Origin of the sequence: Paracoccus endophyticus, from assembly GCF_003286075.1 — a bacterium.
GTDB lineage: Bacteria > Pseudomonadota > Alphaproteobacteria > Rhodobacterales > Rhodobacteraceae > Paracoccus > Paracoccus endophyticus.
Genome location: NZ_QLUV01000004.1, coordinates 222170 through 277307 on the forward strand (window position 1 = coordinate 222170; position 55138 = coordinate 277307).

The window sequence follows — 55138 nt, forward strand, 5'->3', positions numbered from 1 at the left end:
GCCCTCGGGCGCGGGCTCGAGCAGCGTGACCTCGATGCGGGCCACGGCGCAGCCCTGGGGCGTCGCGCGGCTGCGGGTGCCGGTCAGGCGGGCGGGGATGACGCGGGTGTCGTTCAGCACCAGCAGGTCGCCCGGCCGCAGGAACGCGGGCAGGTCCGCGACGGTCGCATCGGTGATCGCGTCACCCTGCGCGACCAGCAGCCGCGCGGCGCTGCGCGGCCGGGCGGGACGGGTGGCGATCAGCCGCTCGGGCAGGGCAAAGTCGAAATCGGACAGGCGCATGGGGGGCTTGTCGGCCCGGCGGCGGGCAGGGTCAAGCGCGGCCCGATCACGACCAGGACGGGTTGCGGAACAATCAGCGAACTCTATATTGCAGGGATGAGCCGCATGACCCTTTCCCGCAAGCTGGCGATCCTGTCGGACGCCGCGAAATACGATGCCTCCTGCGCGTCCAGCGGGACCGAGCGGCGCGATTCGCGCAAGGGGGGCCTGGGGTCCACCGAGGGGTCGGGCATCTGCCACGCCTATACGCCGGACGGGCGCTGCATCAGCCTGCTGAAGATCCTGATGACGAACTTCTGCATCTTCGACTGCGCCTATTGCATCAATCGCGTCAGTTCGAACGTGGAACGCGCGCGGTTCACGGTGGACGAGGTCGTGACGCTGACGCTGGAATTCTATCGGCGCAACTATATCGAGGGGCTGTTCCTGTCGTCGGGCATCATCCGGTCGCCGGACGTCACGATGGCCGACATGGTGCGGATCGCCCGGACGCTGCGGGTGGACCACGGGTTCAAGGGCTACATCCATCTCAAGACCATTCCCGATGCCTCGCCCGAGTTGCTGGACGAGGCGGGGCTTTACGCCGACCGCCTGTCGATCAACATCGAGCTGCCGCAGGACGCCAGCTTGCGCGAACTGGCCCCCGAAAAGCGCCCCGAGACGATCCGCCAGGCCATGGGCCGCGTCCGCCTGACGCGCGAGGCCAGCCGCGATCGCAGCCACACCGGCAAGCGGCCGGCCAGCTTTGCCCCGGCCGGACAGTCCACGCAGATGATCGTGGGCGCGGACCGCGCCAGCGACACGGCGATCCTGTCCACCGCCTCGCGGCTTTACACGGGATACGGTCTGAAGCGGGTCTATTACTCGGCGTTCTCGCCCATTCCCGACGCCTCGGCCGCGCTGCCGCTGGTCAAGCCGCCGCTGATGCGGGAACACCGGCTGTACCAGGCCGACTGGCTGATGCGGTTCTATGGCTTTTCGGTCGACGAGATCGCGGCCGCCGCGCCCGGGGGCGACCTGGACCTGGCGGTCGATCCCAAGCTGGCCTGGGCGCTGGCGAACCGGGCCGATTTCCCGCTGGACGTGAACCGCGCCCCGCGCGAGGCGCTGCTGCGGGTGCCGGGATTCGGCACCAAGACCGTCAGCCGCATCCTGTCGGCGCGCCGGCACGGGGCGCTGCGCTATGACGATCTGGTGCGGATGGGCGCGGGCATGAAAAAGGCGCGCGCCTTCGTGCGGCTGCCGGGATGGACGCCGGGGGCGCTGACCGACAGCGCCGACCTGCGGGCCCGCTTTGCCCCGCCGCCCGAACAGCTTCAGCTGATCTGATGCAGGTCGTCGTGCTGCCGGCGACCGGCTGGCGCGAGGCGTGGCGCGACGCCGCCCGCCGGCTGGCCGGCGCGGGCGTGCCGCCCGGCGAGGTGGCTTGGCAGACCGGCGCGGGGCTGTTTGCGTCCGACCCGCTGCCCCCGGCCGGGGCGGTGACGGTGCCGCGCGCCTTCGTCGATCTGGCGGACACGGTGCTGTGCCACCGCGACCCCGAACGCTTTGCGCTGCTGTATGCCGTCCTGTGGCGGCTGCGCGGCGACCGGGGGCTGCTGGAGAACCCGGCCGATCCGCTGGTCGCGCGGCTGAACGGGCTGGCCCGGGCCGTGCGCCGCGACAGCCACAAGATGCGCGCCTTTGTCCGCTTTCGCGAGGTGCCTGCCGCCGTGCCTGCCCCGCTGTCCGGCGACGGGTCCCTGGACTGCGGCGGGGACGCGCCGCGGCGGCGGTTCGCGGCCTGGTTCGAGCCCGATCACCTGATCGTCGCCCGGACGGCCCCGTTCTTCGCGCGCCGGTTCGCGGACATGGACTGGACGATCCTGACACCCGACGAGCGGGCCGATTTCCGGGACGGCGTGCTGACCCAGGGTCCGGGGGCGCCGCGTCCCGACCTGCCCCCCGACGCGTCCGAGGCGCTGTGGGCCACCTATTTCACCAACATCTTCAACCCGGCGCGCATCAAGCTGGCCGCCATGCGGTCGGAAATGCCGCGCAAGTACTGGAAGAACCTGCCCGAGGCGCGGGAAATCCCCGCGATGCTGGCCGATGCCGAACGGCGGGTGGGGGTCATGCGTTCGGCCCAGGCGACAGTCGCCCCGGTCCGCGCGGCGGCGATCAGCGAAAGGTACCGTGCCGACATGCCCAAAGCGCCCGACCGGATCGACAGCCTGGCCGACGCCTGCCGCGCCGCCGCCCACTGCACGCGCTGCGACCTGCACTGCCATGCGACCCAGACCGTGTGGGGCGAGGGGCCTGCTGACGCCGCGCTGATGATCGTGGGCGAGCAGCCGGGCGACCACGAGGATCTGTCCGGGCGCCCCTTCGTGGGCCCCGCGGGCGGCGTGCTGGACGAGGCGATGGCCGCCGCCGGGGTGGCGCGCGACCGGGTGTGGCTGACCAACGCGGTCAAGCATTTCAAGTTCACCCCGCGCGGCAAGCGGCGGCTGCACCAAAGCCCAGACCGGGGGGAAATCGACGCCTGCCGCTGGTGGCTGGACCTTGAACGCCGTTTCATCCAGCCGCGGCTGATCATGGCGCTGGGGGGCACCGCCGCCTATGCGCTGACCGGCAGCAAGACCGGCCTCGGCCGCCGCCGCGGGACGGTCGAGGAGACCGCGGCGGGGCCGGTCATGCTCAGCTGGCACCCGTCCTATATCCTGCGCCTGCCCGACGCGGGCGCCGCCGCCGAGGCGCGGGCGCAGTTGACCGAGGATCTGGCGCAGGCCGCGCGGCTGCTGGCCTAGGCCAGCCAGTCCCGCGCCAGCCCCGGCAGGGCCGCAAAGCCGTCAAGGATCGCATCGGGGTTCAGCCGGGCGATGCCGCCCCCCTCGGGGCCGAAGCCGACCAGCGCGACCCGCACGCCGGCCGCGCGCGCGGTCCTGACGTCCGTGTCCGTGTCGCCCAGCAGGAACGACCGCGCGACGCTGCCGCCCGCGCGTTCCACCGCGGCGCGATAGGGCGCGGGGTCGGGCTTGCGCTGGGGCAGGCTGTCCGCGCCGATCATCGCCGCGAAGCGGTCGCGCACACCCAGCGCGGCCAGCAGCTTTTCGGCCAGCGCGGCGGGCTTGTTGGTGCAGATCGCCAGCCGCAGCCCGGCGGCGGCCAGCGCGTCCAGCGCCGGCTCGGCGTCGTCGTAAAGCCGCGTGTGCGTGGCGATCGCGTCGTCGTAAAAGGACAGCAGGCGGGGAAAATCCACGTCCTCGGCGTCGGGCGGCAGCAGGGCGTCGGGCGGGATGCGCCCGTATCCGGCGCGCAGCATCGCCCGCCCGCCGTGGAACGCGATGCCCGCGTCCGCCGCGGGGTCCAGCAGGGACCCCAGCCCGCGGGTTTCAAAGCAGGCGTTCGCCGCCGCGATCAGGTCCGCAGCCGTGTCGGCCAGCGTCCCGTCCAGATCGAACACCACCGTTCCCGTCATCGCCGAAACCTTTCGTCAAACTCTGTGACCCCTGGGGACCTTTCGCGTCGGTCCCCGCGTCGATAGAACGCCCCGAACGATTAAGAAACACCACGAAGGGGCGGGCATGACGGAATCCTCGGTCGCGTTGATCGTGCTGGCGGCCGGGCAGGGCAGCCGGATGCAGTCCGACCTGCCCAAGGTGCTGCACCGGCTGGGCGGCGTTCCGCTGGTCGGTCACGCACTGGCCGCGGGGCGCACGCTGGACCCCGCGCAGGTCGTCGTCGTGGCGGGTCACGGCGCGCCGGCCGTCACCAAGGCCGTGGCACGGCTGGACCCCGACGCGCGGGTCGTCCTGCAACCCGAGCAGCTGGGCACCGGACACGCGGTCGCCCAGGCGCTGCCGCTGCTGGAGGGGTTCGACGGGCGGGTGATCGTCCTTTACGGCGACACCCCCTTCATCGCGGCCGAAACGCTGGCCGCGCTGGCCGCGCACCCCGCCGATGTCGTGGTTCTGGGGTTCGAGGCCGCCGATCCCGGCCGCTATGGCCGGCTGGTCGTCAAGGGCGACAGCCTGGACCGGATCGTGGAATACAAGGACGCCGACGAGGCCACGCGCCGGATCGCCCTGTGCAATTCCGGCGTGATGGCCGCCGACGCGGGGCTGCTGCGCGATCTGGTCGGGCGACTGGGCAACGACAACGCGGCCGGCGAATACTACCTGACCGACGTGGTCGCCCTGGCCCGCGCCGACGGGCGCAGCGCCGCCGTCGTCACCTGCGACGAATCCGAGACCCTGGGCATCAACACCCGCGCCGAACTGGCCGCCGCCGAGGCCGCGTTCCAGGCCCGCGCGCGGCAGGCGGCGATGGACGACGGGGTGACGCTGGCCGACCCCGCGACCGTCTGGTTCGCGCAGGACACCGTCATCGGCCGCGACGCGGTGGTCGGGCAGAACGTCGTCTTCGGCCCCGGCGTCACGGTGGAAAGCGGGGCCGAGATCCTGCCCTTCTGCCATCTGGAGGGGTGCCACGTCAGCGCCGGGGCGACCGTCGGCCCGTTCGCGCGCCTGCGCCCGGGGGCAGAGCTGGGCGGGGACGTGCATGTGGGCAATTTCGTCGAGATCAAGAACAGCGTCCTGGCCGAGGGGGTCAAGGTCGGCCACCTGACCTATCTGGGCGACGCCACCGTGGGCGAGCGCACCAACATCGGCGCGGGCACCGTCACCTGCAACTATGACGGCGTGGGCAAGCACCGCACCGACATCGGCGCGGACGCCTTCATCGGGTCCGACACCATGCTGGTCGCGCCGGTCCGCGTGGGCGCGCGGGCGATGACCGGGTCGGGGTCGGTCATCACGGCCGATGTGCCCGACAACGCGCTGGCGCTGGGCCGCGCCCGGCAGGTGACAAAGCCGGGGCTTGCCGCCCGTCTGATGCAGGCGCTGCGCGTCGCCAAAGGGAAGCAGTAGCATGTGCGGGATCATCGGAATCCTCGGCAACAACCAGGTTGGCCCGCAACTGGTCGAGGCGCTGAAGCGGCTGGAATACCGCGGCTATGACAGCGCGGGCATCGCCACGGTGGCGTCGGACGGCCGGCTGGACCGCCGCCGCGCGGTGGGCAAGCTGGTCAACCTGTCCGACCGGCTGGTCCACGACCCCCTGGAGGGCAAGGCCGGGATCGGCCACACCCGCTGGGCCACCCACGGCGCCGCGACCGAGGGGAACGCCCACCCCCACCGGCACGGCCCCGTCGCCGTGGTCCACAACGGCATCATCGAGAACTTTCGCGACCTGCGCGCCGAACTGGCGCGCGAGGGGATCGTCGCCCGGACCGAGACGGACACCGAGACCGTCGCCCTGCTGACCGGCCACCACATGGCGCAGGGCCTGGCGCCCCTGGACGCCGTGCGGGCCACGCTGGGGCGGCTGCACGGGGCCTTTGCGCTGGCCTTCCTGTTCGAGGGCCAGCCCGACCTGATGATCGGGGCGCGCAAGGGCAGCCCGCTGGCCGTGGGCCACGGCGACGGCGAGATGTTCCTCGGCTCGGACGCCATCGCGCTGGCGCCCTTCACCGACCGTATCACCTATCTGGACGATGGCGACCACGTCGTGCTGACCCGCGCAGGCGCCACCATCCACGACGCCGACGGCCGGCTGGTGAACCGCGACCTTGCCCGCATCGACGTGGGCGCGACCGCCATCGACAAGGGCGGCTATCGCCATTTCATGGCCAAGGAGATCGCCCAGCAGCCCGCCGTGATGGGCGACGCGCTGAACCACTATATCAAGGGCGACCGGATCGTCCTGCCCGAGGGGCTGGATTTCGCGGGCGTGGACCGGCTGACGCTGGTCGGCTGCGGCACCGCCTATCTGGCCGCCCACGTGGCGCGATACTGGTTCGAAAGCCTGGCGGGCCTGCCCTGCGACCTGGATGTCGCGTCCGAGTTCCGCTATCGCGAGCCGCCGCTGGGCGAACGGTCCTGGGCGATCTTCGTCAGCCAGTCGGGCGAGACGGCCGACACGCTGGCGGCGCTGCACTATGCACAGGGCAAGGTGGCGCGCACCATCGGGGTGGTCAACGTCGGCACCTCGGCCATCGCGCGCGAGGCCGATGTCGCACTGCCGACGCTGGCGGGGATCGAGGTCTGCGTCGCGTCCTCCAAGGCCTTTACCTGCCAGCTGGCGGTGCTGGCCGTTCTGGCGATCAAGGCGGCCGCCGACCGCGGGCGGCTGGACGGGGCCGCGCTTGCGGCGCATTTGGACGACCTCAAGGCGATTCCCGGCCTGCTGAACCAGGCGCTGGCCGTGGCCGACGACTGCCGCGGCCTGGCCGACTGGCTGGCCGAGGCGCAGGACGTGCTGTTCCTGGGCCGCGGGCCGCTGTACCCGGTGGCGCTGGAAGGCGCGCTGAAGCTCAAGGAGCTGAGCTATATCCACGCCGAGGGCTATGCCTCGGGCGAGCTGAAGCACGGGCCCATCGCGCTGATCGACCGCAACGTGCCGGTGGTGGTGCTGGCCCCCCGCGACGTGCTGTTCGACAAGACCGTCAGCAACATGCAGGAGGTGATGGCCCGTCACGGGCAGGTGCTGCTGATCTCGGACAGCGAGGGGCTTGCGGCCGCGTCCGAAGGGACCCGCGCCACCATCGCCATGCCGTCGGGCGGCGGCGTGTTCCAGGCGATCCTGTATGCGGTGCCGGTGCAGTACCTCGCCTATTACACGGCGGTCGCCAAGGGCACGGACGTGGACCAGCCGCGCAACCTGGCCAAGTCGGTCACGGTGGAATAGCGGGCGTTGCCTGACCGGGCGCGGCTGCGGCGCGCGACAGGCCGCGACGGCCGCCGCCCGATCCAGGGCGCGGGTGAAACCCCGCGGCACCCGGCGCGTTGGCCCCGCATGAGCGAAACCATCGTCGACCGGATCGAGGACGCGGACGTGGCCCTGTCGGTAGAGGCGGGCCAGTGGCGCGACCACCCCGCGGTGCAGGCCGCGGGCATCCTCAGCGAGATCGCGGACCAGCCGCCCGCCTACGCGCTGTCGGCGGCGGCGCTGGGGGCGGGGCTGGTCCTGCGCCATGCCGCGCTGGCCGAGGGCGGCGCCCGGGCGCTGGCGTCGGTATGGCTTGCCACCCGCATCAAGGCCGCGATCAAGTCGCGGATCGTGCGGACCCGTCCCACCAAGCTGCTGGAGGAGGGGGAATACCGGACCGGCGTGGACGGCCCGGACGAGCATGACTACAACTCGTTCCCCTCGGGTCATACCGCCGACGCGGTGGCCGGCACGCGGGCGGCGGCGCGGGTCGCGCCGGGGGCCGCGCTGCCGCTGGCGGGACTGGCGGTTGCCATCGGCGTGGTGCAGGTGCCGCGCGCCAGGCACCACCTGGCCGACGTGGTCGCCGGGGCCGCCGTGGGCTGGCTGGCCGAGGCCTGCGTGGACGCCGCCTTTCGCCGCCTGCGCCTGCCCGCGCGGCTGCGCGCAGGGCTGGCGCACCGGGGCGGCGACCCCGCGGCGATGCGCGACGCACGCGCCCCGGGACAGGGCGATCAGATCGCGTAGACCTCGACCTCGGGCAGATCGGTCAGATCCGCGCCCAGGCCCTGCAGCGCCGGCAGCGACAGCTGGCTGCCCGCGGACGCGGGGCCGCCCAGCGGGATCAGGTCCACGTTGACGCTGCGGCCGGTGGCGGGGTTGGTGATCCGGCCCTTGCCGGCCGTCCTGACCAGCGGGGTCCGCATCCACAGGCCGGGCTGCGTCGCATCGCCCAGGGACGCGATGGTGGTGCCCAGCCGGCCCGAGGCCGCGGCGTCCGCCGACGCCCCGCTGGCCGCCTCGGCCGCGGCCGCCGTGGCCGCAGGGGTCCCGGCAGAGACGGTGGCCGAGGGCGTCCGCGGCGGGGGGTTGAGGCCGGCCATCGGGTCGTCGCCGCAGGCGGCCAGCGCCAGCAGGGGCAGGATCAGGGCAAGGCGGGCGGTCTTGGTCATGGGCGGGGTTCCTGGCTTGGTCGTCGCGGGCGGACGTCGCCCGAATGGCCCGACGCTAGGCGCACGGCGGCCGGGCTGTCCACGCGCGGGCGCGCGCCACAGCAAGAACCCGCCGCGCTTGTGCCGGATGCGCCACGGACCTATGTTGACGGGATGCAGCCGCCCCTGATCGACCCCTTTGCACGCGCGATCACCTATCTGCGGGTGTCGGTGACCGACCGGTGCGATTTCCGCTGCACCTATTGCATGGCGGAACACATGCAGTTCCTGCCCAAGGCCGATCTGCTGACGCTGGAGGAGCTGGAGCGCCTGTGCGGCGCCTTCGTGGACCTGGGCGTGCGCAAGCTGCGCATCACCGGGGGCGAGCCGCTGGTGCGCCGCAACATCCTGTCGTTCTTCCAGGCGATGTCGGCGCGGCTGGGCGCCGGCCTGGACGAGCTGACGGTGACCACCAACGGCAGCCAGCTTGCCCGCTTTGCCCAGCCGCTGGCCGACCTGGGGGTGCGGCGGATCAACGTCTCGCTGGATACGCTGAACCCCGACAAGTTCGCCGCCATCACCCGCTGGGGCCGGTTGCCGCAGGTGCTGGACGGCATCCGGGCCGCGCGCGACGCCGGGCTGCGCGTCAAGATCAACACCGTCGCGCTGAAGGGCTTCAACGAGGACGAGCTGTTTTCCCTGCTGGACTGGTGCGCGGGCGAAGGGCACGACCTGACCTTCATCGAGGTCATGCCGATGGGCGAGATGGGCGAGGAGATGCGGCTGGACCAGTATTGGGCGCTGTCGGACCTGCGCGCGCGGCTGGACCAGCGGCTGACCCTGACGCCGCTGGCCGAGCGCACAGGCGGACCCGCCCGCTATGTCCGGGTCGAGGAGACGGGCCAGAAGATCGGCTTCATCACGCCGCTGACGCATAATTTCTGCGAAAGCTGCAACCGCGTGCGCGTGACCTGCACGGGCGAGCTGTTCATGTGCCTGGGGCAGGAGGACCGCGCCGACCTGCGCGCGCCCCTGCGCGCCAGCGACGACGATGACGCCCTGCGCCAGACGATCCGCGCGGCGATCGCCCGCAAGCCAAAGGGCCACGACTTCGACTATACCCGCGGCGTCGCCGGGCAGATGAGCCGGCACATGAGCCACACGGGCGGCTGACCCCCGGCCGGGCGGCGGTGCGGGTCACACGGCGTGCGCCGTCCACCGGACGCGATGGCAGGGTCCCGGCGTCCACCCCGTCCCGGTAGTTCAGGGCATCTTACCCCTGTCGTCCGCGTCAGCGGACGGTGATGCGCCCGTCCAGCCGGGGCGCAAAACCCGGCCCCTGCGCGATCAGGTATTCCGCCAGCACATCCGCCAGGTCCGGGCCGAAGTCATAGGCGTCCTGCGCGTCCGTCCTGAACATCGCATAGCCGTCGCCGCCCGTGCGGACATAGTTGTTGGTCACGACGGAATACGTCGCGGCCGGATCAAGCGGGGCCCATGCCTCGCCCTGTCGCACCTGCACGGCGCTGATCCGGCGGCCCACCGGGGCTGCGGGATCAAGGGTGTATTTCAGCCCGGCGACCTGGGCAAAGCGGCCGGCGCCGTCCTGATACTGGCTCGCGCCGTTTTCCAGGGCGGCGATCAGCGTCGCGCCGGTCGTCCGAAAGGTGGACAGCGTGTTCTGGAACGGCAGCACGCTGACGATCTCGCCCATGGTGACGGGGCCTGCGTCGATGGAGGCGCGCAGGCCCCCGCCGTTCTGGATCGCGATGGTCACGCCCTGATCGGCGGTGCGCGCCAGCATGGCGTCGGCCACGACGTTGCCCATCTCGCATTCGCGGGCGCGGCAGTCGGCGCGGTCGCCCCCGATGGGGGCTGCGATGTCGGCGACCAGCTTCTGCTTGATCGCCTCGATCGGCGCGCCCATCGCGCGCACGCGCGCCTCGATCGCCGGGTCGGGCGTGATCGAGGCGTCCAGCAGGATCGGCGCACCCGTGGCGGCCGTCAGCCGGCCCGCATCGTCGAAGGTCAGCGTCAGGTGGCCCAGGTATTTCGAATAGGCATAGGCCGTCGCCACCGGCACGTCGGCCCCGTCGGGTCCCTTGACCATCGTCGGATAAGGCCCTTCGGCCCCCTTCATGTCGCCCAGCAGCGTGTGGCTGTGGCCGCCGATCACCGCGTCGAGGCCCGGGACCTGCGCCGCAAAGTCCAGGTCGCGGCGATAGCCGGAATGGGTCAGGGCGATGATCCGGGTCACGCCTGCGTCGGTCAGCGCCCGCGCATCCGCCGTCAGGCTGGCGATGTCGTCCTGAAAGGTCACGGACGGGCCGGGGGACGCGGTCTCGGGCGTGTCCATCGCCAGCGCGCTGACGATCCCGATCCTTTCGCCGCCGATGTCCAGGGTCACGGTGTCGTCCACCTTGCCGTTCAGCACCTTCGACCGCGACACGTCGATGTTGCCCGACAGCACGGGGAACGCCACGCCGTCCAGCAGCGTGGCCAGCCCCTCGGGGCCGTCGTCGAATTCGTGGTTGCCGATGGCCATGGCGTCAAAGCCGATGGCCGACATGAACTCGGCCACCTCGCGGCCCTTGTAGGTCGTGTAGAACAGGCTGCCCTGGTACTGGTCGCCCGCGTCCAGCACGATGACGTTGCCGCCGGCCGCGGTGATCTCGTCCCGCTTCGCCTTGATCGCGGCCGCCATGCGCGCCACGCCGCCGAAACATTCGTCCTTGGCCAGCGCCTCGGCATCGCAGGTCGAATCATAGCCGTTGATCGGCTCGATCCGGCTGTGAAAGTCGTTGATGTGCAGGACGTGCAGCACATAGTCCGCACGGGCGGCGCCGCTGGACAGGGCAAGCAGGGCGGTGGTCAACAGCAGACGGTGCATCGCAGGCTCCTGCAGGGGTGGGCCGACGATAGCGGCCTGATGCGACGCGTCAATGACGGCGTCGGCGCAAGGGGCGCTGCGGGGTCGGGGCCGGATGGCGGCAGCCGGGCGTTCGTGTTACGTTCCGTCCAACCGCTTGCGTTCGGCGCAAGCCTGCCTATCTGATGCCCTTGTCCCCGAAAGGCCGGTCCATGGAACACAAGTTCATCCAAGTGCGCGGCGCGCGCGAGCACAACCTGAAATCCGTGGACATGGACATTCCCCGCGACAGCCTTGTGGTGATCACCGGCCTGTCGGGGTCGGGCAAGTCCAGCCTGGCCTTCGACACGATCTATGCCGAGGGCCAGCGCCGGTACGTGGAATCGCTCTCGGCCTATGCCCGGCAGTTCCTGGACATGATGGGCAAGCCCGACGTGGACCACATCAGCGGCCTGTCGCCCGCGATTTCCATCGAGCAGAAGACGACCAGCAAGAACCCCCGTTCGACCGTGGGGACGGTCACGGAGATCTATGACTATCTGCGGCTGCTCTTCGCCCGCTCGGGGACGCCCTATTCGCCCGCGACCGGCCTGCCGATCGAGGCGCAGCAGGTGCAGGACATGGTGGACCGGGTGATGGCGATGCCCGAGGGCACGCGCGCCTATCTGCTGGCGCCCATGGTGCGCGACCGCAAGGGCGCCTACGAGAAAGAGCTGCTGGAGCTGCGCAAGAAGGGCTTCCAGCGGGTCAAGATCGACGGGGCGTTCCACGAGCTGGATACCCCGCCCGCACTGGACAAGAAGCTGCGCCACGACATCGACGTGGTGGTGGACCGCATCGTGGTGCGCGAGGGGCTGGAAACGCGCCTCGCCGACAGCTTTCGCACCGCGCTGGACCTGGCGGACGGCATCGCCGTCCTGGAGGTCGCGGCCGGGCCTGGGGGCGATGAGGCGTCCGAGCCCGAGCGCATCACCTTCAGCGAGCATTTCGCCTGCCCGGTGTCCGGCTTTACCATCCCCGAGATCGAGCCGCGGCTGTTTTCCTTCAACGCGCCGCTGGGCGCGTGCCCGGCCTGCGACGGGCTGGGGGCCGAACTGTTCTTCGACGAGCGGCTGGTGGTGCCCGACGCGTCGCTGTCCATCGCGCAGGGGGCGATCGCGCCCTGGGCGCGGTCCAAGTCCGCCTACATGACGCAGACCGTCAACGCGCTGGCCGCGCATTACGGGTTCGACCGCAAGACCCCGTGGCGCGACCTGCCCGACTCCGTCCGCCACATGGTCATGCATGGATCGGGGCCCGAGGAGATCCGCTTCCGCTTTGACGACGCCGGCCGCGTCTATGAGGTCAGCCGCACCTTCGAGGGGGTGATCCCGAACCTCGACCGCCGCTACAAGGACACCGACAGCGCCTGGTCACGCGAGGACATGGAGCGCTATCAGAACAGCCGCCCCTGCCACGTCTGCGAGGGCTATCGCCTCAAGCCCGAGGCCTTGGCGGTCAGGGTCGCGGGCCTGCACATCGGGCAGGTGACCCGGATGTCGATCCGCGAGGCGCTGGACATGATCGGGCAGGTGCAGCCGCAGCTGTCGCGGCAAAAGGCCGAGATCGCCACCCCGATCCTGAAGGAGATCCGCGAGCGGCTGGGGTTCCTCGTCAACGTGGGGCTGGATTATCTGACGCTGTCCCGCGCGGCCGGCACGCTGTCGGGGGGCGAAAGCCAGCGCATCCGCCTGGCCAGCCAGATCGGCAGCGGCCTGACGGGCGTGCTGTACGTGCTGGACGAGCCCAGCATCGGCCTGCACCAGCGCGACAACGACCGGCTGCTGGACGCGCTGAAGGGGCTGCGCGACCAGGGCAACAGCGTGATCGTGGTGGAACATGACGAGGACGCGATCCGCCATGCCGACTATGTCTTCGACATGGGACCGGGGGCCGGGGTGCACGGCGGCGAGGTCGTGGCCAAGGGCACGCCCGAGGAGATCGAGGCCAATGCCGACAGCCTGACCGGGCAGTATCTGGCCGGCCTTCGCGCGATCCCCCTTCCCGCCGAGCGCCGCAAGGGCAATGGCAAGGCCGTGACGGTCGAAGGGGCGACGGGCAACAACCTCAAGGACGTGACCGTCGATTTCCCGCTTGGCCGCTTTGTCTGCATCACCGGCGTGTCGGGCGGGGGCAAGTCCACGCTGACCATCGAGACGCTGTTCAAGACGGCCTCGATGCGGCTGAACGGCGCGCGGCAGACGCCCGCGCCCGCCCGCGCGGTCAAGGGGCTTGAGCAGCTGGACAAGGTCATCGACATCGACCAGCGGCCCATCGGCCGCACGCCGCGGTCTAACCCCGCGACCTACACCGGCGCCTACACCCATATCCGCGACTGGTTCGCGCGCCTGCCCGAATCCAAGGCGAGCGGCTATGGTCCCGGCCGGTTCAGCTTCAACGTCAAGGGCGGGCGCTGCGAGGCCTGCCAGGGCGACGGTGTCATCAAGATCGAGATGCACTTCCTGCCCGATGTCTACGTCACCTGCGAGACCTGCAAGGGCAAGCGCTACAACCGCGAGACGCTGGAGGTCGAGTTCAAGGGCAAGTCCATCGCCGACGTGCTGGACATGACCATCGAGGACGCGCAGGAGTTCTTCCGCGCGGTGCCGTCGATCCGGTCCAAGATGGATGCGCTGGTGCAGGTGGGCCTCGGCTATGTCAAGGTCGGCCAGCAGGCGACGACGCTGTCGGGCGGCGAGGCGCAGCGGGTCAAGCTGGCCAAGGAACTGTCCCGGGCGTCCACCGGCAAGACGCTGTATATCCTGGACGAACCCACCACGGGGCTGCATTTCGACGACACCCGCAAGCTGCTGGAGGTGTTGCAGCGGCTGGTCGATCAGGGCAACACGGTCGTGGTGATCGAACATAACCTCGACGTCATCAAGACCGCCGACTGGATCATCGACATCGGCCCCGAGGGGGGTGACGGCGGCGGCTGCATCGTGGCCGAGGGCACGCCCGAGGACGTGGCGCAGGTCGCCGAAAGCCACACCGGCCGGTATCTCGCCCAGACCCTGAGCAAGGCGGCGCGCAGGCAACCGCCGGTCGAGGCGTCCGCCCCACCGCGACGGGCGCGCCCGGCCGCCGCGCGCGTGTCCGCAGCCTAGGCCGCGGCGCAGGGCGCACCCCTTCGCCGACCGGATCACAAACGACGGAGCGTTTCATGTCCACATCCGACATCACCTTCGATTTCTCGGGCCGGGTGGCGATCGTCACCGGCGCGGGATCGGGAATCGGCCGCGCCATCGCGCTGGAGCTGGCACGCTCGGGCGCCGGGGTCGTGGCCGGGGATCTGAGGCAGGATGTCGCAGACGCGGTCGTTTCCGAGATCGAGCGCGCGGGCGGCCGGGCCACAGGCGTCGCGGGCGACGTGGCCGACCCCGCCAACGCCGAGGCGCTGGTCCGGGCGGCCGCCGGGCTGCCCGGCACGCTGGCGATGGCCGTCAACAACGCGGGCATCGGCGGGCCGCATGCGGATGCGGGCGACTATCCCCTGGACGGCTGGAAACGGGTCATCGACATCAACCTGAACGGCGTCCTTTACGGGATGCGCGCGCAACTGGCGGCGATGGCGGGGGCGGGGACCCCGGGGTCGATCGTCAACATGGCCTCGATCCTGGGCAGCGTAGGCTTCGCCGGCTCCAGCGCCTATGTCGCGGCCAAGCATGGCGTCGTGGGCATGACCAAGGCCGCGGCCTGGGAATACGGGGCGCGCGGCATCCGCGTGAACGCCGTGGGCCCCGGCTTCATTCGGACCCCGCTGGTCGAAGACAGCCTGGACGACGCCACCCTGAAGGGGCTGGCGGGCCGCCACGCGCTGGGCCGCCTGGGCACGCCCGAGGAGGTCGCCGCCCTGACGCTGTTCCTGCTGTCGGACCGGGCGCGCTTCATCACCGGCAGCTATCACCTGGTCGATGGCGGCTACACGGCAGCCTGAGGCGTCGCCCGGGCGGTGTCGTCGCATTGACCCTCGGCCCCGCGGCGGATAAACGAAACAAGCCAAGCCACTCGTCCCGGCGCGACCGGAACGACGTCAGGGAGCCAGCCTCGTGGACTATCTGCTGTCCGAATACCTGCCCGTTCTGGTCTTCATGGGAATGTCCGGGGCGCTGGCCATCGTGCTGGTGCTGGCCGCGGCCGTGATTGCCGTGCGCAATCCCGACCCCGAGAAGGTCAGCGCCTACGAATGCGGCTTCAACGCCTTTGACGACGCGCGGATGAAGTTCGACGTCAGGTTCTATCTCGTGTCGATCCTGTTCATCATCTTCGACCTCGAGGTGGCGTTCATGTTCCCCTGGGCGGTCAGCTTCCAGGGGCTCAGCGACGTGGCGTTCTGGTCGATGATGGTGTTCCTGGCCGTGCTGACGGCCGGCTTTGCCTATGAATGGCGGAAAGGGGCGCTGGAATGGGCGTGACCGAAACGACCGAAACGGCCCAGACGACCGACCGGGTCGGGGGGGCCGGGCCTTCCCATCACGGCGGCCACCCGACCGGCGTGCAGTCGGGGCTGATCTTTCCCGAACGCAGCGGCGTCCAGGCGGGCGCGAACACGGCGGGCGCGGACCGCGAGCACACCACCCAGGCCCTGAACCGCGAGTTGCAGGACAAGGGTTTCCTGCTGACCACGACCGAGGACATCATCAACTGGGCGCGCAACGGCTCGTTGCACTGGATGACCTTCGGCCTGGCCTGCTGCGCGGTCGAGATGATGCACACGTCGATGCCGCGCTATGACCTGGAACGCTTCGGCACCGCGCCGCGCGCAAGCCCGCGGCAGTCGGACCTGATGATCGTCGCGGGCACGCTGACCAACAAGATGGCGCCGGCGCTGCGCAAGGTCTACGACCAGATGCCCGAGCCGCGCTATGTCATCAGCATGGGGTCCTGCGCGAACGGCGGGGGCTATTATCACTACAGCTACTCGGTGGTGCGCGGCTGCGACCGCATCGTGCCCGTGGACATTTACGTGCCCGGCTGCCCGCCCACGGCCGAGGCGCTGCTGTATGGCATCCTGCAACTGCAGCGGCGCATCCGCCGCACCGGCACGCTGGTAAGGTAAGGCCATGTCGATCCAGACCCACGTTGACCCGCAGGCCCTGGCCGATCTGGGCGAGATGATCGCCCAGCGCCGTCCCAACGATGTCATCGCGACCGAGGTCGCCTTTGGCGAGCTGAACGTCACCATCCACGCCTCGGCCATCGTGGGCGTGGTCGAGTTCCTGCGCGACGAGCCGACCTGCCGGTTCAACATGCTGGTGGACATCACCGCCATCGATTTCCCGCAGCGCCCGGCGCGGTTCGACGTCGTGTGGCATTTCCTGTCGATGTACACCAACCAGCGCATCCGCCTGCGCGCCGCGGTGCGCGAGGACGACCTCGTCCCCTCGCTGACGCGGATCATGCCGTCGGCCAACTGGTTCGAGCGCGAGGTGTTCGACATGTTCGGCGTGCTGTTTTCCGGCCACCCGGACCTGCGCCGCATCCTGACCGACTATGGCTTTCGCGGATTCCCGCTGCGCAAGGACTTTCCCACGACGGGCTATGTCGAGGTGCGCTGGGACGACAGCGAAAAGCGCGTCGTGTACGAGCCGGTGAACCTGACGCAGGAATACCGCAAGTTCGATTTCCTGTCCCCGTGGGAGGGTGCGCAGTACATTCTGCCCGGCGACGAAAAGGCCCCGGCGACGCTTGGCGTCACCGCAGAGGGCAAGAAATGAAGCCGGGCCTGACCACCGGCGCGCGCGCCAGCTTGGCCATGACCGTCGGCCCGTCCCACCTGGTCCCGGCGCTCTTCGGCGAACAGAACGGCGGCGCCGGCGCCTTTCGCGACATGCCGGCGGTGTTTGCCACCGCCAACATGGTCGGGCTGATGGAATGGGCCTGCGTCGAGCAGTTGCGCCCGTTCTACGATCTGGGCGAGGACAGCTTGGGCATCCACGTCGACGTGGACCACACGGCCCCGACACTGCCCGGCCAGACCGTCACCGTGGACACCGAGGTCGAGTCGGTCGATGGCCGCTTCGTCTGGTTCCGGGTCCGCGCCCATGACGGTGTCGAGGTGATCGGCCAGGGCCGCCACCGCCGCGCGGTGATCGACCGCGCGAAATTCGCCGACCGGCTGGCCGCCAAGGCTGCCCGCGTCGCAGAACAGGGATAGGGTCCGATGGACGGCGACATCCGCAGCAACGCCTATGACGACGGCACGCAGGACGTGCTGACGGGCGAACAGCGCATCCGCAACTTCAACATCAACTTCGGCCCCCAGCACCCGGCCGCGCACGGTGTGCTGCGGATGGTGATTGAGCTCGACGGCGAGATCGTCGAACGGGTGGATCCGCACATCGGCCTGCTGCACCGCGGCACCGAAAAGCTGATGGAAGACCGCACCTACCTGCAGAACCTGCCCTATATGGACCGGCTCGACTATGTGTCGCCGATGTGCATGGAGCATGTCTGGTGCCTGGCGATCGAGCGTCTGACCGGGGTCGAGATCCCGCGCCGCGCCAGCCTGATTCGCGTGCTGTTTTCGGAGATCACCCGGATCAAGAACCATCTGCTGAACGTGACCACCGGCGCGATGGACGTCGGCGCGCTGACCCCGCCGCTGTGGGGGTTCGAGGAACGCGAGAAGCTGATGATCTTCTATGAGCGGGCCAGCGGCGCGCGCATGCACGCGGCCTATTTCCGGCCGGGCGGGGTGCATCAGGACCTGCCCCCCAAGCTGCTGGACGACATCGACGAATGGGCCGAGCATTTCCCGCGCGTCGTCCGCGACCTGGATACGCTGATCACGGAAAACCGCATCTTCAAGCAGCGCACGGTCGATATCGGCGTCGCCAAGGAACAGGACATCCTGGACTGGGGCTTCTCCGGGCTGATGGCGCGCGCATCGGGCCTGGCCTGGGACCTGCGCCGCTCGCAGCCCTATGAATGCTATGACGAGTTCGAGTTCGAGGTTCCCGTCGGCACCAACGGCGACTGCTATGACCGCTACCTGTGCCGGATGGAGGAGATGCGCCAGTCCACCCGCATCATCCGCGACTGCATTGCCAAGCTGAAGGCCGAGCCGGCCGGCGACGTTCTGGCGCGCGGCAAGCTGACGCCGCCGCCTCGCGCCGACATGAAGCGGGACATGGAAAGCCTGATCCACCACTTCAAGCTGTACACCGAGGGCTTCAAGGTTCCCAAGGGCGAGGTCTATGCCGCCGTCGAGGCGCCCAAGGGCGAGTTCGGCGTCTATCTTGTCAGCGACGGCAGCAACAAGCCCTATCGCGTCAAGCTGCGCGCGCCGGGGTTCCTGCACCTGCAGGCCATGGACTGGATGGCCAAGGGTCACATGCTGGCCGACGTGTCGGCGCTGATCGCCACCATGGACGTCGTGTTCGGCGAGGTGGACCGGTGATCCATCGCACCCTGTCGCCGACCGTCCCGGTCATGCCGTTCGTTTTTGCCGAGGTCGCCTGATGCTGCGCCGACTGTCCCATGTCCAGCCCGAATCCTTCGAGTTCACGCCCAGGAACCTGGCGTGGGCGCAAGCGCAGATCACCAAGTTCCCCGAGGGCCGCCAGCAGTCCGCGATCATCCCGCTGCTGTGGCGCGCGCAGGAACAGGAAGGCTGGCTGACGCGCCCGGCCATCGAATATGTCGCCGACCTGCTGGGCATGGCCTATATCCGGGCGCTGGAGGTGGCGACGTTCTACTTCATGTTCCAGCTGCATCCGGTTGGACGGATTGCTCATATCCAGATCTGCGGCACGACGACCTGCATGATCTGCGGGTCCGGCGACCTGATCGCCGTCTGCCGCGACAAGATCGCGCCGACCGCGCACACGCTGTCGCCAGACGGGAATTTCAGCTGGGAAGAGGTCGAGTGCCTGGGCGCCTGCTCGAACGCGCCGATGGCCCAGATCGGCAAGGACTACTACGAGGACCTGACGGCCGAGAAACTGGCCGCGCTGATCGACGCGCTGGCGGCGGGGCAGGTGCCGGTTCCGGGACCGCAGAACGGGCGCTATTCGTCCGAACCGCTGGGCGGGCCGGTGGCGCTTGCGGCGATGAAGGGGACGGGCGAGCCGCTGAACGCGTCGGCCGCGCGGGCCGTGGCGCTGCGCGACACGGTCAAGCGCATCGACGGAAGCGAGGCGCCGCTTCTGACGCCCTGGCAGCGCCGCCCCGAGGCCGCGACCGACAGCGGTGATCTTTCGGACGAGCCGCGCCCGTCGGAGGGGCGGCCGGTCGACGGGACGGGCATCACCGTGCAGCAGGCGGCGGGAACGTCGCCGGGCAGGCCGGTGGGCAAGACCGAACCGGCAGGCCAGCCGGCGGATGCGAAGGGTACCGAGTAACACCAGGTCGAACGGCGGGGGTTGGGGCAGATGAGCGAGTGCAGGCGGACATGTTGGATCGCGGCGGGGCTGATGGGCCTGCTGGTCCTGGCGCTGACCAGCGGCGCAGGCGATCTGGGCCTTTTCGCCGGGCTGGTGCTGGGCGTGCTGACCGCGACGCTTGTGGGCAGCTTCCTTGTGTTCCTTGTCTGCGAGGGCCAGCCCGCTGAGGCCCTGACGGCCGACGACTGGGCGGCCGACGTGGGCGCCCCTGTGGCGGCGGCCGCTGCTCCTGTCCAGTTCGGCGCCATCCCGGCGCGGCAGCCCCTGTCGCAGCCGCAGGCCGGGACGACGCTGACGGCCTCGGCCGCGTCCCAGGCCCTGCACACGCTGCCCGCACGTGCAGCGACGACGCCCCCTGACGGATCGGTTCCCCTGACCGGCGCGCCCCCCGGCGCCTCGACCAACCCGACCGAGGCCGTGACATTCACCGCCGCCGGCAGGGCGAGTCCCGCGACCGCTGCGCCTCCTGCGGCTGTGGCTGCGCAACCCGAGCCCGAGGATCAGGCGACGCCTGCCCCTTCGCTGCCCACGGACGTGCCGTCCGAAAGCGCCGAGGGCGAGACTCCGCTCGAGGACACGCGCGCGGTCCTGTACGACCCGTCGCAATCCGAGGACCATTCGATGCCCGGCGAGGCTGTTCCGGCGTCCGAGCCGATGCCGGCCGCGCAGCCCGACCCCGACCAGCTGTCGATCACCATCACCGACCGCGAGTTCGAGGCCGCCGGCCCCGGATCGACGAACGCAGGCCGCCTGTCCGCACAGCGCCGCAAGGACCGCGACATGCTGCCGCAGGGCGCAGACGACCTGGGCCGGATCGACGGCATCGGCCGCAAGCTGACGGCTCAGCTGCACGAGCACGGCATCACACGCTATGACCAGATTGCGGCCTGGACGGACGCCGATGTCGACGCATGGACCGCGCGGCTGGGGCGCAAGGGGGACCGCATCCGCCGCGACGACTGGGTCGGCCAGGCGCGCGTGCTTGCGGCGGGCGGCGAAACGGCGCATTCCCGGCAGGTGGATACGGGTGACGGTCCATGACGGAACGGGCCGACAGCGCACAGATGCGGCTGGCGGGCGGTGTGATCGCCCTGACCATGCTGCTGTGGCTGGCGGCGAACTGGGCGGGGCGGCGTTTCGGCTGGCCCGCGGAATATGCTTTCCTTGCCGATCTTGCGGCGATGGGGGCGCTGGTCTGGTCACTGCTGGTGACCTGGCGGATCTGGCGGCGCCGCGCCTCTGGCGTGCAACGGAACGGGGCCGCTGGCCCGCGCGAACGATAGGACGACGACGCGATGCTGAGCGATCAGGACCGGATCTTCACCAACCTCTACGGCATGGGCGACCGCACCCTGCGGGGCGCGCGGGCGCGCGGCCACTGGGACGGCACCGCCGAGCTGATCGCCCGCGGCCGCGACGGCATCATCGACGAGATGAAGAAATCCGGCCTGCGCGGACGGGGGGGCGCGGGCTTTCCCACGGGCATGAAGTGGTCCTTCATGCCCAAGGAAAGCGACGGCCGCCCGTCCTATCTGGTCATCAACGCCGACGAATCCGAGCCCGCGACCTGCAAGGACCGCGAGATCATGCGCCACGATCCGCACACGCTGATCGAGGGCGCGCTGATCGCCGGGTTCGCGATGGGCGCGCACACGTCCTATATCTACCTGCGCGGCGAATACATCCGCGAGCGCGAGGCGCTGCAGGCGGCCATCGACGAATGCTATGACGCGGGCCTGCTGGGCCGGAACGCGGCGAAATCCGGCTGGGACTTTGACCTGTTCCTGCACCACGGCGCGGGCGCCTATATCTGCGGCGAGGAAACCGCGCTGCTGGAAAGCCTGGAAGGCAAGAAGGGCATGCCCCGGATGAAGCCGCCGTTCCCGGCGGGCGCGGGGCTTTACGGCTGTCCGACCACGGTCAACAACGTCGAATCCATCGCCGTGGTGCCCACGATCCTGCGCCGCGGGGCGGAGTGGTTCGCAGGCTTCGGCCGCCCGAACAACGCGGGCGTCAAGCTGTTTGGCCTGACCGGGCACGTCAACACGCCCTGCGTCGTCGAGGAAGCGATGTCGATCCCGATGCGCGAGCTGATCGAGAAGCACGGCGGCGGCATTCGGGGCGGCTGGAAGAACCTCAAGGCGATCATCCCCGGCGGTGCGTCCTGCCCGGTCCTGCCCGCGCATCTATGCGAGGATGCGATCATGGACTTCGACGGGATGCGCGAGCTGAAATCCAGCTTCGGGACCGCCTGCATGATCGTCATGGACAACTCGGTCGACATCGTGAAGGCGATCTGGCGGCTGTCGGTGTTCTTCAAGCACGAAAGCTGCGGCCAGTGCACGCCCTGCCGCGAGGGCACAGGCTGGATGATGCGGGTCATGGACCGGCTGGTGCGCGGCGAGGCCGAGGTCGAGGAGATCGACATGCTGCTGGACGTGTCCAAGCAGGTCGAGGGTCACACGATCTGCGCGCTGGGCGACGCCGCCGCTTGGCCGATCCAGGGCCTGATCCGGCATTATCGCGAGGAAATCGAGGACCGCATCAAGGCCAAGCGCACCGGCCGCATGGGAGCAATGGCCGCGGAATGACGCATCGGGGCCATCAAGGCGGAATGACGGCGGCGCGCGGGGCTTCTGCGCGCCCGGCCTGCCCTGCTGCGGGAATCGGCCAGCAGACCGCCCTGAAGCGCCTGATCGCCGCCGCCCTGATCGCCGTCCTGCCCCTCGCCGCCTCTGCCGCGGCGGGTCTGCCGCCGTTGGCGCAGGAACGCTATATCAACGACCGCCTGATCGCCGCGCGCATCGCCGACCGCATCCGCAAGGAATGCCCGACCCTCGGCGCCCGGATGATCTATGCCTTCCAGCAGGCGCGGGCGCTGGAGCGTTATGCCCTGGACAAGGGCTATTCCAAGGCCGAGGTCGAGGCGTTCCTTGACAGCAAGCCCGACCGGCAGCGCATCTATGCCACGGCCGAGGATTACCTAGCCCGCAACGGCGCCACGCCGGGCGACCCGGAGAGCTATTGCCGGGTGGGCCGGGCCGAGATGGAAAGGCGCAGCGTCGCCGGATCGCTGCTGGTGGCGAAATGACGCGGGGCGCGCGCCTTTGCGTCATGCTGGCGGCCGGGACGGCGCTGCTGGCGGGCGCGGCGGGTGCGGGGACGGCGCGCGACCGCTTCACGCTGCACTTCGACATCCTGTCGCCGCCCGGCTTCGCGTGCGAGGCCGATGCGCCGGGATCGACGGTGCGCGTCGGCCGCGACCTGCGGGGCGAGCCGATGGTGCGCGTGATGGGCGACGCCCGCGCCGCCCGGATCACCTGCACCGCGCCCGACGGCAGCCGGTGGCTGGCGACCGCGAACCGCACCGCGCCCTATACGCCGTCCGAGCCGACGCTGGGCACCGTGGTCTTTCGCCCCGGCAAGGACGCGATGATGACGATCGTCCGGCTGGGCGAACGGGTGGACTATCAATTCAAGACCTTTGTCCGCGTGGACTGAAGGCAGGGGACACGACACGCCGATGAGCACTCTTCGCACCATCAAGATCGACGACACGCTGATCGAGGTCGATCCGAACCTGACGCTGATCCAGGCCTGCGAGCAGGCGGGGATCGAGGTCCCGCGCTTTTGCTATCACGAGCGGCTGTCCATCGCGGGCAACTGCCGGATGTGCCTGGTCGAGGTCGTCGGCGGTCCGCCCAAGCCGTCCGCGTCCTGCGCCATGCAGGTGCGCGACCTGCGCCCCGGCCCGGACGGCGCGCCGAGCGAGATCAAGACCAACAGCCCCATGGTCCGCAAGGCCCGCGAGGGCGTGATGGAGTTCCTGCTGATCAACCATCCGCTGGACTGCCCGATCTGCGACCAGGGCGGCGAATGCGACCTGCAGGATCAGGCCATGGCCTACGGCGTCGATTTCAGCCGCTATCGCGAGCCGAAGCGGGCCTCCGAGGACCTGGACCTCGGGCCGCTGGTCGAGACGCACATGACCCGCTGCATCAGCTGCACGCGCTGCGTGCGCTTCACCACCGAGGTGGCCGGCATCGAGCAGATGGGCCAGACCGGGCGCGGCGAGGACGCCGAGATCACGTCCTATCTGGGGCTGACGCTGGCATCGAACCTGCAGGGCAACATCATCGACCTGTGCCCGGTGGGCGCACTGGTCAGCAAGCCCTATGCCTTTACCGCCCGCCCGTGGGAGCTGCGCAAGACCGAATCCATCGACGTGATGGACGCGCTGGGGTCGGCGATCCGCATCGACACCAAGGGGCGCGAGGTCATGCGCATCCTGCCGCGCAACCATGACGGCGTGAACGAGGAATGGATCTCGGACAAGACGCGGTTCGTCTGGGACGGGCTGCGCCGGCAGCGGCTGGACCAGCCCTATCTGCGCGAGAACGGCCGCCTGCGCCCGGCCAACTGGTCCGAGGCGCTGGAGGCCGCGGCCCGGGCGATGAAGGGCGGCAAGGTCGCGGGCCTTGTGGGCGATCTGGCCCCGGTCGAGGCGGTGTTCGCGCTGAAGCAGCTGGTCGAGGGGATCGGCGGCACCGTGGAATGCCGGACCGACGGCGCGCGGCTGCCCGCCGGCAACCGCTCGGGGTATGTCGGGACGGCCAGCATCGCCGACATCGACGACGCACGGCGCATCCTGCTGATCGGCACCAACCCCCGGGTCGAGGCCCCCGTCCTGAACGCCCGCATCCGCAAGGCCTGGGTCCATGGCGCGCAGGTCGCCCTGGTGGGCGAGGCCGTGGACCTGACCTACACGTATCACCATCTCGGCACCGACCGCGCGGCCCTGGAGCGCCTGTCCGGGCAGGACGCGGGCGGGGACACGGACGCGCCGGGCCTTGTTGTCGTCGGGCAGGGCGCGCTGCGCGAGGCCGACGGCGCCGCAGTGCTGGGTCATGCGATGCGCCTGTGCGAACGGCTCAACTGCAAGCTTCTGGTGCTGCACACGGCCGCCGCGCGGGTCGGCGCGATGGACGTGGGCGCCGTGACCGAGGGGGGCCTGAACGCCGCCATCGAGGGGGCCGACGTCATCTACAGCCTGGGCGCGGACGAGGTGGACATCGCCCCCGGACCCGTTGTCATCTATCAGGGCAGCCACGGCGACCGCGGCGCGCACCGGGCCGACATCATCCTGCCCGCCGCCTGCTATACCGAGGAAAACGCCCTGTTCGTGAACACCGAAGGGCGTCCGCAACTGGCGCTGCGCGCGAACTTCGCGCCCGGCGAGGCCAAGGAGAACTGGGCCATCCTGCGCGCCCTGTCGGCCGAACTGGGGCAGACCCAGCCCTGGGACGACCTGGCCGGACTGCGGCGCGCGCTGATCGACGCGGTGCCGCACCTGGCCCAGATCGACCAGGTGCCGGGCAATGCCTGGCAGGCGGTCGAGCCGGGGACCCTGGGATCGGCGACCTTCCGCAACGTGGTGCGCGACTTCTACCTGTCCAACCCGATCGCCCGATCCTCGCCCCTGATGGGGCAATTGTCGGCGATGGCGGGCGCGCGGGCCGCGACCGCGCTGGCGGCGGAGTGACGCGATGGCGCGCGCGCTGATCCTGTCGGTCGCGGTGGCGGTGGGGCTGGCCGGCTGCGGCCCGGCGGACCTCGGGCTTGCCACGCCGCCGCGGACCAAGCCCGATCAGGTCACGGTCCAGGTGATGGACCGCTCGGCCGCCGGCACCAAGCTCAGCCGGGCGCGGGTGTCCACCAAGTCGGGCGACATCCTGATCCTCGAGCCGGACGGCTCGGTCACAGAGGTGGCGCTGGACAGCGAGGCCGGCCGCGACGCGTTCGAGGTGACCGAGGCCGAACTGGCCGAGCTGTCGGTCAACCTGGGCCTGGACCTGTCCGCGGCCGACGTCAGCAACTTTGACATGGTGACGCCCGAGCGGCGCCGCCTGCCCACCGCCCAGCAAAAGGCGCTGGAGGCGTTCGCCGCCCGCACCGAGCCCGCGCTGCCGCAGTTTCCAAAGGGCTTCGTCGCCGACCCCGCGGTGTTCGCCGGCGTGCGCGTCGATGCGGTCAAGGGCGACCGCAAGGGCGACCTGGTCGAGGTGACGGCGAACCTGAAGCCGGGGGTGGACGCCGATGTGGCCTTCGCCTATGCCACCTGCGCGCTGGCCGGCTGGGCCAAGGGCACGGGCCGGGACTATGCCCGCCACATCCGCACCCTGCAGGACAAGCGCAAGGGCAAGCTGGTGATCGGATCGGTCTTCACCCTGTCCGAAGGGCGGCCGATGGGTCTGAAGGTGATGGAAACGAATGACACCTTGCGCGCGTGCAAGGACCGCGGCATCCCCGCGGCGTAGGAACGGGAACCGAAGGCATGGCTGATTTCCTGGCATCCCCCTGGGGGCACGCGATGATCCTGCTGCTGCAGGGGCTGGCGATCATCGCATTCGTGATGCTGTCGCTGGTCTATCTGGTCTACGGCGACCGAAAGATCTGGGCGGCGGTCCAGATGCGCCGCGGTCCCAACGTGGTCGGTCCCTGGGGGCTGCTGCAGACCTTCGCGGACGCGATCAAGTACGTCGTCAAGGAAATCGTCATTCCCGCGGGGGCCGACAAGTTCGTCTTCTTCCTTGCGCCGTTCCTGTCGATGACGCTGGCGCTGTCGGCCTTTGTCGTGATCCCCTTCGCGCCGGGCTGGGTGATGGCCAACATCAACGTCGGCATCCTGTTCGTCTTCGCCGTCTCCTCGCTCGAGGTCTACGGCGTCATCATGGGCGGCTGGGCGTCGAACTCGAAATATCCCTTCCTTGCCTCGTTGCGGTCAGCCGCGCAGATGATCTCCTACGAGGTCTCGCTGGGCCTGATCATCATCGGCGTCATCATCTCGGCCGGGACGATGAACCTGTCGGGCATCGTGGAAAGCCAGCGCGGCGGATACGGGCTGTTCAACTGGTACTGGTTGCCGCACCTGCCGATGCTGGTGCTGTTCTTCATCAGCGCGCTGGCCGAGACGAACCGCCCGCCCTTCGACCTGGCCGAGGCCGAATCGGAACTGGTCGCGGGCCACATGGTCGAATACTCCTCGACGCCCTACCTGCTCTACATGGCGGGCGAGTACATCGCGATCTGGCTGATGTGCGCGCTGATCTCGATCCTGTTCTTCGGGGGCTGGCTGTCGCCGATCCCCGGCCTGCCCGACGGCGCGCTGTGGATGTTCCTGAAGATGGTGTTCTGGTTCTTCATGTTCGCCATGGTGAAGGCGATCACGCCGCGCTATCGCTATGACCAGTTGATGCGCGTCGGCTGGAAGGTGTTCCTGCCGCTGTCGCTGGGCTGGGTCGTGCTGGTCGCCTTCCTGGCCCGCTATGACGTGCTGGGCGGCGCATGGGCGCGCTGGGACCACCTGACCCAGATCGGCGCAACCGTTGTCGGAGGATAAGCCATGACCACCAATCAGATCGCGCAGACGCTGGCGACGGCCGATGAGACCGAAAAGGCGCAGTTCGCGCATTTCATCGCCGACGCGCTGGGCCAGGCCGGGGTGTCGCTGGACGCCGCCGGGGTCCGGCTGATCGTGGCCGCCTGCGACCGCTATGCCGCCGAGAACGGAGCCGACTGACATGGCCGTGGATCTGGTCCGCGCGACCAAGTATTTCCTGCTTTGGGACTTCATCAAGGGCTTCGGCCTGGGCATGAAGTACTTCTTCGCGCCCAAGGCCACCATCAACTATCCCCACGAACGGGGGCCGCTGTCGCCCCGGTTCCGGGGCGAGCACGCCCTGCGCCGCTATCCCAACGGCGAAGAACGCTGCATCGCCTGCAAGCTGTGCGAGGCGATCTGCCCCGCGCAGGCGATCACCATCGACGCCGAGCCGCGCGAGGACGGCAGCCGCCGCACCACGCGCTATGACCTCGACATGACGAAATGCATCTATTGCGGTTTCTGCCAGGAGGCCTGCCCGGTCGACGCCATCGTCGAGGGGCCCAACCTGGAGTTTGCCACCGAGACGCGCGAGGAGTTGCTTTATGACAAGCAGAAGCTGCTTGAGAACGGCGACCGCTGGGAGGCCGTCCTTGCCCAGAACATCGCAGCCGACGCGCCGTACCGATGAGTGACGGTTTCACCAAGTTGTTCGCGCAGATGGTCGCCTCGGGGCGCGAGATGGCGCGTGCCTTCAACCCGGCGCTGGAAAAATGGGACCCGCGCGCGTTGGAGAAGATGATCCCCACCATGTCGTCCGACATGATGGAGATGTGGTTCGGCCGCACCTTCAACCGCGAGGGGCTGGACGCCAAGACCCGCCTGCTGCTGACGATCGGCGCGCTGACCGTGCAGGGCGCGCTGGCCGAGCCGCAGCTGCGCCTTGCCGTGCGCCACGCCCGTCAGGCCGGCGCCACGCAGCGCGAGATCGCCGAGACGATCTGGCAGATGAGCATGTTCGGCGGCCTGCCTGCCATGCAGAAGGCGCTGGAACTGGCCCAGTCCGTCTTTGCCGAGGAGGACGACGCATGATGGCTTTCGCCTTCTACCTGTTCGCGATCACCGTCTGCGCCTCGGGGTTCATGGTCGTGATCTCGCGCAACCCCGTCCACTCGGTGCTGTGGCTGATCCTATGCTTCATCTCGGCCGCGGGGCTGTTCGTGATGCTGGGCGCCGAGTTCGTGGCCATGCTGCTGGTCGTCGTCTACGTCGGCGCGGTGGCGGTGCTGTTCCTGTTCGTCGTGATGATGCTGGACATCGACTTCGCCGCGCTGAAGGGCGAGCTGGCCCGTTACCTGCCGCTGGCGCTGCTGATGGGCGTGGTGGTGCTGGCGATGCTGGGCATCGCATTCAGCAACTGGCAATCCTCGGTGGGCGAGACGGCGCGGGCCGTTCCGATCGTCGAGAACTCGTTGAACACCCATGCGCTGGGGATGGTCCTCTATGACCGCTACCTGCTGCCGTTCCAGATTGCGGGGCTGATCCTGCTGGTCGCGATGATCGGTGCGATCCTGCTGACCCTGCGCCACCGCCGCGACATCAAGCGCCAGGACGTGCTGCAGCAGATGTGGCGCGACCCCGCAAAGGCGATGCGGATGACCAACCCGAAATCGGGGCAGGGGCTCTGAGCCCCCGCCGAAGACAAGACACCGGACAACGGACCGTAGGGACAAGACGATGATCGGACTGACACATTACCTGGTCGTGGGGGCGATCCTGTTCGTCACCGGCGTGTTCGGCATCTTCGTCAACCGCAAGAACGTCATCGTCATCCTGATGTCGATCGAGCTGATCCTGCTGTCGGTCAACATCAACTTCGTGGCGTTCTCGGCGCACCTGGGCGACCTGGTCGGGCAGATCTTCACGATGTTCGTGCTGACCGTCGCCGCGGCCGAGACCGCGATCGGGCTGGCCATCCTGGTGGTGTTCTTCCGCAACCGCGGCAGCATCGCCGTGGACGACGTCAACGTGATGAAGGGCTGACCGGGCATGGAAACGTTCATCCTGTTTGCGCCGCTGATCGCCTCGATCATCGCCGGCTTCGGCTGGCCCGCCTTCGGCGAACGGGCGGCGCAGATCCTGACCACGGGCGTGCTGTTCGTCGCCTGCCTGCTGTCCTGGATCGTGTTCCTGAACTTCGACGGCGTGCCGCGGCACATTCCCGTCATGGACTGGATCGTCAGCGGCGATTTCGCCGTGGACTGGTCCATCCGCATCGACCGGCTGACCGCGATCATGCTGATCGTCGTGACCACCGTGTCGGCGCTCGTGCATCTCTACTCGATGGGCTACATGGCCCACGACGACAACTGGGCCGAGGACGAAGCCTACAAGGCCCGGTTCTTCGCCTATCTGTCGTTCTTCACCTTCACCATGCTGATGCTGGTGACGGCGGACAACCTGCTGCAGATGTTCTTCGGGTGGGAGGGCGTGGGCCTCGCCTCCTATCTGCTGATCGGGTTCTATTACCGCAAGCCCAGCGCCAACGCCGCCGCGATGAAGGCGTTCATCGTGAACCGCGTGGGCGACTTCGGCTTTCTGCTGGGCATCTTTGCGCTGTACTGGATGACCGGGTCGCTGCGTTTCGACGAGATCTTCGCGCAGGTGCCGCAACTGGCGCAGACCGACCTGCAGTTCCTGTGGCGCGACTGGAACGCGGCCAACCTGATCGGGGTGCTGCTGTTCATCGGGGCGATGGGCAAGTCGGCCCAGCTTGGCCTGCACACCTGGCTGCCTGACGCGATGGAGGGCCCGACCCCGGTCAGCGCCCTGATCCACGCCGCGACCATGGTGACGGCGGGCGTGTTCCTGGTGTGCCGCATGTCGCCGCTTTACGAATTCGCGCCCGACGCCAAGCAGTTCATCGTGATCATCGGCGCCTCGACCGCGTTCTTTGCGGCCACCGTCGGGCTGGTCCAGAACGACATCAAGCGCGTCATCGCCTATTCGACCTGTTCGCAGCTGGGCTACATGTTCGTGGCGGCGGGGGTCGGCGTCTATTCGGTGGCGATGTTCCACCTGTTCACGCACGCCTTCTTCAAGGCGATGCTGTTTCTGGGCGCGGGCTCGGTCATCCACGCGATGCACCATGAACAGGACCTGCGGAACTATGGCGGGCTGCGCAAGAAGATCCCCTATACGTTCTGGGCGATGCTGATCGGGACGTTGGCGATCACCGGCGTCGGCATCCCGCTGACGACCATCGGCTTTGCCGGCTTCCTGTCCAAGGACGCGGTGATCGAAAGCGCCTATGCCTCCGGGTCGGGCTATGCCTTCTGGCTGCTGGTGATCGCGGCCTGCTTCACCAGCTTCTATTCCTGGCGGCTGATGTTCCTGACCTTCTGGGGCGCGCCGCGCCCGCAGAAGGTCTGGGACCCCGAGGTCAAGGCCGAGGAGGAGGTGCAGCCGGTCCACGGCCATGCCCACGGGCATGACGATCACGGCCACCACGACCCGATGCACGCGCACGACCACGCGCATGAAAGTCCGCCGGTGATGCTGGTGCCGCTGGGCGGGCTGGCCCTTGGCGCGGTGTTCGCGGGGATGATCTGGTACGCGCCCTTCTTCGGCGACCATGACCGCGTGACGCAGTTCTTCCACATGCCGCATGTCGCCGCGGGCGCGGAACACGGCAGCGCGGACCCCGCGGACCATGTCGCGGCCCCGGCGGAGACGGCGGCCCCCGATGCAGGCGCGGCCGGTCATGGCGTGGCCGAGGCCACCGCCGACGCGGGCGATCCGGCGACGGGCGAAGGTGCGGGGGCGGCCGCGGCCGATCATGCGGCGGGCGGCGTGACCGCCGCGGTTCCGGCCCCGGTCGGCGGCGCGATCTACATGCATCCCGACAATCACGTCATGGACGAGGCACACCACGCGCCTGTGTGGGTGAAGGTCTCGCCCTTCATCGCGATGCTGATCGGGCTTGGGCTGGCCTGGGTGATGTACATCCGCGCACCCTGGGTCCCGGCGCGCCTGGCTGCGACCCAGCACCCGCTGTATCGCTTTCTGCTGAACAAATGGTATTTCGACGAGCTTTACGACTGGGTCTTCGTCCGCCCGGCGCGCTGGCTTGGTCGGGCGCTGTGGAAGGGCGGGGACGGGCAGACCATCGACGGGGCCATCAACGGCGTCGCCATGGGCCTGATCCCGCGGCTGACGCGCTTTGCCGGGCGGGTCCAGTCCGGCTATCTGTTCCACTATGCGTTCGGGATGGTGCTGGGCCTTGTCGGAATTCTGATCTGGGTGATGATGCGGGGCACGCTGTAAGATGACCACCTATCCGCTGCTCTCCATCATCACGTTCCTGCCGATCGTGGCGGCGCTGATCATGGCGCTGTTCCTGCGGGGCGAGGACGAGGCCGCCGCCCGCAACGCCAAGTGGCTGGCGCTGGTCGCCACCACCGCGACCTTTGCGATCTCGTGCGTGGTGCTGGCCGGGTTCGACCCGCAGAACACCGCGTTCCAGTTCGTCGAGGACCAGCCCTGGATCATGGGCCTGCGCTACAAGCTGGGGGTGGACGGGATCTCGATCCTGTTCGTGATGCTGACGACCTTCCTGATGCCGCTGGTGATCCTGTCCACATGGGACGTGACGTCCCGCGTCAAGGACTACATGATCGCCTTTCTGGTGCTGGAAGGGCTGATGATCGGCGTCTTCGTGGCGCTGGACCTGATGCTGTTCTATCTGTTCTTCGAGGCCGGGCTGATCCCGATGTTCCTGATCATCGGGATCTGGGGCGGCAAGGACCGCATCTATGCGGCGTTCAAGTTCTTCCTGTACACGTTCCTCGGCTCGGTCCTGATGCTGGTGGCGATGATCGCCATGTTCCGCATCGCGGGCACCACCGACATTCCGACGCTGCTGGCCTTCGACTTCCCGACCGATCCGGTGCGGGTGTTCGGCTGGACGTTGCTGGGCGGCACGCAGATGCTGCTGTTCCTGGCGTTCCTTGCGTCCTTTGCGGTCAAGCTGCCGATGTGGCCGGTCCACACCTGGCTGCCCGACGCGCACGTCCAGGCGCCGACCGCGGCGTCGGTCCTGCTGGCGGCGGTGCTGCTCAAGATGGGGGGCTATGGCTTCCTGCGCTTCAGCCTGCCGATGTTCCCCGAGGCGGCGGCCATCGCGCAGCCTGCGATGTTCTGGCTGTCGGCCATCGCCATCGTCTACACCAGCCTGGTCGCGCTGGCGCAGTCCGACATGAAGAAGCTGATCGCCTATTCGTCGGTCGCCCACATGGGCTATGTCACGCTGGGGATCTTTGCCGCGAACCAGCCCGGCGTTGACGGGGCGATCTTCCAGATGCTGTCGCACGGCTTCATCTCGGGGGCGCTGTTCCTGCTGGTGGGCGTGATCTATGACCGCATGCACACGCGCGAGATCGACGCCTATGGCGGGCTGGTCAACCGCATGCCGGTCTATGCGCTGGTGTTCCTGTTCTTCACCATGGCCAACGTCGGCCTGCCGGGCACCTCGGGGTTCGTGGGCGAGTTCCTGACGCTGCTGGGCACGTTCCGCGCGAACACCTGGGTCGCGGTCGTCGCCACCTCGGGCGTGATCCTGTCGGCGGGCTATGCGCTGTGGCTGTATCGCCGGGTGACGCTGGGCGATCTGGTCAAGTCCAGCCTTGCCGCGATCACCGACATGACGCCCCGCGAACGCTGGATCTTTGTCCCGCTGATCGCCATGACGATCCTGCTGGGCGTCTATCCGCGCGCCGTCACCGATGTCACCGGCCCGGCCGTCGCCGCGCTGCTGTACGATTACAACGCCAGCCTGCCCGCCGCGCCTGCCGACGCCGCGCAGCTTGCGGCCAGCCACTGAAGGGGCGCGCATGACTTCGCTCGATCTGATCACCATCCTGCCCGAGGCGGCGCTGGCCCTTTATGCCATCGTGGCGCTGCTGCTGGGTGCCTATCTGGGCAAGGACCGGCTGGCGCGGGCCATGCTGTGGCTCAGCGTGCTGGCCATGCTGGTTGCGGCATTCGCCGTGGGCTGGATGGACCGTCCCGATCACACCGCGTTCTTCGGCATGTTCATCGACGATGCCTTCGCGCGCTTTTCCAAGGTCGTGATCCTGGTGTCGGCCGCCGCCGTCCTGGCGATGAGCGTCGATTACCTGGACCGCACGCGCCTGCTGCGGTTCGAACTGCCGATCCTGGTCATTCTGGCGGTCATCGGCATGATGGTCATGGTGTCGGCGGGCGACCTGCTGACGCTGTACATGGGGCTCGAGTTGCAGTCCCTGGCGCTTTACGTCGTGGCCGCGCTGCGCCGCGACAGCACCCGCTCGTCCGAGGCCGGGCTGAAGTACTTCGTCCTCGGCTCGCTCAGCTCGGGGATGCTGCTGTATGGCGCCTCGCTGATCTACGGCTTTGCCGGCACCACGAACCTGGCCGGGGTGATGGCCGTGGTGGGGCAGGGCGCCCTGCCGGTCGGGCTGCTGTTCGGGCTGGTGTTCCTGCTGGTCGGCCTGGCCTTCAAGATTTCGGCCGTGCCCTTCCACATGTGGACGCCGGACGTCTACGAAGGCTCGCCCACCCCCGTCACCGCGTTCTTCGCCACCGCCCCCAAGGTTGCGGCCATGGCGCTGATCGCGCGGCTGATGTGGGGGGCCTTCGGCCATGTGCCGGACGACTGGACGCAGATCGTCGCGGCCATGGCGCTGATGTCGATGTTCCTGGGCTCGATCGCGGGCATCGGACAGCGCGACATCAAGCGCCTGATGGCCTATTCCTCGATCGCGCACATGGGCTTTGCGCTGGTGGGGCTGGCCGCAGGAACTGCCCTCGGGGTCCAGGCGATGCTGCTCTACATGGCGATCTATGCCGTGATGAATGTGGGCACATTCGCCTTCATCTTGTCCATGGAACGCGACGGCCGCCCGGTCACCGCGCTTGAGGATCTGCATCTGCTTGCCCGGTCCGAGCCGTTGAAGGCGCTGGCGATGATGATCCTGCTGTTCAGCCTGGCCGGGGTGCCGCCGATGCTGGGCTTTTTCGCAAAGTTCGGCGTGCTGACCGCAGCCGTGCAGGCGGGCCTGGGCTGGCTGGCCGCGCTGGGGGTCATCGCCTCGGTCATCGGGGCCTATTACTACCTGAAGATGGTCTACTTCATGTACTTCGGCGCGGACCGGGACGCCGCCGTCACCCTGAGGATGGCGCCGGCCCAGGGGGTGGCGCTTGTCGTCTCTGCCGGGATCATGGTGATCGGCGCCATCTCGATGCTGGGCGTGGATCGCGCCGCCGGTCGCGCGGCCGAGGCGCTGGTCGCCCCCGCCGCGGCGGCCACCCTGTCCGCCCCCGCCGCGCCGGTGGTCGTCGCCACGCCGCCCGCGGACTGAGGCGCGGTTGGCGGAACCCTGGCCCGACGGCGTTGCGCGCCATGTCCTGGCGCGCACCGACAGCACCAACGCCGAGGCGCTGCGCATGGCGGGGGCCCTCATCGGCCCGGCCTGGATCATGGCGCGCGCCCAGACCGCCGGGCGTGGCCGCCGCGGCCGCGCGTGGCAGATGCCGCCGGGCAATTTTGCCGCGACCCTGCTGATGCGGCCGCCGGGCGATCCGGCGCGCGCGGCGCTGCTCAGCTTTGTCGCGGCACTGGCGCTTTTCGACGCGCTGACGCTGGTCTGCGGGCCCGCGGCGCGGCTGGCGATCAAATGGCCCAATGACGTGCTGCTGAACGGCGGCAAGGTTGCGGGCATCCTGCTGGAAAGCACCGGATCGGCCGGGGGCATCGAGGCGCTGGCCGTCGGCATCGGCGTCAACCTGGCCGCGGCGCCGGACGCCGCGCTGCTGGAACCCGACGCCGTGCCGCCCGTGTCGGTGCTGGGCGAGACCGGCCATGCGGTCAGCCCGGACGAGCTCCTGGACCTGCTGGCGCCCTCGTTTGCCCGCTGGCAGGCGCAACTGGTGACCTGGGGCTTTGCGCCCCTGCGCACTGCCTGGACGGCGCGGGCCGCCCGGCTGGGGCAGACGATCACCGCGCGGACCGGCGCAACCAGCCAGACCGGCCGGTTCGAGGGGATCGACGAGGACGGCGCCCTGGTCCTGACCACGGCCGCAGGCCGGCAGGCGATCCCTGCCGGCGACATCCACTTCCCGACCGGGGGCTGACCCATGCTGCTGTGCATCGACACCGGCAACACCAACACCGTGTTCTCGATCTGGGACGGGACGCAGTTCCTGTGCACCTGGCGCATCTCGACCGACCATCGGCGCACAGCGGACGAATACTTCGTCTGGCTGCGGTCGCTGATGGGCCTGCACCGGCTCGACGTGGCGATCGACGCCTGCATCATCAGCTCGACCGTGCCGCGGGTCGTGTTCAACCTGCGCGTTCTGTGCAACCGCTATTTCGACACGCGCCCCCTTGTCGTGGGCCGGCCCGACTGCCGCTTGCCCGTGGCCCCGCGCGTCGATCCGGGGGCGGTGGTCGGCCCTGACCGGATCGTGAACACATGGGCGGCTTTCGTCCGCTATGGCCCCGACCTGACGGTCGTGGACTTCGGCACCGCGACGACATTCGACGTGGTGGACGTGGACGGGGCGTATGTGGGGGGCGTCATCGCGCCGGGGGTGAACCTGTCGCTCGAGGCGCTGCACATGGGCGCGGCCAGCCTGCCCCACGTCGACATCACCCGCCCGGCGCAGGTGATCGGCACGAATACGGTTGCATGTATCCAGTCCGGCGTGTTCTGGGGCTATGTCGGACTGGTCCGCGAGATTTGCGTGCGGATCGCTGCCGAGCGTGGCCGTTCCATGACCATCGTGGCAACCGGCGGGCTGGCGGCGCTGTTCGACCAGACCCAGGACCTGTTCCACAGCTGGGACGACGATTTGACGATGCACGGGCTGCGGCTCATCCACGATCACAACAGGGAGATGGGCAATGTCTGAACGCCTGATCTATCTGCCGCTGGGCGGCGCGGGCGAAATCGGCATGAACGCCTATGTCTACGGCTATGGACGGCCGGGCAAGGAACGCCTGATCCTGGTGGATCTGGGCGTGACCTTCGGCGACATGGACAGCGCGCCGGGCATCGACCTGATCATGCCCGACATGCGCTGGCTGGAGGCGAACCGCGACCGGCTGGAGGCGATCTTCATCACCCACGGTCACGAGGATCACGTGGGCGGCCTGGGGCATCTGTGGGGGCGGCTGAAGGCGCCGATCTACTGCCGCCGCTTCACCGGCGCGCTGGCGCGCATGAAGCTGGAGGAATACGGCCAGCCCGTCGACCGGCTGCGGATCGTCGAGCCGCGCCCCGCCGTGGTCGAGGCGGGGCCGTTCCGCGTCCAGTACGTGCCGGTCAGCCATTCCATCCCCGAAAGCGCCGCGCTGATCATCGACACACCGGCGGGGCGCATCGTCCATTCCGGCGACTTCAAGCTGGACGGCACCCCGGTCGTGGGCGAGGCCTTCGACCCGATCCTGTGGCACGACATCGCGGGCGAGGCGCCGATCAAGGTCCTGGCCTGCGATTCGACCAACGTGTTCAGCACCCATCCCGGCCGGTCCGAGGCGGTGCTGGCCAACCCGCTGCTGGACTTTGTCATGGCGCAAAAGCAGATGGTCGTGGCCACGACATTCGCCAGCAACATCGCCCGGCTGAAGACGCTGGCCGAGGCGGGCGTCGCGGCGGGCCGCCAAGTCTGCCTGCTGGGCCGCGCGATGCGCAAGATGGTCACCGCCGCGATCGAGACGGGCATCCTGACCAACTTCCCCAAGGTGATCGGCCCTGAAAAGGCCGCCGAGTTGCCGCGCGACAAGGTCCTGCTGATCGTCACCGGCAGCCAGGGCGAGCGCCGCGCCGCGTCCATGCAGCTGTCGATGGGCCGCTATCTGGGCCTGCAGCTGAAAGAGGGCGACAGCTTCCTGTTTTCCAGCCGCACGATCCCCGGCAACGAAACCCCGGTGATCCGCATCATGAACAACCTCAGCCGGCTGGGCGTGGACGTGTATGACGCCGACGACGGCATGTATCACGTCTCGGGCCATGCGAATCGCCCCGACCTCGAGGCGGTGCATGACCTGCTCAAGCCTCAGATGCTGATTCCGATGCACGGCGAGCACATGCACCTGCGCGAACACATGATGCTGGGCAAGTCCAAGGGCATGGCGTCGGCCGTGGTCACGAACGGCATGATGATGGACCTGACCGGTCCGGTCCCGCGGCAGGTCGACGAGATCCCGACAGGGCGGCTCTATCTCGACGGCAACACGCTGATCGGCTCGATGGACGGGGTGGTGCGCGACCGCATCCGCCTGGCACTGAACGGCCATGCGATCGTGTCCATCATCGTGGACGAGGATGACAACCCGCTGCCCGATGCCTGGGTCGAGACGATGGGCCTGCCCGCGCAGGGCCGCGCCGGCGTGCCGCTGGCCCGCCATGTGGAAAGCGAGCTGGCCGAGTTCCTGGACCGCGTCGATGCCAGGGTGGTCATGGACGACAAGCGGCTGGACGAGGCGATCCGCAAGATCACCCGTCAGGTCATGATGGAGGAAATCGGCAAGAAGCCCGAGGTGACGGTCATCGTCAGCCGGCTGGCCGCCGACTGACAGGGACCGGGCCGAGGCCCGAGACCGTTCACCGGACCGTCCGGCGCGGTGCCTGGCTTGTGTCAGGCGTCGATGGCGCAGGGGCCGCGCCTGGTCGTCACCCGCAGGAAGCGGCGGGTGTTTGCAGCCCTCCTCGCTGTATAGAGGCGCACGAAGACCTATCGCGTGGCGCGGTCGATGGCCCCGAACAGATACCGGTGGCGGTCCTTCTCGGCCCTCTGCGGCAGGTCGTTCACGTTGACAGGTCGGTGGCCGGGCGCGTGGGCCTTGAACGGCTTGTGCGCGGGCCGTGGCGCGACGGGACCCAGCGCACGCAGGCTGCCCAGGCCATGCCGCCGCGGGCGGCGGTCGAGCCCCGAGCGCGAGACGCTCGGGTTCAGGACCTCTCACATCACGGAACGAAGGTCGTCGAGCGGCAACCACAGGGTCTGGCCCAGCGACACCGCCACGGCGTCCTGTGCAGGCGAAGATCTCTGTGATCGTCCGGGACGGGGCACGCAAGGGCAGGGGGAGGACAAGGCCCATGGCAGGTCATCCCGGCCACTCCGAAAAGAACCTGACCATTTCGGCAACTAACCAAAGACCGTCATACAGGATATTCACGCTGTAGTTGACGAGTTTGCCGGTACCTACGCCTCTCCCATTGCAGCCAGAGAGAGCTTCCGGTCACATTTTCAAGGTTTTCGGCATTTGCCTCGGGCGAATGACCGGACGGAGTTCTTTTTAAAAGAGGATCGAGTCTTCACGATGTCTTCTTGTCCCCCTCGAAAGATTCCCGCTGATTTCGTGCCACACAGCCCCAGAGCAGGCTCTCACCTCACGACCGAGGAATGGAATCTGATCCTGAAGGCCCTGAGTGCGTATCAGCACAACGACACCTATCGGTCCCTGTACGACAAGCTGGCTCACAGACCGGATAACCTGCGCATCAATCTCTAGGCGGCGCGGGCCGCGATGTTCCTGTGGAAAGGCACGCGGCGGCGCTGCCAACCTTGCAGGGTCTCGTCGCATTTCGGCCGGCAAGTGCAGGGGGACACATTGGCGCAAAGAGCAGCCGTTGCGGAGGGCACAAGCTGGCCCGCATCGGAATAAGCCGTGCCCGTGTCGTCGAATTCATGGTCCGTAAAGAAGGCGGGCCCTTCTCTGTCGGCAAAGGTCAGCCTTTCGCGGATTGACAGCGGAGATCGCTTCCCCTATCGGCAACAGACCGATATTCGCTTGCCGAGCCTTGCTTGTCGCGCGATTGGCACCGCGCTTTGGACAGGCCTTCCTTTCAAGCTCGGCTACGACATGGACCGCGATGGCAAGTCGGGCAAGATGTCGGCCTGCAACCTCCGGGCGGCCTGAACGCGCGTCTGCCGTCCCTTGCCCGGGAATGGCTGAAGACCGCCCGGACGGCGCACGATCCGAACGAACGCGCCGGTGTGGCCGCCGCTCTTGTTCCGAAACGATTCACGAGTGCCTGACCCGCAGGCTCTCGATACTCCAGACAGGATACAGATTTGAGAACCGTCAAACACAACGACCTTGCCGATCGCCGCAGTGCCGCCGCCGATGCGAAGGCTGCGCGTCTTCGCGCGTACCGTGCCACGATGGACGCCGCCGAACCCACCCGCCTTGCTCGTCAGGAAGCGCGCGTGGCGACTGCCGCGGCCCGGGACGAGCGGCGCGAAGAACGGGATCGCCTGAAGTCCGAGGCGCAGGCACGCCAGCAGGAGCAGGAGCGCGTCGAGGCAGAGGCTGCCGCCTGGCAGGACGCCGCCGCCGTTGCCGCCAGGGCCGAAACCGAGGCGCGGGAAAAGGCCGACAGCCTGATCGCCCGTGTCATCACGGATGAAACCGCCCGGAAGGCCGACCGCGACCAGCGCTATGCCAACCGCAAGGCAAGGCAGCAGTAGCCGTCAGCTTGCGACTCGGCCCCCTGTGGCCAGTCATCAGCCCGTCGAACGCGCCAGGGCTGTCCCCACCACTCCCGCGATCGCCGCTTGCAGAAGGCGTGGGCTGCGCGGCGCAAATCGCATGAGGGATGCCTCTTGCGAACGTGGGGCGGTCGCCCGATGTCATGAACAGACCCGCACCCCCCTGTCTGCAAGACCCGGACCTGTTGCCGCCCATCCGCAGGCGCCCGTAAGGTCCGGGGATGACCGCATCCTTCGATACGCCGGGTCGGCGCGAACGACGCGACGATCCCGCGCTCAAGGACCGGACCGATGGTCGAGCCGCTCACGCCGCCGAAGGGTGCAGTGCTGACGCCGGGCACCGCGCCGCCGATGCTGCCGCCCATGGCGGCCCCGGCCGCGCCGAGGATGAGGGTTGCCATGGGATCGCCATGATGAAGGATGGGGCATGACACAGACAGCGAAAGGACAGGGCGTGATGAGGCCCACGCAAGGCGATCAGGTCCCCGCGAAGAGGGCGGTTCCACCCTTCCTGCCCATCGCCCCGCGCAAGGTTCGTTCGCCGGTGCCGGGGTTCCGCACCGATCGGGCGGCGCTCGACCGCGATGCGGCGTCCGGCACGATGGGCTGGCGCAGGGCCGCGGTGGCGCGCTTTGCGGCTGTGCTGGCCGCATGACCGACCTGCCGCGCGAGAACGTCCAGTCCTACCCCCGCCCGCCGGCGCTTGAGGCGGTGCCGCAGCGCATCACGATACGCCTGGGCGGCATCCTCGTGGCCGAGACGACGCGGGCCTTTCGGGTGCTGGAGACCCACCATGCGCCCACCTACTATCTGCCGCCTGCGGATATCAGCGCCACGCTGCAAGCCGCACCGGGCAGCAGCTTCTGCGAATGGAAGGGCACGGCCCGCTATCTCGACGTGAGTGCCGGAGCCATTTCCCGCCCGCGCGCCGCCTGGACCTATGACCGCCCCAGCGCGCGCTTTGCGCCGATCGCCGGCTACGTGGCGTTCTATGCCGGGCTGATGGACGAGGCCTGGGTCGGCGATCTGCGCGTGCTGCCGCAGCCGGGCGACTTCTACGGCGGCTGGATCACGCCCAATCTGGAGGGCCGGATCAAGGGCGCGCCCGGAACGCGGCACTGGTGAGGCGGCCGGAGACGTGCTCCTCTGACATGGCCCGGACACGGACGGGCGCAGATCAAGGGAGGTGTCGATGCGCGGTCTGGTCCTTCTCGCCCTGCTGGCCGCGCTGGTCCTTGCGGCGGCGCGGCCCGTGTCGGCCGACGAGGCGATGATCGAGGATTTCACCATGCAGCCCGAAACCCGGTGGCGGTTCTTCACGGATGCGGTGATGGGCGGCGTGTCGTCCGGACAGGTCGCCTTCGCGCAGGAGGACGGCCGGCCCCATGCGCGCATGACCGGCCGCGTCAGCACGGCCAACAGGGGCGGCTTCATCCAGATGCGGCTGGATCTGGCAAGCCCGCCGCCAGAGGGCACGACCGGGGTGCGGCTTGTCGTGCGCGGCAACGACCAGCGCTATTTCGTGCATCTGCGCACCGCGGGCACTGTCCTGCCCTGGCAATACTATCAGGCGGGCTTCGACGTGACGCGGTCCTGGAGCGAGGTGCGCCTGCCGCTGAATGCCTTCGTCGCGTCGGGCGCCCTGCTGCGCACCGTGCCCCGCCCAGGCAGCCTGAGGTCGGTGGCCGTCGTCGCGTTTGGCCGGGACCATGACGCAGAGATCGAGGTGCGCGAGGTGGGGTTCTACTGACCCGGCCGAGCCGCTGCGCCCGAAGGCGACCCATCGGAGGCCAGGCGTTGCCCGCGCCTGCGGTGCGAGCCCCGCTTGCCCCTTGTCGGCGGACACTGCGCGATACACTCGCCCGTTCCGTGATCCTTGTCGGGCAAGTATGGCTCTCCGCAGCAGCGGCCATCCCTCGAGTTGCGTTTCAAAGTATTCCCATCTGGGCCACGAGTGCCATTCCAACGGTCCACAGCACCAGGGACGACAGGCAGTACAGCCCGTTCCAGCCAAAGCCGACCACCATGGGCGGCTGTCGTACCAAGGCACCGGCATAAACCACGGTGGTCATCAGTGGCGTAAAGCCCATGACGCAACCCCAGGTCCCCGCAAGGCACAGGGCAGCCGCAGCGTCGGACAATCCCGGCGCGTCGAGTTCTGCCACCAGGCCGCCGATCACCGCTGCGGTGATGATGGGGTTTACCCCGACGGTCGCAAGCGCGAACAGCGACAGGTTGAGCAGGACGACCATCTGCCAGGGGGCACCGACATATCCCGCAACCAGCGCCTGCACGCGCTCGATCGGGATGAGTTCAACCGCAAGAACCGACAGCAGCCCGGCGGACGCAAAGACGCCGATCTCGGCCGCGGCGGCGGGAAAACGCCGGACTGTTCCGGTGATCGCACGCCGGATGGCGGCAGCGGAGCCGCCTGCGGCCCGGCGGCCGATCAGCGCCGCCCAGATCAGGCTGTAAGCCGGCACCGCGATCAGAAGCGCCTGCTGGAACCCCAGTGCGGACAGGGCATGCAAGGCCAGAACCAACCCGCCCAGCGATCCGACATGCACGATCAGCAGCGCAAGGCCCCCTCGGTCGGCCGGGTCGGGGACAGATCGCCTTCGGTGCGACGGGGGGATGCGCGGCGCACGGACCCAGTCCAGGAACCAGCCCCAGCACAGGAACATCCCGGCGGCCGCCAGTCCTGCTGGCGCGACATCGCCGTATGCAAGCCCCGGCATGGCCAGCAGCAGGGCATTGAGGCCAAGTCCAAGCGGGGACCACAGCGGAACCAGGGAAAACCCGCGCAGCACCGCGGTCGTCATCCGGCGCAGGCGCCATGTGCGCAGCGCGGGCGGCAGATGGCCGCTTGTCTCGTCCAGCGATCGGCGCGTCATGTCCAGAAGGATCGCCATCCCGCCCAGATTGATCAGCAGACCGAAGACATGGCCGCCCAGGCTCATCGCCAGATAGCGCCGGCTGGGGGGCTGGGCCGTCAGGTACCGGCCTGCCCGGACGACCTCGGGCGCCTCCGAGGCAACCACGCGCAGCGCCCCCAGAAGCGCCAGCAGCGCCGCCAGGAATGCCATTCGCTCCAGGCCACGGGAAAGCGTCGGCATGTCGATGCCGCGCAGCAGGGCCAGCGACAGCAGCGCCACGCACAGGCCAACGGTGATCCATGTGGCAACGGTGAACTGCCGCCAGGCAAGCACAAGATAGACCGTCAGCGCCGCACCGGCCGTCAGTCCAAGCACGATGGACGGGACGAAGATGCCGACGAGCGACACGGCAATGACAAGGACGATGCAGATCTGCGCCAGCAGCGTCCGCACGGAACGGGCCTGTGTGACCGGACCCTGCATTCAGGCGCGCCTCCCCTGGCAGGGCAGGTCTTCCCGCGCGTGATGAGCGTCACGACCGGGGCCGAGCGCCGCTGTCCTGAAGGGCTCCAACCCGGTGAACACAACCGTTTTCCTCTTTCCGCACCGTTCAGACGACCTTGGCAGGGCCCTCGAACGGGCGCAAGGTTGTTTCATTTAATGGAACTGTGTGCCATTATGCGGAACAGGAGAGGAGAATCACCATGCGTTTCTTGACTGCGAGCTGCGTGTCGCTGGGCATGTTCTGGATGGCCGCCGTTCCGGCTGCCGCCACGACGCTGATCTATGGCGAGGCTGGCCCCAACCGTGGCGTGCGCGCCGAAGCGACCCAGTGGTTCGTCGATCAGGTCGCCGCACAGACCAAGGGCGAGCTGGAGATCGACGTGAACTGGGGCGGGGCGCTGTTTTCCGAAAAGGCGGCAGTCGAGTCGATCCGCGACGGCGTGGCCGATATGGGCTCGGTCATCGGGGTCTATTTCCCGCAGGACATGATCGCCTATGGGCTGGCCGACCTGCCGATCCCGAACCCCGACCCTTGGGTGGGCATGAAGGCGACTGACAAGCTGATGCGCGAAAACGCGCAGATCAGGGAAAACCTCGCCAGCCAGAATCTGGTCTATATCGGCACCTACACCACCTCGGCCGTGCAGGTCGGATGCAAGGGCAAGACGATCAAGACCCTCGATGACGTCAAGGGGCTGAAGATCCGCGGCGTCGGTGCCTATGGCAAGGTGTTCCACGATCTGGGGGCAACGCCCGTCGACATGTCCGTGTACGAAGCCTACCAGGGGCTCGAAACCGGGCTGATCGACTGCACGCAGACCTATCCTTATCTGGTCGAGGCGCTGAAGTTCGACGAGGTCTTCGACAGCTATACGGCGCTCGACTTCGGCCAGATCGGCGCCCTGGGCATCATGATGAACAAGGACAGCTTCGACGCCCTGCCGCCCGAGCAGCAGCAGGCGCTGATGACCGCGGGCGAGGGCCTGGCGGACGAGTTCGGGCGCATCCTGACCGATGCCAACGCGCGTTCGGTCAAGATCCTTGAGGACAAGGGCACGCCTGTCCTGACGATCTCTGACGAGGATCGCGCGCGGCTGGCCGAGGCCGGAAAGAAATACATCGACGAATGGATCCAGCGGGCCGATGCCGCAGGTCTGGACGGCCAGGCTCTGGTTGACGAATACACCGCGCTGATCGCGCAATTCGCCAGGCAGCGCGACGAGCAGGGCTATCCCTGGGCGGCCAAGGCCAACTGAGGGCAGGTCCGATCCCCAGGACCTGACTCACGCGCGCCGGGCAGGCCGCATCCATTTGGACAGGCCTGCCCGGCATATCCTTCCCCGGTTTGCGCCCCCATGGGTTCGGACCGCAGCGCGATCAAACCCGGAGGTGCGGCCATGAAGGCCATCGAGCGCATCATGCTTGAGTTCGCTGTCGTCTCGACGCTGGCGCTGGCGCTGGCGATCACCGCCAACGTGGCCGGCCGCCAGCTTTTCGGCTGGAGCGTGCCCGACATCGTCATCATCGTTCGCGAACTGATGATCCCCACCATCCTCTTCCCGCTGGCGGCGGCGACGGCCAACCGCGCCCATATCGCCGTGACTTTCGTCACCGACCGCATGTCCCCGCGCGCACGCGGCCTGCTGATCATCATGGGCTGGTTCGTGGCGCTGCTGGCGATGATGCCGCTGATCTATGCCAGCTGGCGCAACCTGTCGGGCTCCTGGGCCTCGGGCGAGTTCTATGACGGGCTTCTGGGCATTCCGCGCTGGCCGATGAAGCTGGTGTTCCTGCTGGGCCTGATCACCATGGCCATCCGCCTGGTCCTGGTCGCGGCAGAGGACATCGCCGAACTGCGCCGGACCGGCACCGTCAGCGTCGCCAGCCACATCGAAGAGGAGTCTGTCTGAGATGGACGCATCCACCATCGGGCTTGTGGCCTTCGGGCTGGTCATCCTTCTTCTGGCTTTGCGCGTGCCGATCGCCTTTGTTCTGGCCGGCGTGGCGACGGTCGGCACCTTCCTGATCTATGCCTTCCGCAGCGGCAGCTTCGTGCCCGAGCGCGCCATCAACCCGACCTCGTCGATGGTCGTGAACAGCTTCTTCGAGCTGATCCATTCCTATGACCTGTCGATGATCCCGCTGTTCGTGGCGCTGGGCAACATCGCCTATCACACCGGCATCACCACCCGCATCTATGACGCGGCCAACGTCTGGCTGCGGGGCGTGCCGGGCGGGGTCAGCGTGGCCTCGCTGATGGGCTGCGCCGGGTTCTCGGCGATCTCGGGGTCGTCCATCGCCTGCGCCTCGACCATGGGCCGCATCTGCGTGCCCGAGATGCTGCGGCTGGGCTACAACCCGCGGCTGGCAACGGCGTCGGTCGCAGCCGGTGGCACGCTGGGGTCGCTGATCCCGCCGTCGGTTCTGTTCATCCTGTATGGCATCTTCACCGAGACCTCGATCAGCAAGCTGTTCCTGGCCGGCATCCTGCCGGGACTGCTGACGCTTCTGGGCTATGTCATCGTCGTGCTGTGGTGGGTATCGCGCGATCCGTCCGCCGCGCCGGTGGACCCGACGCCGCTGGTGCCCGGCGCGCGGCGCAAGGCGGCCCTGTCGGCCTGGCCGGCGCTGGTCCTGTTCGCGGTGATCATCGGCGGCATCTATGGCGGCATCTTTACCGCGACCGAGGCGGCGGCGGTCAGCGTCGTGCTGACCATCCTGATCGGCCTTGCCGAACGCTCGCTGACGCTGCGCTCGATGTGGATCGCCATCCGCGAGAGCCTGATCCAGACCTCGGCCATCTTCCTGATCGCCGCCTGCGCCAAGATCTTCGTGTCCTTCGTCGCGCTGACGGGGGCGGCGGGGATGGTGTCGCAATGGGTGGCCGAGGCGGGGCTGTCGCCGCTGATGCTGATGGTCGCCATCTCGGCGCTTTATCTCTTCCTGGGCATGTTCCTCGACCCGGTGGGCATCATCGTGCTGACGTTGCCCTTCGTGATCCCGATGGTGGACAGCATGGGCATGGACCTGATCTGGTTCGGCGTCATCGTGGTCAAGCTGCTGGAAATCGGGCTGATCACGCCGCCCGTGGGGCTGAACGTCTTCGTCATCGGCAACGTGACGGGACGCAACATCAGGGTGGACGACATCTTCGCCGGCGTGATGCGCTTTCTGGCCATGGACATCGTGGTGCTGGCGATCCTGATCCTGGTGCCGGCGATCTCGACCCTCATCCCGAACGGTTTGTGAGGCGAGAGATGAGCGACCTGAACGATCCCCGTTTCGCGACGACCCTGGCGCGGGGACTGTCGGTGCTGCGCGCCTTTCGCGTCACCGACGACGGCCTGAGCAATGCCGAGATCGCGCAACGCACCGGCCTGCCGAAATCGACCGTGTCGCGGCTGACCTTCACCCTGGGGCAGCTGGGCTATCTGGTCCAGTCCCCCCGCGACGACCGCTTCCGACCGGGGCCGACGCTGGTGGCGGTGGGCCATGTGGCGGCGACCTCGCTGTCCTTCCTGGTGCCGGCGCATGACCTGATGCAGCGGCTGGCCGAGGACACGGGGACGCTGGTGGTGCTGGCGGTGCGCGACGGGGACAAGATGGTCCTGATCCGCACCTGGCGGCCCACCCATGTGGCCTCGATCTGGCTCGAGGTCGGGCAGCGCATCTCGCTCCAGCCGTTCTCGTCCCCGCGCGCCTTCATCGCGGCCGCGACCGCCGACGAGATCGAACGGATCGTTGCCGAGCATTTGCCGGATCGCGACGTGCTGAACGAGCTTCTGGCGGACCGGCCACAGGCCCGCGCGGACATGGCCCTGCGGGGGTTCGTGTCCACCCCGGCGGGCAACAGGACGCCGGCCGCCTATAATGCCGTCTCGGTGCCCTTCCGCAGCGGAAACCTGGTCGAGCCGGTCGTCTTCACCTGCGGCGCCTTGCCCTCGGAAGTGTCCGTCGACCGCATGGAGACCGAGGTCGGACCCAAGCTGACCGCCGCGGTTCGCACCCTGGAACGATTGACCGGACAGGCCCCCGGCCTGATCCGCATGGAGGCATGACCATGAGTGAACGCACGCCCGTCAGCTATCTGCGCGAAGGCGCGGTGGCCTTCATCGAGATCGACAACCCGCCGGTCAACGCCCTGTCCGCCGCCGTGCGGCAGGGGCTGGCCGACGCCGTGGCCCGCCTGGCCGACGATCCCGACGCGCGGATCGCGGTGCTGTTCTGCGCCGGCCGCACCTTCATCGCCGGGGCCGACATTTCCGAGTTCGGCAAGCCGCCGGTGCCGCCCTTCCTGCCCGACGTGATCGCCATGATCGAGGCATCCGAAAAGCCCGTGGTCGCGGCGCTGCACGGCACGGTCCTGGGCGGCGGGCTGGAGGTCGCCCTGGGCGCCCATCACAGGGTCGCCCTGCCTGGGACCCGGATGGGCTTGCCCGAAGTGACCCTGGGACTGCTGCCGGGGGCAGGGGGCACCCAGCGGCTGCCGCGCGCCATCGGGCTTGAGGCGGCGATCGACCTGATCACCTCGGGTCGTCAGATCGGCGCCGAGGAGGCCTTGACGCTCGGGCTGATCGACGCGCTGGCGAAAGACACCGACGCCCGCGCGGCCGGGGACGCCGCGGCGCGGCGCCTGCTGGCCGAAGGGCGCGGACCCCGCCGCCTGTCCGAGGCCGATGCGCCGACGGTCCCGTCGGCCGGGGTCGAGGCGCTGCGCTCGACGCTGGCGCGGTCCGCCCGCGGGCAGGTCGCGCCGCTGCGCGCGCTGGACACCATCGTCGAAGGTCTTGCCATGCCCTTTGCCGAAGGGATGGCGCATGAGCGGCGTGCCTTCATGGACCTGATGCAGACGCCCGAACGGGCCGGGCTGGTCCACGCCTTCTTTGCCGAACGCCGCGCCGCCCAGCAGGACGATCTGACGGGCGTCAGCCCCCGCAGGGTGGATCGCATCGGCATCATCGGCGGCGGCACGATGGGGCAGGGCATCGCAGCCGCCGCCCTGACGGCGGGCCTGGACGTGACACTGGTCGAACGCGACGATGCGGCGGCCGACAAGGCGGCCGCAGGCATCGGCAGGATGCTGGAGGGCGCGGTCAAGCGCGGCAAGCTGGCTGCGGACGCGCGCGAGCGGATGCTGGGGCAATCCTTCCGCGCCGTCGCGTCCTACGACACGCTGGCCGACGCCGACCTGGTGATCGAGGCGGTGTTCGAGAATCTCGAAGCCAAGCAGGAGGTGTTCCGCACCCTTGGCCGCGTCTGCCGGCCCGGCGCGGTGCTGGCGACGAACACGTCCTATCTGGACGTGAACCTGATCGCCGAGGCGAGCGGGCGGCCGCAGGACGTGATCGGGCTGCATTTCTTCTCGCCGGCGAATGTCATGCGGCTGCTGGAAATCGTCGTGGCGGACCGGACCGCGCCCGATGTCGTGGCGACCGCCTTTGCGCTCGCCCGGCGGATGAACAAGATCGGCGTGCGCTCGGGCGTCTGCGACGGGTTCATCGGCAACCGGATGATGCTGGCCTATCGCACGGCCGCCGACCACATGGTGCTGGACGGCGCCTCGCCGTATGAGATCGACCAGGCGATCGTCGCCCTGGGGTTCCCGATGGGCCCCTATCAGGTGGGCGACCTGGCCGGGCTGGACATCGGCCACGCCACCCGCCAGCGCAAGGCGCCCACCCGCGAGCCGCGCGAACGGGTCCCGGTCTTCGCCGACCGCCTGGTCGAGGCCGGGCGCCTCGGCCGCAAGACGGGGCGGGGCTATTACATCTATGACGACCAGACCCCGCAGGGCCGCCCGGACCCCGAGATGGCCGGGGCACTGGACGGCCTCCGCAGCGAACTGGGGATTGCGCCGCGCCGCTTCGCGCCTGAGGACATCCAGGCCCGTTACATGGCGGCGATGGTCAACGAGGGGGCGAAGATCCTCGACGAGGGCATCGCCGCGCGCGCGTCCGACATCGATGTCGTGCTGCTGCACGGCTATGGCTTTCCCCGGTGGAAGGGCGGGCCGATGCATTGGGCCGACGCGCAGGGGCTGGATCGCATCGCGGCCGACATCGCCCGCTTTGCCCAGGACGACCCGTATTTCTGGCAGGTTTCGCCCCTGTTGGCCCGCCTTGCGGCCAAGGGCGGGACGCTGGCCGACGTGAACACCGGAAAGGATGCGACATGAAGGACGCCGTTATCGTTTCGACCGCCCGCACGGGCATCGGCAAGGCCGGCCGGGGCAGCCTGAACCTGACCCACGGTGCGACCATGGGGGGGCGTGTTGCGGCCGTCGCCGTCGAACGCGCGGGCATCGACCCAGGCCTGATCGAGGACAGCCTCTGGGGCTGCGGCTATCCCGAATATGTCACCGGCGGAAACATCGCCCGGCAGATCGTCGTGCGCGCGGGCTTGCCCGTCAGCGTGGCGGGCACGACGGTCAACCGCTTCTGTGCCTCGGGCCTTCAGGCGCTGGCGATGGGGGCGCACATGGTCCAGCTGGAAGGCGCGCGGGCCGTGCTGACGGGGGGCCTGGAATCGATCAGCCTGGTCCAGCCCCCGCCCCGGCATTCGCGCGAGGCCTGGATCGAGGAGCACAAGCCCGACCTTTACCTGCCGATGATCGACACCGCCGACAACGTGGCCGCCCGTTATGGCGTCAGCCGCGAGGCGCAGGACGAATATGCCCTGCGCTCGCAGCAGCGCATCGCCATTGCCCAGCAGGCGGGGCTGTTCGCCGACGAGATCATCCCGATCGAGGTCACGCGGGCGGTGATCGAGAAGGCGACCGGCGAGGTCAGGCACGAGGATGTCACCTTCGACCAGGACGAATGCAACCGGCCGTCCACCACGCTGGAGGGGCTGGCCTCGCTAAAGCCGGTCAAGGGCGAGGACAGGTTCGTCACCGCCGGCAACGCCTCGCAGCTGTCCGACGGCGCGGCGGCCCTGGTCGTCATGGAGGGCGAGCTTGCCGCGCGCGAGGGCGTGACGCCGCTGGGCGCCTTCCGCGGCTTTGCCATCGCCGGATGCGAGCCCGACGAGATGGGCATCGGCCCGGTCTTCGCCGTGCCGCGCCTTCTGGAACGGGCGGGCCTGTCGGTCGAGGACATCGACCTGTGGGAGCTGAACGAGGCCTTCGCCAGCCAGGCGCTGTATTGCCGCGACCGGCTGGGCATCGACCCCGACAGGTTCAACGTCAACGGCGGCTCGATCGCCATCGGCCATCCCTTCGGCATGACCGGCGCGCGGACGGCGGGCCACATCCTGCTGGAAGGCCGCAGGCGCGGCGCGAAATGGGGCGTCGTCACCATGTGCATCGGCGGCGGCCAAGGCGCCGCCGGCCTGATCGAGATCTTCTGAAGGGAACGCACCATGGACATGAGCTTTTCGCCCGATGACGAGGCCTTCCGCGCCGAAGTCCGCCAGTTCCTCAGGGACCGCCTGCCTGCCCGCCTGTCCGAAAAGGTCCGGCTTCACCAGGAACTGACAAAGGCCGAGATTGAGGAATGGCATGCCGTCCTGAACGAAAGGGGATGGCTGGCCGGCAACTGGCCGCGCGCGTTCGGCGGCGCGGGCTGGACCGCGATCCAGCGCCATATCTTCGAGGAAGAGAGCGCGCTGGCGCACGCGCCGCGCATCCTGCCCTTCGGCATCGCCATGCTGGGGCCCGTGTTGCAGACCTTCGGCAGCAAGGAACAGCAGGAGAAGTTCCTGCCCCGCATCCTGAACGGCCAGGACTGGTGGTGCCAGGGCTATTCCGAACCGGGCGCGGGGTCGGACCTCGCCTCGGTCAAGACGACGGCGGTGCGGCAGGGCGATCATTACGTCGTCAACGGGCAGAAGACCTGGACGACGCTGGGCCAGCACGCGAACTGGATCTTCTGCCTGGTGCGGACCGATCCCGCCGCCAAGGCGCAGGAAGGGATCAGCTTTCTGCTGATCGACATGACCAGCCCCGGCATTACCGTGCGGCCCATCGTCCTGCTGGACGGCAGCCCCGAGGTGAACGAGGTCTTCTTCGACGACGTGCGGGTGCCCGCCGAAAACCTGGTCGGCGAGGAGAACAAGGGCTGGACCTATGCCAAGTACCTGCTGACGCATGAACGCACCAACATCGCGGGCGTGGGCTTTGCCACCGCAGGCCTTGCGGCGCTGAAGCGGATCGCCCGCGGACAGGTCGCCAACGGCCGGCCGCTGAGCGAGAACCCTCTGTTTGCCGCCCAGGTGGCGCGGGTGGAAATCGACCTGATGGCCATGTCCACGACCAACCTGCGGATGCTGGCGCAGGCCGCGGCAGGGCAGGTTCCGGGCGCCGAAAGCTCGATGCTGAAGCTGAAGGGCACCCAGATCCGGCAGGCGATCAACGACCTGACCCGGCGCGCGGTCGGTCCCTGGGCGCTGGCCTTCCCGTCCGAGGCGCTGGAGGGGGCCAACGACGCCCTGCCGCCCGGCCCGCCCGAGGCAGCCGGCGCCACGCGCGCCTATCTGAACAACCGCAAGCTGTCGATCTATGGCGGCTCGAACGAAATCCAGCGGGGGATCATCGCGAAATCCCTGCTGGGCCTCTGAGAGGAGATCGCGCCATGGATTTCGGCTTTACCGAGGAACAGACGATGCTGGGCGAAAGCCTGGCCCGCACGCTGCAGCGCGGCCCTGACCCGGTCGCCCTGTTCGATCTGGGCGCAGGGGCCGCCCTGATGACCGAAGAGGCCGGCGGCTTCGGCGGCACCGGGGCGGACATCCTGATGGTGTTCCGCACCTTGGGCCGGGCGGCGGCTGTCACGCCGCTGCTGGACAGCGTGGTTCTGGGCGCGGGCATCCTTGCCGCCGCGGGCGAGGCCGACCTGGCCGAAGCCGCGACCAGCGGCGAGGCACGGGTCGCGGTTGCGCTGGACGAACCGGGCCAGCGCTATGACGGCGTCGTCAGGACCAGCGCCGCCGGGGGCAGGCTGACCGGCGAGAAGTCGGTCGTGACAGGGGCCGAAGGCGCGACGCACCTGATCGTGCTTGCGGTGGACGGCCTGTATCTGGTCGAGGCACCGGCCGAGGGTATGTCCATGCGGGGCTATGCCCTGATGGATGGTGGCCGCGCGGCCGAGGTCACGCTGGCGGATGTGCCCGCCCGCCGGATCGGCGATGCCTCGCTGCTGGATCGGCCGCTTGCCGCCGCGATCCTTGCCGTCTGCGCCGATGCGCTGGGGGTGATGGAGAAGGCGGTCGAGCTGACCACGGACTATCTCAGGACGCGCAAGCAGTTCGGCCGTCCGATCGGGTCGTTCCAGGCGATCCAGCACCGCATGGCCGACCTGCTGACCGAGGTCGAGCAGGCGCGTTCGGCCGTCTGGAACCTGGCCGGGCATCTGGACACCGCCGACCGCGACCGTCATGTGGCCGCCACGAAATCCCTTGTCGGCCGGGTCGGGCGGCAGGTGGCCGAGGAAACAATCCAGCTGCACGGCGGGATCGGCATGACCGAGGAATACGAGCTTGCGCCGCTGGCCCGCCGCCTGCTGGCGGCCGACGCCCGCTTTGGCGACAGCGATCATCACCTGGAACGCTTCATTGCGGTCAACGCCGCATGAGCGACGCAAAGGGGATCATCGTGGCCGAGACCGGCGCGCAGCGCCTGATCGGCTATACGCTGGACGTGGGCCAGCCCGACCGCCGGGCGCGGTGCCGGCTTGAGGTGGACGACCGGCACACCAACCGCCATGGCGTGCTGCATGGCGGCATCGCCGCGATGCTGCTGGACAATGCCTGCGGGGCGACGGCCAGCCTGACGCTGGACGCCAGCGGCAGGCGGCCGTTCCTGACGGTCTCGCTGAACACCGACTTCGTGGGCGCCGGTCGCCACGGGGGCATCACCGCCACGGGGCGCGTGGTCGGCGGCGGCCGCAGCCTGCTGTTCGTGGCGGCCGAGCTGGTCCACGACGACGGCACGCTGATCGCGACGGCGACCGGGGTCTTCAAGCGCGTGTCCGGCGGGGCCACCGGCCGGACGGAGGACGCCTGATGACCGTCGCACAGGCCGAAGCCCGGATCGAGGATCACGGCGATCACCTGCGGGTGACGCTGTCGAACCCCGGACGGCGCAATGCGCTGGCGCCCTCCATGTATGCGGCCCTGCGGGGCGCATTGGCGCGGGCGGCCGCCGACGACGCCCTGGGTGCGGTCGTGCTGACCGGCGCGGACGGCTATTTCTGCTCCGGGGGCGACCTGAATGCCCTGGCCACCCGTGCCGGGATGGGGCGGGACGAGCGCCGCGCCGTGATCGAGGATCTGCACGCCACGATCAGGGCCATTCGCGCCTGCCCGCGCCCCGTCATCGCCGCCGTCGAGGGCGCCGCCGCCGGGGCCGGGCTGTCGATCGCGCTGGCCTGCGACGTGCTGGTCGCGGCCGAGGATGCGGCCTTCGCGGCGGCCTATGTCCGCGTCGGACTGGTGCCGGATGGCGGGCTGACGGCCTTGCTGGCGCGCAGGGTGCCCGAAACCCTTGCGGCACGCATGTGTCTGACGGGCGATCCCGTCGCGGCGCCCGTCCTGGCAGGCCTGGGGGTGGTGACGGATCTGGCCGCGCCGGGTCAGGCCATCGCGCGCGCCACTGAACTGGCCGCGCGTTTCGCGCAAGGTCCTGCCGCCGCGCAGGCCGCGATCAAGCGCCTGCTGGCGGAGGCGCGCGAGGGCCGCTTCGACGACCAACTCGACCGCGAAGGCGATGCCATGGCCGACGCCCTGGCGGGGGCAGAGGCCGCGGCGGGCCTGCGCGCGCGCTTGAACCGTGCCGCCCCGGACTTCGGGCGCCGCAGGCCGCCCCTGCAGGAACGGACCGGGAAAGAGGCTGACCAATGACGATGACACGCATTCATCATCCGCTTGACGCCCAACGCGGCGTGCGCCCCCATGCACCCGCGTTGCGGGACCACGACGGGCAGCGGATCACCTTCGCGGAACTGGGCGGCATCGTCGAGGACCTGGCGGCCGACCTGGCGGCCCGCGGCCTGAAGGCGGGCGACCGGCTGCTGATCCTGGCGGAAAACTGCGCCGCGCTGATCGGGATGATCATGGCCGCCTCGCGGCTGGACGCGATCGCCGTTCCCGTCAACGCCCGGATGACCGAACATGAACTGCATCGCATCGCCGGGCACGCCGACCCGCGGCTGACGGTCTATCTGACCAATGTGTCGCCGCAGGCGCGCACCCATGCCGACATCGCCGAGGCCGGCCCCTGGGACACCGCGCTCGGCAGGCTGGCGATCGCGGGGCCTTTCGCCTCGCCGGTGCCCGAGCGGCTGTCGCCCGATGCAGGGCAGGCGGCGCTGATCCTTTACACCACCGGGTCCACGGGCACCCCCAAGGGGGTGATGCTCAGCCATGCCAATCTGCTGTTTGGCGGGCAGACATCGGCCCGGATGCGCGGGATGACGCCCGAGGACCTGATCCTGGGCGTGCTGCCGATGACCCATGTGTTCGGCCTCACCTCGATGATGATCGCGGGCATGGTGGCGGGGGCAGAGCTGTGGCTGTTCCCCCGGTTCACGCCCGCCGCCGTGGTGGACGCGTTGCAGGCAGGCGTCAGCGTCCTGCCCGCCGTGCCGCAGATGCACGCGCTCATCATGGAGGAGGCCGCGGCGCGCGGCATCGCTCGCCTGCCGGCCGGCCGGCTGCGCTATGTGTCCTCGGGCGCGGCGCCCCTTGACCCCGACTGGAAGCGCCGGGCCGAGGCCTTCTACGGCGTCGCGCTGCAGAACGGATACGGCCTGACCGAGACGACGGCGGGCGCCACCCTGACCACCAACCCGCCGGGCGTGCCGGATGTCAGCGTCGGTCCGGCCCTTCCGGGGGTCGAGCTGCGGCTGCGCCATGCGGGGCCGGACGGCGTGGGCGAAATCCAGACGCGCGGCCCTCATGTGATGCTGGGCTATTTCCGCAATCCCGAGGCCACGGCCGCCGCATTCGACGACGAAGGCTTCCTGTGCACCGGCGACCTGGGCCGCATCGACGCGGCGGGCAACCTGCATATCGCCGGGCGCGCGCGCGAACTGATCATCCGCGGCGGGTTCAACGTCTATCCCCCCGAGGTCGAGGCCGCGCTGAACGATCATCCCCGCGTGATCCAGAGCGCCGTGATCGGCCGAAAGACCGAAGGCGGCAACGAGGAAGTGCTGGCCTTCTGCCAGACGGATGATCCCGCCCTGGTGAGCGAACGCGACCTGCGCGAGCATGTGGCCGAGCGGCTGTCGCCCTACAAGCGACCCTCACGCATCATCGTGACCACCGCCCTGCCGACCTCGCCGAACGGCAAGATTCTCAAGCAGAATCTGGTCGAAACCTTCCGCGATGCCCTTGATGACCTTGATGCCAAGGAGGCCCGC

Annotated in this window: 54 protein-coding genes and 1 pseudogene (1 of these 55 only partly in view); 50 read left to right on the top strand and 5 right to left on the bottom strand. The window is 69.0% G+C overall.

Features of this window, described 5'->3' with window-relative positions:
* Positions 1 to 282, bottom strand: the 5' portion of a protein-coding gene (gene queA, locus DPQ23_RS07400; RefSeq protein ID WP_112874056.1) for a tRNA preQ1(34) S-adenosylmethionine ribosyltransferase-isomerase QueA. Its footprint begins 780 nt before the window's first position; the window shows 282 of its 1062 coding nt (coding positions 1-282); it begins with the start codon at positions 280 to 282; the stop codon falls past the left edge of the window.
* Positions 283 to 387: 105 nt separating this feature from the next.
* Here queA and DPQ23_RS07405 point away from each other — a divergent pair, with 105 nt between their 5' ends.
* Positions 388 to 1611 carry a putative DNA modification/repair radical SAM protein gene (locus DPQ23_RS07405; RefSeq protein ID WP_162630667.1) on the top strand — a complete coding sequence of 408 codons (1224 nt, stop codon included), beginning with the start codon at positions 388 to 390 and terminating at the stop codon, positions 1609 to 1611.
* Complete coding sequence (locus DPQ23_RS07410) at positions 1611 to 3071, top strand: UdgX family uracil-DNA binding protein (protein WP_112874058.1); 1461 nt, start codon at positions 1611 to 1613, stop codon at positions 3069 to 3071. The genes DPQ23_RS07405 and DPQ23_RS07410 overlap by 1 nt, the downstream gene beginning before the upstream one ends.
* On the opposite strand, the gene DPQ23_RS07415 is transcribed toward DPQ23_RS07410, so the two are convergent.
* Positions 3068 to 3742 carry an HAD-IA family hydrolase gene (locus tag DPQ23_RS07415; protein WP_112874059.1) on the bottom strand — a complete coding sequence of 225 codons (675 nt, stop codon included), beginning with the start codon at positions 3740 to 3742 and terminating at the stop codon, positions 3068 to 3070. The genes DPQ23_RS07410 and DPQ23_RS07415 overlap by 4 nt on opposite strands.
* A 106-nt stretch (positions 3743 to 3848) precedes the next feature.
* On the opposite strand from DPQ23_RS07415, the gene glmU reads away from it, so the two are divergent.
* The 3 genes from glmU (at position 3849) to DPQ23_RS07430 (ending at position 7779) form a co-directional block, all read left to right on the top strand.
* Complete coding sequence (glmU, locus tag DPQ23_RS07420) at positions 3849 to 5192, top strand: bifunctional UDP-N-acetylglucosamine diphosphorylase/glucosamine-1-phosphate N-acetyltransferase GlmU (RefSeq protein WP_112874060.1); 1344 nt, start codon at positions 3849 to 3851, stop codon at positions 5190 to 5192.
* Between the two features lies 1 nt (position 5193).
* The gene (glmS, locus tag DPQ23_RS07425) at positions 5194 to 7011 is read left to right on the top strand and encodes a glutamine--fructose-6-phosphate transaminase (isomerizing) (RefSeq protein WP_112874061.1); all 1818 of its coding nucleotides are present in this window, start codon (positions 5194 to 5196) and stop codon (positions 7009 to 7011) included.
* A 108-nt stretch (positions 7012 to 7119) separates the two neighbouring features.
* Positions 7120 to 7779, top strand: coding sequence for a phosphatase PAP2 family protein (locus DPQ23_RS07430; protein WP_112874062.1), 660 nt, complete (start codon positions 7120 to 7122; stop codon positions 7777 to 7779).
* Here the strand turns inward: DPQ23_RS07430 and DPQ23_RS07435 are convergent.
* Positions 7767 to 8204 carry a hypothetical protein gene (locus DPQ23_RS07435; protein ID WP_112874063.1) on the bottom strand — a complete coding sequence of 146 codons (438 nt, stop codon included), beginning with the start codon at positions 8202 to 8204 and terminating at the stop codon, positions 7767 to 7769. The two genes, DPQ23_RS07430 and DPQ23_RS07435, sit on opposite strands and share 13 nt — an antisense overlap.
* 153 nt (positions 8205 to 8357) lie before the next feature.
* Here DPQ23_RS07435 and moaA point away from each other — a divergent pair, with 153 nt between their 5' ends.
* The gene (gene moaA / locus DPQ23_RS07440) at positions 8358 to 9356 is read left to right on the top strand and encodes a GTP 3',8-cyclase MoaA (protein WP_112874064.1); all 999 of its coding nucleotides are present in this window, start codon (positions 8358 to 8360) and stop codon (positions 9354 to 9356) included.
* A 118-nt stretch (positions 9357 to 9474) separates the two neighbouring features.
* On the opposite strand, the gene DPQ23_RS07445 is transcribed toward moaA, so the two are convergent.
* The gene (locus DPQ23_RS07445; RefSeq protein ID WP_112874065.1) at positions 9475 to 11073 is read right to left on the bottom strand and encodes a bifunctional metallophosphatase/5'-nucleotidase; all 1599 of its coding nucleotides are present in this window, start codon (positions 11071 to 11073) and stop codon (positions 9475 to 9477) included.
* A 191-nt stretch (positions 11074 to 11264) separates the two neighbouring features.
* On the opposite strand from DPQ23_RS07445, the pseudogene uvrA reads away from it, so the two are divergent.
* From uvrA to DPQ23_RS07600, 33 genes and pseudogenes are all read left to right on the top strand, one after another.
* Positions 11265 to 14126 (top strand): annotated as a pseudogene (gene uvrA, locus DPQ23_RS07450) (excinuclease ABC subunit UvrA); the annotation flags it as partial.
* Positions 14127 to 14254: 128 nt separating this feature from the next.
* Positions 14255 to 15028: an SDR family NAD(P)-dependent oxidoreductase gene (locus tag DPQ23_RS07455; protein ID WP_112874067.1), complete on the top strand. Its 774-nt coding sequence runs from the start codon at positions 14255 to 14257 to the stop codon at positions 15026 to 15028.
* A gap of 112 nt (positions 15029 to 15140) precedes the next feature.
* Positions 15141 to 15506 (top strand): NADH-quinone oxidoreductase subunit A, encoded by a 366-nt coding sequence (locus DPQ23_RS07460; protein ID WP_112874068.1) that lies wholly within the window; start codon positions 15141 to 15143, stop codon positions 15504 to 15506.
* Positions 15497 to 16150: a NuoB/complex I 20 kDa subunit family protein gene (locus DPQ23_RS07465; RefSeq protein WP_276310551.1), complete on the top strand. Its 654-nt coding sequence runs from the start codon at positions 15497 to 15499 to the stop codon at positions 16148 to 16150. The genes DPQ23_RS07460 and DPQ23_RS07465 overlap by 10 nt, the downstream gene beginning before the upstream one ends.
* A gap of 4 nt (positions 16151 to 16154) precedes the next feature.
* On the top strand, positions 16155 to 16808 hold the full coding sequence (locus DPQ23_RS07470) for an NADH-quinone oxidoreductase subunit C (protein ID WP_112874069.1): 654 nt from the start codon (positions 16155 to 16157) through the stop codon (positions 16806 to 16808).
* Positions 16805 to 17248: a thioesterase family protein gene (locus DPQ23_RS07475; protein ID WP_112874070.1), complete on the top strand. Its 444-nt coding sequence runs from the start codon at positions 16805 to 16807 to the stop codon at positions 17246 to 17248. Before DPQ23_RS07470 ends, DPQ23_RS07475 begins: the two co-directional genes overlap by 4 nt.
* 6 nt (positions 17249 to 17254) lie before the next feature.
* Positions 17255 to 18493: an NADH-quinone oxidoreductase subunit D gene (locus tag DPQ23_RS07480; RefSeq protein WP_112874071.1), complete on the top strand. Its 1239-nt coding sequence runs from the start codon at positions 17255 to 17257 to the stop codon at positions 18491 to 18493.
* Between the two features lie 61 nt (positions 18494 to 18554).
* Positions 18555 to 19436, top strand: a complete 882-nt coding sequence (gene nuoE, locus DPQ23_RS07485) for an NADH-quinone oxidoreductase subunit NuoE (protein ID WP_112874072.1) — start codon at positions 18555 to 18557, stop codon at positions 19434 to 19436.
* A gap of 72 nt (positions 19437 to 19508) precedes the next feature.
* Positions 19509 to 20519 carry a hypothetical protein gene (locus tag DPQ23_RS07490; protein WP_112874073.1) on the top strand — a complete coding sequence of 337 codons (1011 nt, stop codon included), beginning with the start codon at positions 19509 to 19511 and terminating at the stop codon, positions 20517 to 20519.
* Positions 20516 to 20761: a DUF5337 domain-containing protein gene (locus DPQ23_RS07495; protein ID WP_112874074.1), complete on the top strand. Its 246-nt coding sequence runs from the start codon at positions 20516 to 20518 to the stop codon at positions 20759 to 20761. Before DPQ23_RS07490 ends, DPQ23_RS07495 begins: the two co-directional genes overlap by 4 nt.
* 12 nt (positions 20762 to 20773) lie before the next feature.
* Positions 20774 to 22069, top strand: coding sequence for an NADH-quinone oxidoreductase subunit NuoF (gene nuoF / locus DPQ23_RS07500; RefSeq protein ID WP_112874075.1), 1296 nt, complete (start codon positions 20774 to 20776; stop codon positions 22067 to 22069).
* Positions 22070 to 22092: 23 nt separating this feature from the next.
* On the top strand, positions 22093 to 22569 hold the full coding sequence (locus tag DPQ23_RS07505; RefSeq protein ID WP_162630668.1) for a DUF5333 domain-containing protein: 477 nt from the start codon (positions 22093 to 22095) through the stop codon (positions 22567 to 22569).
* Positions 22566 to 22979, top strand: coding sequence for a hypothetical protein (locus DPQ23_RS07510; RefSeq protein ID WP_162630669.1), 414 nt, complete (start codon positions 22566 to 22568; stop codon positions 22977 to 22979). Before DPQ23_RS07505 ends, DPQ23_RS07510 begins: the two co-directional genes overlap by 4 nt.
* Before the next feature lie 22 nt (positions 22980 to 23001).
* Entirely contained in the window at positions 23002 to 25020 is a 2019-nt protein-coding gene (gene nuoG / locus DPQ23_RS07515) for an NADH-quinone oxidoreductase subunit NuoG (protein ID WP_112874077.1), read from the top strand.
* 4 nt (positions 25021 to 25024) lie between these two features.
* Complete coding sequence (locus DPQ23_RS07520) at positions 25025 to 25795, top strand: hypothetical protein (protein WP_112874078.1); 771 nt, start codon at positions 25025 to 25027, stop codon at positions 25793 to 25795.
* 17 nt (positions 25796 to 25812) lie between these two features.
* Positions 25813 to 26877, top strand: a complete 1065-nt coding sequence (gene nuoH, locus DPQ23_RS07525) for an NADH-quinone oxidoreductase subunit NuoH (RefSeq protein ID WP_112874079.1) — start codon at positions 25813 to 25815, stop codon at positions 26875 to 26877.
* 3 nt (positions 26878 to 26880) lie between these two features.
* Positions 26881 to 27057 carry a hypothetical protein gene (locus tag DPQ23_RS15385; protein ID WP_162630670.1) on the top strand — a complete coding sequence of 59 codons (177 nt, stop codon included), beginning with the start codon at positions 26881 to 26883 and terminating at the stop codon, positions 27055 to 27057.
* 1 nt (position 27058) lies between these two features.
* Positions 27059 to 27550, top strand: coding sequence for an NADH-quinone oxidoreductase subunit NuoI (nuoI, locus tag DPQ23_RS07530; RefSeq protein ID WP_112874080.1), 492 nt, complete (start codon positions 27059 to 27061; stop codon positions 27548 to 27550).
* Positions 27547 to 27951 carry a carboxymuconolactone decarboxylase family protein gene (locus tag DPQ23_RS07535; protein ID WP_112874081.1) on the top strand — a complete coding sequence of 135 codons (405 nt, stop codon included), beginning with the start codon at positions 27547 to 27549 and terminating at the stop codon, positions 27949 to 27951. Before nuoI ends, DPQ23_RS07535 begins: the two co-directional genes overlap by 4 nt.
* Positions 27948 to 28547, top strand: a complete 600-nt coding sequence (locus DPQ23_RS07540; RefSeq protein ID WP_112874082.1) for an NADH-quinone oxidoreductase subunit J — start codon at positions 27948 to 27950, stop codon at positions 28545 to 28547. Before DPQ23_RS07535 ends, DPQ23_RS07540 begins: the two co-directional genes overlap by 4 nt.
* Before the next feature lie 49 nt (positions 28548 to 28596).
* Complete coding sequence (gene nuoK, locus DPQ23_RS07545) at positions 28597 to 28902, top strand: NADH-quinone oxidoreductase subunit NuoK (RefSeq protein ID WP_112874083.1); 306 nt, start codon at positions 28597 to 28599, stop codon at positions 28900 to 28902.
* A 6-nt stretch (positions 28903 to 28908) separates the two neighbouring features.
* Positions 28909 to 31185 carry an NADH-quinone oxidoreductase subunit L gene (gene nuoL, locus DPQ23_RS07550; protein WP_112874084.1) on the top strand — a complete coding sequence of 759 codons (2277 nt, stop codon included), beginning with the start codon at positions 28909 to 28911 and terminating at the stop codon, positions 31183 to 31185.
* A 1-nt stretch (position 31186) separates the two neighbouring features.
* Entirely contained in the window at positions 31187 to 32740 is a 1554-nt protein-coding gene (locus DPQ23_RS07555) for an NADH-quinone oxidoreductase subunit M (RefSeq protein ID WP_112874085.1), read from the top strand.
* A gap of 10 nt (positions 32741 to 32750) precedes the next feature.
* Positions 32751 to 34259 (top strand): NADH-quinone oxidoreductase subunit NuoN, encoded by a 1509-nt coding sequence (nuoN, locus tag DPQ23_RS07560; RefSeq protein ID WP_112874086.1) that lies wholly within the window; start codon positions 32751 to 32753, stop codon positions 34257 to 34259.
* A gap of 7 nt (positions 34260 to 34266) precedes the next feature.
* Positions 34267 to 35031, top strand: a complete 765-nt coding sequence (locus DPQ23_RS07565) for a biotin--[acetyl-CoA-carboxylase] ligase (protein WP_112874087.1) — start codon at positions 34267 to 34269, stop codon at positions 35029 to 35031.
* Positions 35032 to 35034: 3 nt separating this feature from the next.
* Positions 35035 to 35814, top strand: coding sequence for a type III pantothenate kinase (locus DPQ23_RS07570; protein WP_112874088.1), 780 nt, complete (start codon positions 35035 to 35037; stop codon positions 35812 to 35814).
* A complete protein-coding gene (locus DPQ23_RS07575; protein WP_112874089.1) occupies positions 35807 to 37480 on the top strand; it encodes a ribonuclease J in 1674 nt (557 codons plus the stop codon). Before DPQ23_RS07570 ends, DPQ23_RS07575 begins: the two co-directional genes overlap by 8 nt.
* 1095 nt (positions 37481 to 38575) lie before the next feature.
* The gene (locus tag DPQ23_RS15390; protein ID WP_162630671.1) at positions 38576 to 38827 is read left to right on the top strand and encodes a hypothetical protein; all 252 of its coding nucleotides are present in this window, start codon (positions 38576 to 38578) and stop codon (positions 38825 to 38827) included.
* Positions 38828 to 39072: 245 nt separating this feature from the next.
* Positions 39073 to 39378, top strand: coding sequence for a hypothetical protein (locus DPQ23_RS07580; RefSeq protein WP_420818570.1), 306 nt, complete (start codon positions 39073 to 39075; stop codon positions 39376 to 39378).
* Between the two features lie 242 nt (positions 39379 to 39620).
* Positions 39621 to 39830, top strand: a complete 210-nt coding sequence (locus DPQ23_RS15395; RefSeq protein WP_162630672.1) for a hypothetical protein — start codon at positions 39621 to 39623, stop codon at positions 39828 to 39830.
* Positions 39831 to 39856: 26 nt separating this feature from the next.
* On the top strand, positions 39857 to 40054 hold the full coding sequence (locus DPQ23_RS07590; RefSeq protein WP_112874091.1) for a hypothetical protein: 198 nt from the start codon (positions 39857 to 39859) through the stop codon (positions 40052 to 40054).
* Positions 40051 to 40524 (top strand): DUF427 domain-containing protein, encoded by a 474-nt coding sequence (locus tag DPQ23_RS07595; protein WP_112874092.1) that lies wholly within the window; start codon positions 40051 to 40053, stop codon positions 40522 to 40524. Before DPQ23_RS07590 ends, DPQ23_RS07595 begins: the two co-directional genes overlap by 4 nt.
* Before the next feature lie 67 nt (positions 40525 to 40591).
* Positions 40592 to 41149, top strand: coding sequence for a CIA30 family protein (locus tag DPQ23_RS07600; protein WP_112874093.1), 558 nt, complete (start codon positions 40592 to 40594; stop codon positions 41147 to 41149).
* Positions 41150 to 41327: 178 nt separating this feature from the next.
* Here DPQ23_RS07600 and DPQ23_RS07605 read toward each other — a convergent pair whose 3' ends face one another.
* The gene (locus DPQ23_RS07605; RefSeq protein WP_112874094.1) at positions 41328 to 42728 is read right to left on the bottom strand and encodes a hypothetical protein; all 1401 of its coding nucleotides are present in this window, start codon (positions 42726 to 42728) and stop codon (positions 41328 to 41330) included.
* Positions 42729 to 42979: 251 nt separating this feature from the next.
* Here DPQ23_RS07605 and DPQ23_RS07610 point away from each other — a divergent pair, with 251 nt between their 5' ends.
* The 11 genes from DPQ23_RS07610 to DPQ23_RS07660 all read left to right on the top strand — a co-directional run.
* Positions 42980 to 44035, top strand: a complete 1056-nt coding sequence (locus tag DPQ23_RS07610) for a C4-dicarboxylate TRAP transporter substrate-binding protein (RefSeq protein ID WP_240602557.1) — start codon at positions 42980 to 42982, stop codon at positions 44033 to 44035.
* A 141-nt stretch (positions 44036 to 44176) separates the two neighbouring features.
* Positions 44177 to 44689 (top strand): TRAP transporter small permease, encoded by a 513-nt coding sequence (locus DPQ23_RS07615; protein WP_162630673.1) that lies wholly within the window; start codon positions 44177 to 44179, stop codon positions 44687 to 44689.
* 1 nt (position 44690) lies between these two features.
* Positions 44691 to 46028: a TRAP transporter large permease gene (locus tag DPQ23_RS07620; protein WP_112874096.1), complete on the top strand. Its 1338-nt coding sequence runs from the start codon at positions 44691 to 44693 to the stop codon at positions 46026 to 46028.
* Between the two features lie 8 nt (positions 46029 to 46036).
* Positions 46037 to 46837, top strand: coding sequence for an IclR family transcriptional regulator (locus DPQ23_RS07625; RefSeq protein ID WP_112874097.1), 801 nt, complete (start codon positions 46037 to 46039; stop codon positions 46835 to 46837).
* Between the two features lie 2 nt (positions 46838 to 46839).
* Positions 46840 to 48954 carry a 3-hydroxyacyl-CoA dehydrogenase NAD-binding domain-containing protein gene (locus tag DPQ23_RS07630; RefSeq protein WP_112874098.1) on the top strand — a complete coding sequence of 705 codons (2115 nt, stop codon included), beginning with the start codon at positions 46840 to 46842 and terminating at the stop codon, positions 48952 to 48954.
* Positions 48951 to 50126, top strand: a complete 1176-nt coding sequence (locus tag DPQ23_RS07635; protein WP_112874099.1) for an acetyl-CoA C-acyltransferase — start codon at positions 48951 to 48953, stop codon at positions 50124 to 50126. The genes DPQ23_RS07630 and DPQ23_RS07635 overlap by 4 nt, the downstream gene beginning before the upstream one ends.
* A gap of 12 nt (positions 50127 to 50138) precedes the next feature.
* Entirely contained in the window at positions 50139 to 51335 is a 1197-nt protein-coding gene (locus DPQ23_RS07640; RefSeq protein ID WP_112874100.1) for an acyl-CoA dehydrogenase family protein, read from the top strand.
* Between the two features lie 14 nt (positions 51336 to 51349).
* Positions 51350 to 52348 (top strand): acyl-CoA dehydrogenase family protein, encoded by a 999-nt coding sequence (locus tag DPQ23_RS07645; protein WP_112874101.1) that lies wholly within the window; start codon positions 51350 to 51352, stop codon positions 52346 to 52348.
* On the top strand, positions 52345 to 52779 hold the full coding sequence (locus DPQ23_RS07650; protein ID WP_112874102.1) for a PaaI family thioesterase: 435 nt from the start codon (positions 52345 to 52347) through the stop codon (positions 52777 to 52779). Before DPQ23_RS07645 ends, DPQ23_RS07650 begins: the two co-directional genes overlap by 4 nt.
* Positions 52779 to 53615, top strand: coding sequence for an oxepin-CoA hydrolase, alternative type (locus DPQ23_RS07655; RefSeq protein WP_112874103.1), 837 nt, complete (start codon positions 52779 to 52781; stop codon positions 53613 to 53615). The genes DPQ23_RS07650 and DPQ23_RS07655 overlap by 1 nt, the downstream gene beginning before the upstream one ends.
* Positions 53612 to 55138, top strand: a 1527-nt coding sequence (locus DPQ23_RS07660; protein ID WP_162630674.1) for a class I adenylate-forming enzyme family protein, incomplete at its 3' end; no start/stop codon positions are given. The genes DPQ23_RS07655 and DPQ23_RS07660, both read left to right, overlap by 4 nt.

Excerpts from the sequence above, each read along its gene's own strand:
- nuoI (WP_112874080.1), top strand. The coding sequence starts at position 27,059 with ATGGCCGTGGATCTGGTCCGCGCGACCAAGTATTTCCTGCTTTGGGAC.
- DPQ23_RS15385 (WP_162630670.1), top strand. The coding sequence starts at position 26,881 with ATGACCACCAATCAGATCGCGCAGACGCTGGCGACGGCCGATGAGACC.
- moaA (WP_112874064.1), top strand. The coding sequence starts at position 8,358 with ATGCAGCCGCCCCTGATCGACCCCTTTGCACGCGCGATCACCTATCTG.
- DPQ23_RS07465 (WP_276310551.1), top strand. The coding sequence starts at position 15,497 with ATGGGCGTGACCGAAACGACCGAAACGGCCCAGACGACCGACCGGGTC.
- DPQ23_RS07555 (WP_112874085.1), top strand. The coding sequence starts at position 31,187 with ATGACCACCTATCCGCTGCTCTCCATCATCACGTTCCTGCCGATCGTG.
- DPQ23_RS07595 (WP_112874092.1), top strand. The coding sequence starts at position 40,051 with ATGACCGACCTGCCGCGCGAGAACGTCCAGTCCTACCCCCGCCCGCCG.
- DPQ23_RS07590 (WP_112874091.1), top strand. The coding sequence starts at position 39,857 with ATGAGGCCCACGCAAGGCGATCAGGTCCCCGCGAAGAGGGCGGTTCCA.
- DPQ23_RS07645 (WP_112874101.1), top strand. The coding sequence starts at position 51,350 with ATGGATTTCGGCTTTACCGAGGAACAGACGATGCTGGGCGAAAGCCTG.
- nuoF (WP_112874075.1), top strand. The coding sequence starts at position 20,774 with ATGCTGAGCGATCAGGACCGGATCTTCACCAACCTCTACGGCATGGGC.
- DPQ23_RS07410 (WP_112874058.1), top strand. The coding sequence starts at position 1,611 with ATGCAGGTCGTCGTGCTGCCGGCGACCGGCTGGCGCGAGGCGTGGCGC.
- nuoN (WP_112874086.1), top strand. The coding sequence starts at position 32,751 with ATGACTTCGCTCGATCTGATCACCATCCTGCCCGAGGCGGCGCTGGCC.
- DPQ23_RS07655 (WP_112874103.1), top strand. The coding sequence starts at position 52,779 with ATGACCGTCGCACAGGCCGAAGCCCGGATCGAGGATCACGGCGATCAC.
- DPQ23_RS07405 (WP_162630667.1), top strand. The coding sequence starts at position 388 with ATGACCCTTTCCCGCAAGCTGGCGATCCTGTCGGACGCCGCGAAATAC.
- DPQ23_RS07475 (WP_112874070.1), top strand. The coding sequence starts at position 16,805 with ATGAAGCCGGGCCTGACCACCGGCGCGCGCGCCAGCTTGGCCATGACC.
- DPQ23_RS07415 (WP_112874059.1), bottom strand. The coding sequence starts at position 3,742 with ATGACGGGAACGGTGGTGTTCGATCTGGACGGGACGCTGGCCGACACG.
- DPQ23_RS07520 (WP_112874078.1), top strand. The coding sequence starts at position 25,025 with ATGGCGCGCGCGCTGATCCTGTCGGTCGCGGTGGCGGTGGGGCTGGCC.
- DPQ23_RS07480 (WP_112874071.1), top strand. The coding sequence starts at position 17,255 with ATGGACGGCGACATCCGCAGCAACGCCTATGACGACGGCACGCAGGAC.
- nuoG (WP_112874077.1), top strand. The coding sequence starts at position 23,002 with ATGAGCACTCTTCGCACCATCAAGATCGACGACACGCTGATCGAGGTC.
- DPQ23_RS07435 (WP_112874063.1), bottom strand. The coding sequence starts at position 8,204 with ATGACCAAGACCGCCCGCCTTGCCCTGATCCTGCCCCTGCTGGCGCTG.
- nuoH (WP_112874079.1), top strand. The coding sequence starts at position 25,813 with ATGGCTGATTTCCTGGCATCCCCCTGGGGGCACGCGATGATCCTGCTG.
- DPQ23_RS07495 (WP_112874074.1), top strand. The coding sequence starts at position 20,516 with ATGACGGAACGGGCCGACAGCGCACAGATGCGGCTGGCGGGCGGTGTG.
- nuoK (WP_112874083.1), top strand. The coding sequence starts at position 28,597 with ATGATCGGACTGACACATTACCTGGTCGTGGGGGCGATCCTGTTCGTC.
- DPQ23_RS07625 (WP_112874097.1), top strand. The coding sequence starts at position 46,037 with ATGAGCGACCTGAACGATCCCCGTTTCGCGACGACCCTGGCGCGGGGA.
- DPQ23_RS07510 (WP_162630669.1), top strand. The coding sequence starts at position 22,566 with ATGACGCGGGGCGCGCGCCTTTGCGTCATGCTGGCGGCCGGGACGGCG.
- DPQ23_RS07445 (WP_112874065.1), bottom strand. The coding sequence starts at position 11,073 with ATGCACCGTCTGCTGTTGACCACCGCCCTGCTTGCCCTGTCCAGCGGC.
- DPQ23_RS07635 (WP_112874099.1), top strand. The coding sequence starts at position 48,951 with ATGAAGGACGCCGTTATCGTTTCGACCGCCCGCACGGGCATCGGCAAG.
- DPQ23_RS07580 (WP_420818570.1), top strand. The coding sequence starts at position 39,073 with ATGGACGCCGCCGAACCCACCCGCCTTGCTCGTCAGGAAGCGCGCGTG.
- DPQ23_RS07650 (WP_112874102.1), top strand. The coding sequence starts at position 52,345 with ATGAGCGACGCAAAGGGGATCATCGTGGCCGAGACCGGCGCGCAGCGC.
- DPQ23_RS15395 (WP_162630672.1), top strand. The coding sequence starts at position 39,621 with ATGACCGCATCCTTCGATACGCCGGGTCGGCGCGAACGACGCGACGAT.
- DPQ23_RS07640 (WP_112874100.1), top strand. The coding sequence starts at position 50,139 with ATGGACATGAGCTTTTCGCCCGATGACGAGGCCTTCCGCGCCGAAGTC.
- DPQ23_RS07430 (WP_112874062.1), top strand. The coding sequence starts at position 7,120 with ATGAGCGAAACCATCGTCGACCGGATCGAGGACGCGGACGTGGCCCTG.
- DPQ23_RS07600 (WP_112874093.1), top strand. The coding sequence starts at position 40,592 with ATGCGCGGTCTGGTCCTTCTCGCCCTGCTGGCCGCGCTGGTCCTTGCG.
- DPQ23_RS07570 (WP_112874088.1), top strand. The coding sequence starts at position 35,035 with ATGCTGCTGTGCATCGACACCGGCAACACCAACACCGTGTTCTCGATC.
- glmU (WP_112874060.1), top strand. The coding sequence starts at position 3,849 with ATGACGGAATCCTCGGTCGCGTTGATCGTGCTGGCGGCCGGGCAGGGC.
- DPQ23_RS07630 (WP_112874098.1), top strand. The coding sequence starts at position 46,840 with ATGAGTGAACGCACGCCCGTCAGCTATCTGCGCGAAGGCGCGGTGGCC.
- glmS (WP_112874061.1), top strand. The coding sequence starts at position 5,194 with ATGTGCGGGATCATCGGAATCCTCGGCAACAACCAGGTTGGCCCGCAA.
- DPQ23_RS07470 (WP_112874069.1), top strand. The coding sequence starts at position 16,155 with ATGTCGATCCAGACCCACGTTGACCCGCAGGCCCTGGCCGATCTGGGC.
- DPQ23_RS07615 (WP_162630673.1), top strand. The coding sequence starts at position 44,177 with ATGAAGGCCATCGAGCGCATCATGCTTGAGTTCGCTGTCGTCTCGACG.
- DPQ23_RS07505 (WP_162630668.1), top strand. The coding sequence starts at position 22,093 with ATGACGGCGGCGCGCGGGGCTTCTGCGCGCCCGGCCTGCCCTGCTGCG.
- DPQ23_RS07575 (WP_112874089.1), top strand. The coding sequence starts at position 35,807 with ATGTCTGAACGCCTGATCTATCTGCCGCTGGGCGGCGCGGGCGAAATC.
- nuoL (WP_112874084.1), top strand. The coding sequence starts at position 28,909 with ATGGAAACGTTCATCCTGTTTGCGCCGCTGATCGCCTCGATCATCGCC.
- DPQ23_RS07610 (WP_240602557.1), top strand. The coding sequence starts at position 42,980 with ATGCGTTTCTTGACTGCGAGCTGCGTGTCGCTGGGCATGTTCTGGATG.
- DPQ23_RS07540 (WP_112874082.1), top strand. The coding sequence starts at position 27,948 with ATGATGGCTTTCGCCTTCTACCTGTTCGCGATCACCGTCTGCGCCTCG.
- DPQ23_RS07535 (WP_112874081.1), top strand. The coding sequence starts at position 27,547 with ATGAGTGACGGTTTCACCAAGTTGTTCGCGCAGATGGTCGCCTCGGGG.
- DPQ23_RS07620 (WP_112874096.1), top strand. The coding sequence starts at position 44,691 with ATGGACGCATCCACCATCGGGCTTGTGGCCTTCGGGCTGGTCATCCTT.
- DPQ23_RS07490 (WP_112874073.1), top strand. The coding sequence starts at position 19,509 with ATGGGCCTGCTGGTCCTGGCGCTGACCAGCGGCGCAGGCGATCTGGGC.
- DPQ23_RS07455 (WP_112874067.1), top strand. The coding sequence starts at position 14,255 with ATGTCCACATCCGACATCACCTTCGATTTCTCGGGCCGGGTGGCGATC.
- nuoE (WP_112874072.1), top strand. The coding sequence starts at position 18,555 with ATGCTGCGCCGACTGTCCCATGTCCAGCCCGAATCCTTCGAGTTCACG.